A 42,763-nucleotide genomic window follows, 5' to 3' on the forward strand; every position below is an offset into this window, starting at 1 on the left:
AGAAACTGTTGTGGCCGTAGCAGGCATGGGCGATCACCAGTGCTTGCATGCACATGGTGTTCTCTTCCATCAGGTAGGCGATGCACGGGTCGGAGTTGATCACGATTTCGTAGGCCAGGCCCATCTGGCCACGGCTGTAGGATTTTTCCGTGCTGAGGAACTGCTTGCCGTAGGACCAGTGGTGGTAGCCCAGCGGCATGCCGACGGACGCATAGGCATCCATCATCTGCTCGGCGGTGATCACCTCGATCTGGTTGGGATAGGTATCCAGGGCGTAACGCTCGGCCAGGCGGCTGATTTCGCGGTCATAGGCCTGGATAAGCTCGAACGTCCACTCGGACCCGGTGGAAATGGGCTGGCGTCTCTGCTCTCTGGCGGTCATGTGGCTAACCTGCGCTGGAAGAGTTCACGGAAGACCGGATAGATATCACCGGCCGATACCAACTGCTGCTGGGCGAAGGTGTCGGGGAAGGCTTCGCCGATGCGCTCGTATTCGTACCACAGCGCCTGATGCTCACGGGGGGTGATTTCCACGTAAGTGTAGTACTGCACGTGGGGCATGATCTGCTTGGACAGGATCTCACGGCAGATCGGCGAATCGTCGTTCCAGTTGTCGCCGTCGGAGGCCTGGGCGGCGTAGATGTTCCAGTCGCTGGCCGGGTAGCGATCGGCCATGATCTCCTGCATCAACTTGAGCGCGCTGGACACAATGGTGCCGCCCGTCTCGCGGGAATAGAAGAATTCTTCCTCGTCCACTTCGCGGGCGCTGGTGTGGTGGCGGATGAACACCACCTCGATGCGGTCGTAGTTCCGCTTGAGGAACAGGTACAACAGGATGAAGAAGCGTTTGGCGATGTCCTTGGTGGCCTGGGTCATCGAGCCCGAGACGTCCATCAGGCAGAACATCACGGCCTTGGAGCTCGGGTTGGGTTGCTTGACCAGCAGGTTGTACTTCAGGTCGAAGGTATCGAGGAAGGGCAGGCGATTGATGCGCGCTTTCAGGCGTTCGATCTCGGCCTCGGTCGCCTGGATATCGGTGAAGTTGTCCGGCTCCTCGACCTTCAAGCGCGCAAGCTCGGCCTGGGCTTCGCGCAACAGCGCACGGCTGCTGCCGGTCAGGGCGATGCGCCGGGCATGGGCCGAGCGCAGGGTGCGGACAATGTTGATGCGTGACGGGTTGCCTTCGTTGGCGATACCGGCACGCACGGTCTTGAAGGTGTCGGCCCCGGTGAGGTGACGTTTCACCAGGTTGGGCAGCTCCAGGTCCTCGAACATGAACTCCAGGAACTCCTCCTGGGTGATCTGGAACACGAAGTCATCCATGCCTTCGCCGGAATTGCCGGCCTTGCCACGGCCGCCGCCGCCTCCACCGCCTTGGGGCCGGGGAATGTGCTCGCCAGCGGTGAATTCCTTGTTGCCTGGGTGGATGATGGTCTGCTTGCCGCCACGACCATGGTGCAGCACCGGCTCGTCGATGTCCCGCGACGGGATGCTGATCTGCTCGCCGTGCTCCATGTCCATGATGGAACGGCGGCTCACGGCCTCTTCGACGGCTTTCTTGATGTGCTCACGGTACCGCCGCAAGAAGCGCTGGCGGTTGACCGTGCTCTTGTTCTTGCCGTTCAGGCGTCGGTCGATTACGTAGCTCATGGGCCCTCCGGTAGCTGGGTACAGCTGCAAGCTTCAAGCTACGAGCTGCAAGTAAAAGCAGTCGCCGCCGCCGTGAGCCGTGCGATGCGCCACGGCACACCGCGTCCGGCTCAGGGCTTGCGGCTCGCAGCTTGCCGCTTTTACTGCGATTTCCTGACCCGCAGATACCATTCCGACAGCAGGCGAACCTGTTTGTCGGTGTAGCCACGCTCGACCATCCGGGTGACGAAGTCGTTGTGTTTCTGTTGATCCTCCTTGCTGGCCTTGGCGTTGAAGCTGATGACCGGCAGCAGGTCTTCGGTGTTGGAGAACATTTTCTTCTCGATCACCACCCGCAGCTTTTCATAGCTCAGCCAGCTCGGGTTCTTGCCGTTGTTGTTGGCGCGGGCACGCAGCACGAAGTTGACGATCTCGTTGCGGAAGTCTTTCGGGTTGCTGATGCCGGCCGGTTTCTCGATCTTCTCCAGCTCCTCGTTGAGGGCGATGCGGTTGAGGATCTCGCCGGTTTCCGGGTCGCGGTACTCCTGGTCCTGGATCCAGAAGTCGGCGTACAGCACGTAGCGGTCGAAGATGTTCTGGCCGTATTCGCTGTAGGACTCCAGGTAGGCGGTCTGGATTTCCTTGCCGATGAACTCGATATAGCGCGGTGCCAGGTATTCCTTGAGATAGCGCAGGTAACGCTCGCGTACCTCGGCAGGGAACTGCTCCTGTTCGATCTGCTGCTCCAGCACGTACAGCAGGTGCACCGGGTTGGCCGCGATCTCGTGTGGATCGAAGTTGAAGACCTTGGACAGGATCTTGAAGGCGAAGCGGGTCGACAGGCCATTCATGCCCTCGTCGACCCCGGCGGCATCGCGATACTCCTGGATCGACTTGGCCTTCGGATCGGTGTCCTTGAGGTTCTCGCCGTCATACACGCGCATCTTCGAATAGATGTTGGAGTTCTCAGGCTCCTTCAGGCGCGACAGCACGGTGAACTGCGCGAGCATCTTGAGGGTGTCTGGCGCGCAATGGGCCTTGGACAGCGAGCTGTTGACCAGCAGCTTGTCGTAGATCTTCACTTCGTCACTGACGCGCAGGCAGTACGGCACCTTGACGATGTAGATCCGGTCGATGAACGCTTCGTTGTTCTTGTTGTTGCGGAAGGTATGCCATTCCGATTCGTTGGAGTGGGCCAGCAGGATGCCGGAGTAGGGGATCGCCCCCAGGCCTTCGGTGCTGTTGTAGTTGCCTTCCTGGGTGGCGGTGAGCAACGGGTGCAGGACCTTGATCGGTGCCTTGAACATCTCGACGAATTCCATCAGGCCCTGGTTGGCCCGGCACAGCGCGCCCGAATAGCTGTAGGCGTCGGCGTCGTTCTGCGGGAATTCCTCGAGTTTGCGGATATCCACCTTGCCCACAAGCGCCGAGATGTCCTGGTTGTTCTCGTCGCCAGGTTCTGTCTTGGCGATGGCGACCTGGTTGAGGATGGATGGGTAGAGCTTGACCACCCGGAACCTGGAGATGTCGCCGCCGAACTCCTGCAGGCGCTTGGTGGCCCAGGGCGACATGATGGTGTTCAGGTAGCGCCGCGGGATGCCGAACTCTTCTTCCAGGATGGCGCCGTCCTCGGCGGCATTGAACAGCCCCAGGGGCGACTCGAACACCGGTGAACCCTTGATAGCGTAGAAGGGCACCTTCTCCATCAACTGCTTGAGCTTTTCGGCCAGGGACGATTTACCGCCGCCCACCGGGCCCAGCAGGTACAGGATCTGTTTCTTCTCCTCCAGGCCTTGGGCGGCATGGCGGAAGTAGGACACGATCTGGTCGATGCACTCTTCCATGCCATGGAAGTCGGCAAAGGCCGGATAGCGACGGATCACCTTGTTGGAAAAGATCCGCGACAGCCTGGAGTTCGTTGAGGTGTCGACCAGCTCCGGTTCGCCGATGGCCAGCAACAGGCGTTCGGCCGCCGAAGCGTAGGCGCTGCGATCCTCTTTGCACAGCTCGAGGTACTCCTGCAGCGAGAGTTCTTCCTGGCGGGTTGACTCGAAACGTTGTTGGAAGTGGCTAAAAATGCTCATGACGTCACCTCGCTCGATACGTGGAGCCGACGCCGGATCAGTCAGCATGATGCTGGCATGCAACCGGGCTGGCCGATTGCTGTATACCCCCCAGAACACCCGTAGAAACGCTACCGATGACCCGCACGCCGGTGTACCGGCTCTCCCCTTTTTTGGATGGCCTGGGCTTAAGGATAGTTGGTTATACGAGAGGTCAAGGGCGCGGGGTCGAGAAGATACTCACGACCGTTCGTCAGGTAAGGCCCGAGCCCGCTCGTGGCGCGGGCTGCGGGAAAATGAAAATTTTTATTCGGCGCCGCCTTGGGCGGTTTCGGCCGGGTAGGTGCTGCGCCACAGCTCGAAGCCGCCATCGAGGCTGTACACCTCGGAAAAGCCCTGGCCCACCAGATAGGCCGCAGCGCTCTGGCTGGAGTTGCCGTGGTAGCAGACCACCAGGGTCGGTGCGTCGAGGTCGGCATTGCGAATGAACTCGGCCACCGAATGGTTATCAAGATGAGTGGCGCCGCTGATATGGCCTGCGGCAAACGCTTGAGGGTCACGAATGTCGACGACCACCGCACCTTGCTCACGCAGGGCCTGGGCCTGCTCGGGAGGGATGCGCTTGAATTCGCTCATGGGGGTGGTTTCCTTCGGGGCTGATCGTTGAGTCTAGTCGGTTATGCCGGTTGGCGCAGGGTGCCGTCGTCGGCGCAATCGCAGCGGTGGAACTCGCCGCTGTCGACGTTGTACAGGGTCATGGCGCCACCCCAGACACAGCCGGTGTCCAGGCCGATCACATCGGGCACATCGATGCGCCCCTCGAGGGCGGCCCAATGGCCGAAGATGATCTTCACGTGGCGCGAACGGCGGTCCTTGTGGGCGAACCAGGGCTTGTAGCCCTTGGGTGCGCTGTCCAGGCCTTCCTTGCTCTTGAACTCGAGCTTGCCCTCGGCGGTGCAGAAGCGCATGCGGGTGAAGTAGTTGGTGATGACCCGCAGGCGTTCGATACCGGCCAGGTTCTTGCTCCACTTTTTTGGCTCGTTGCCGTACATGCCGTCCAGGTAGAGCTTCAGGCGGGTGTCGTCGCGCAGCACTTCCTCCACTTCGGCGGCCAGCTCCAGCGCCTTGCCCAGCGTCCATTGCGGAGGGATGCCGGCATGCACCAGCGCCACGCCGCGTGCTTCGTCGTAGTGCAGCAGCTTCTGCTGGCGCAGCCAATCGAAGAGCTGGTCGGCATCTGGCGCTTCGATGATCTCGCGCAGGGTGTCGCCCTTCTTCAGGCGCTCGACGTTGTGCCAGGCTGCCAGCAGGTGCAGGTCATGGTTGCCCAGCACGCATACCAGCGAGTTGCGCATGGAATAAAGGAAGCGCAGGGTTTCCAGCGACTCCGGGCCACGATTGACCAGGTCGCCCACCAGCCACAGGCGATCCACTGCCGGGTCGAAGTGCACGCGATCGAGCAGGCACTTGAGCGGCTGCAGGCAGCCCTGCAGATCGCCGACGGCGTACACCGCCATCAGTGCAGCGCCCCGGGCACGGCCAGGCGGAATGGCGCGATGGTGGCGTCGAAATGCTGACCGTCTCCGGCCAACATCTGGTAGCTGCCCTGCATGGTGCCGACGCGAGTGGTGAGCACCGCGCCGCTGCTGTAGGTATGGCTGTCGCCTGGCTCGATGAGCGGCTGCTGGCCGACAACGCCGGCACCGCGCACCTCTTCCACTTCACCGTCACCGTTGGTGATCAGCCAGTGGCGCGAGACCAGCCGGGCTTTCAGCGTGCCATTGTTCTGCACCGTGATGGTGTAGGCGAAGGCGAAGCGGCTGTTGTCGGGGTCGGATTGTTCTTTCAGGTAGCGGGTCACGACGCTGACGTCGATCTGATAGCGGGGGTCGGACATGCAAAGGCCTTGGAGGAGCGGACGCAAATACTGCAATGGTTGCAGTCTAGGCCATAGGTGGGGGGGAGGGCCAGTGTGGGGCGCTATGTAACCCACGCGGGCCCTATCGCCGGCAAGCCGACTCCTACCTGTCCTGCGCTGTTTTCAGAGACACCGCGATACTGTGGGAGCCGGCTTGCCGGCGATGGGGGGTAGCCAATATCAGGCTTGTTGCTCGGCCAACTGGTCGGCCAGGCGCACGAAGGCGGCCAGGTCGAGCTGTTCGGGGCGCAGGCTGCCGTCGACGCCGGCGGCTTCGATGGCCTGGTTGTCGAGCAGGCCCTTGAGGGTGTTGCGCAGGGTCTTGCGGCGCTGGTTGAAGGCTTCCCGAACGATGCGCTCGAGTAGGCGTGGGTCCTTGGCCGGGTGCGGCAGGGTCTCGTGGGGCACCAGGCGTACGATGGCCGAGTCCACCTTGGGCGGTGGGTTGAAGGCGCCTGGGCCTACGTTGAACAGGTGCTCGACCCGGCAGTGGTACTGCACCATGATCGACAGGCGGCCCCAATCGCCACCGCCCGGGCCTGCGGCCAGGCGCTCGACCACTTCCTTCTGCAGCATGAAGTGCATGTCGCGGATCAGGTCGGCGTGGTTCAGCAGGTGGAAGATCAGCGGGGTGGAGATGTTGTAGGGCAGGTTGCCCACCACCTTGAGGCTGCGCGCCGGGACGCCCAGTTGGTTGAAATCGAACTTCAGGGCGTCGCCCTGGTGCAGGCGGAAGTTGTCGCGGCCGGCGAACTTGTGCTGGAGGATCGGCACCAGGTCCTTGTCCAGCTCGACGACGTCCAGCTGTGCGCCGCTGCCCAGCAGACCCTCGGTGAGGGCGCCCTGGCCCGGGCCGATTTCCAGCAGGTGCTCGCCCGGTTTGGCATTGATCGCCCGTAGGATGCGGTCGATGATGCCGGCGTCGTGCAGGAAGTTCTGGCCGAAGCGCTTGCGCGCCCGGTGTTGGTATTGCTCGTTCATGGTCGGTTCTCGGCCATCTGGTAGGCGGTTTGCAGGGCCACGCGCAGGCTGCCGGTGTCGACCTTGCCGGTGCCGGCCAGGTCCAGGGCGGTGCCGTGGTCGACCGACGTGCGGATGATCGGCAGGCCTAGGGTCACGTTGACAGCGGCGCCGAAGCCTTTGTACTTGAGTACGGGCAGGCCCTGGTCGTGGTACATCGCCAGCACTGCGTCGCAGTGCTCCAGATACTTGGGGGTAAACAGGGTATCGGCCGGCAGTGGGCCACGCAGGTCCATGCCTTGGGCACGCAGGCGTTGCAGTGCTGGCTCGATGATGTCGATTTCTTCGCGGCCCAGGTGGCCGCCTTCGCCGGCATGCGGGTTGAGGCCGCAGACCAGGATGCGGGGCTGGGCGATGCCGAACTTGCTCTGCAGGTCGGCGTGCAGGATGCGCGTGACCCGCTCCAGGCGCTCGGCGGTAATGGCGTCGGCGATGTCCCGCAGGGGCAGGTGAGTGGTCACCAAGGCCACGCGCAGGCCATGGGTGGCCAGCATCATCACCACCTGGGTGGTATGGGTCAGGTCGGCCAGGAATTCGGTATGGCCGGAGAAGGCGATGCCGCTTTCGTTGATCACGCCCTTGTGCACCGGGGCGGTGATCATGCCGGCGAAATGCCCGTCCAGGCAGCCTTGGCCGGCGCGGGTCAGGGTTTCCAGAACAAAGGCGGCGTTGGCCTTGTCCAATTGCCCGGGTACCACCGGCGCCGCCAGTGGCGTATCCCACACGTACAAGCTGCCGGCGGGGGCCGGCTGGTCGGGCCAGGCATCGGCGCTGACCGGCAGCAGGCTGACAGCCAGCCCCAGCTGCGTGGCCCGCTCGGCGAGCAGGTCACGGCTGGTGATGGCGATCAGGGGGTAAGGCTGGGCCTCGGCGGCCAGCAGCAGGCACAGGTCAGGGCCTATGCCGGCCGGCTCGCCGGGCGTGACGGCGAAGCGCAGGGGCTTCACTGGGCGGCCTGGTCGGCGCCAGGCAGCTTGATTTCAACGTAGGCTTCGTCGCGGATCTGGCGCAGCCAGGTCTGCAGCTCTTCGTCGTACTTGCGGTTGCGCAGCACGGTCAGCGCTTGCTGTTCGCGCGCCTTCTCGGTGCTGTCGGTGGCGCGGCGGCCCAGCACTTCCAGTACGTGCCAGCCGTATTGGGTCTTGAACGGCTTGGTCACCACGCCCTGCTGGGCATTGGCCATCTGCTCGCGGAACTCCGGCACCAGGCTGTTCGGGTCGACCCAGTTGAGGTCGCCGCCGTTGAGCGCGGAACCTGGGTCTTCCGAGAAGCTCTTGGCCAGCTCGGCGAAGTCTTCGCCATTCTGGATACGGTCGTACAGGCGCTCGGCCAGTTGCTCGGTCGCCGCTTCGCTGCGGATCTCGCTTGGCTTGATCAGGATGTGGCGTACGTGGACTTCGTCACGCAGCACGTTCTCGCCACCACCGCGTTTCTCCTCGAGCTTGAGGATGATGAAACCGTTGGGGATGCGGATCGGCTGGGTGATGTCGCCCACCGACATGCTGCTGAGCATCTTGGCGAAGTCAGGTGGCAGTTGGCCGGCCTTGCGCCACCCCATTTCGCCGCCTTCCAGAGCGTTTTCGCTGCCGGAGCGGGCGATGGCCATCTGGCCGAAGTCGGCGCCCTGGCGAAGCTGCTGGTAGATATCGCCGACCTGGCGTGCGGCGGCCTGGATGGCGTCGGAGCTGGCGCCTTCCGGGGTCGGGATGAGGATGTTGGCCAGGCGGTACTCTTCCGACATCTGCATCTTGCCGAGGTCGGAGTTGAGGAAGTTCTTCACTTCCTGCTCGGACACCTGGATACGCTCGGCCACGCGGCGCTGGCGCACGCGGCTGATGATCATCTCGCGCTTGACCTGCTCGCGGGCATCGTCGAACGACAGGCCGTCATGGGCCAGGGCGGCGCGGAACTGGTCCAGGGACATACCGTTGCGCTGGGCAATGGTGCCGATGGCCTGGTTGAGTTCCTCGTCGGTGATGCGAATGCCGGAGCGTTCGCCGATCTGCAGTTGCAGGTTCTCGACGATCAGGCGTTCCAACACCTGCTGCTCCAGGGCGCCGGCCGGCGGCACGCCGCCGCCGCGCTTGGCGATGGTCTGCTGCACTTCGCGCACGCGCTGGTCCAGCTGGCTCTGCATGACCACGTCGTTGTCGACGATGGCCACGATGTGGTCCAGGGGAACAGCGGCATGCACCGCGCTGCTCAGCAATACGGCGCCCAGCATCAGCGGGCGCAGGCGATCAATAAGCTTGGTCTTCACGTGTACGGTAACCTTGAATGCCTTCGTCGAGGAACGACTCGACCTTGTTGCCCACAACGCCGCCGAGGCCTTTGAGCACGATTTGCAGGAAGACGCCGTGGTCGCCTTTCTCGTTTTGCGGAACGGCTTGGCTGAAGTCGTCGTAATCGAGCCAGTAGCGGTTGATCAGGCGTAGCTTCCAGCAGCAGTTGTCATATTCGAAACCACCCATGGCTTCCAGGGTACGGTTGCGGTTGTAGTCGTGCTGCCAGCGGGCGATAACACTCCACTGAGGGACGATCGGCCAGATGACCGAGAAGTCGTGCTGCTCGATCTTGTAGTAGTCCTTGACGTAGTTCGGGTCGCCAGGTCTGCCGTAATCGCCGCCGCCAACCTGCCAGCGACCGGTCAGCGAGTCGTAGCGAACCAGGTCGTTGCGGTAGCGATAGCCCAGGTTGACGATCTTGTTCGGATTGTCTTCCGGCTGGTAGTGGAACATGGCGCTGCCGGAGCGTGGGCTGCGGCTGTCCGGGTCCCAGTTGTAGTCGGAGTTGAAGCGCCAGTCGCGGTTGAAGGCGTACTGGTACTCGAGCGCGTAAGGTGAAACGTCGGATTGCGCGTCGTCGCGGTCGCGATAATCAATACCAGGCATTTGCACCTTGCGATCCTTGAAGTAGAGCGCTTGGCCAATGCTGAAGCGTTGACGTTCGAATCCATTCTCCTCGATCCAGCGGTTAGTCACACCCAGCGACAGCTTGTTCTCGTCACCGATGCGGTCGGAGCCGCTGAAGCGGTTGTCACGGAACAGCGAGGCGAAGTTGAAGTAGGACTCGCTGGTGTCGAAGACAGGGATGTCTTTCTGATCCTCATACGGAACGTAGAGGTAGAACAAGCGTGGTTCCAGGGTTTGGCGGTAGTTCTTGCCGAACCACTGGGTGTTGCGGTCGAAGTAGAGGCCACTGTCGACGCTGAAGATCGGAACGTTTCGGTTCAGGGAGCTACTGTAACTACCATATCCAGGCTGCGAAGCCTGGCTTGCGGCCTGCGCTTTCCCTTGGCTATCTAGGTCTAGGTCATAGTGCGTGGAGACATACTTCAGCTTCGGCGTCAAGAAACCATAACTGGCCTCCATCGGCAGGCTGATAGCGGGAGCAGCATTCAGACGGGTACCGTTTGCACGGGCAATACCGGAAATATTCTCGTCAAGGCGGCGGCCAGCAGCGCCTGCGGAGAAGTCAGGGTTGCCATCTTCATCTCTGACAAAGTCGTCCTTCAGGTCACGATCAAAGCGAACAGCTTCTGTCTGATAAGTGAAGTCGAACCCGCCTGGATGATACGGCAGCATGCCGTCGAGCGTGATTTGCGGCAGCTTGTCATATGGCGTAACGCGCGAAATGGTCGCCATTTCATACGCATGCGCATTCAACCGTGCCCGATAGCTGTCACCCCGATAGGTAATAGCACCCTGCTGATCCACTACATCGCGGCTCTCGACCCCAATCTGCCCCGTCTCCAGATCCTGGAAATAGAACGGATCACTGATATCGGTGTAGTCCACCTCAGTCATCAAGCGCGAATCCAGCCCGCCCTTGTGCTGCCAGTTGTACATCCAGCGCTTTTCTTTGTAGTCGGTCTGCTCTTTACGATCGTCGTTCTTGTCGTTCAGGTACGCAGCACCGAACTGGCCTTCGCTGGACTTGGTCAGGTAGCGGAACTCGCCTTCCATCAACAAGCCACGCTTGGCCATGTAGCGCGGATACAAGGTGGCGTCGTAGTTCGGCGCCAGGTTGAAGTAGTACGGCGTGACCAGCATGAAGCCGGTGTCGCTGCTGGTGCTGAACGACGGCGGCAGGAAGCCGGACTGGCGACGGTCGTCGATCGGGAAGTAGATGTACGGTGTATAGAACACCGGGAAATCCTTGACCCGCAGGGTGACGTTGGTCGCGGTGCCGAAGCCGGTGGCCGGGTTCAGCGTGATGTTGTTGCCCTTGAGCTGCCACGCATTGCTGCCCGGCTCACAGGTGGTGTAGGTACCGTCCTTGAGGCGGATGATGGCGTTTTCACCACGCTTGGCGTACAGCGCGTTGCCGCGAATGCGCGATTGGTGCATCACGTATTCGGCGTTGTCGACCTTGGCCTCGCCGGTGTCCAGCTGGATCTCGGCCTGGTCGCCGACGACCAGCGAACCCTTGTCGCGCAGCTTGACGTTGCCCTTGAGCTCGCCGCGGTTCTCGGCCTGATACAGGTTGGCCTCGTCGGCCTCGACCTGCATGCTGCCCTGGCGCATGACCACGTCACCGGCGAGGGTGGCGATCTGCTGCTCCTGCTGGTAGCGGGAAACCTTGGCGTTCAGGTAGGTCGGCGACTCATCCTGGGGCGTGGTGTCGTCCATGCCCGGGCGTGTCGGCTCGATATACGCGCCACCGCAGTACGGGCCGGTCTCGGCCAGCTGCGCGGCGGTGAGCTTGTCGCGCGGCACCCAGTCCAGGTGGCTGTAGTCTTCGCTGCGCGACTTCAGGCCACGGCCCTTGCTTTCGGTGACCAGCACCGGCTTGGGTTCGCCGTCGGCATCGGTCTCGGCCACCTGGGCGTCACCGCCGGAGCTCAGCGCAGCACCTTCATGCACCGGGCGCGGTGGCAGGTTGCTGGCAGTGGTTTTGGGCTTGCAGTCCCAGCCACCAGAGGCGGACACTTGGCAGTCGAACTGCTCGGCTGCCACCACGTATGACGTGGCCAGAGGTTGCAGGGCCAGCAGGCCGCCAGTCACCAGCAACGGAAACTTTCTACGAAACGCGGGGGATTTCAATGCCATCTTATTAGTCCGGGCTTCCTGCGTGCCATCTGCCCGCGTGTGGGGCCGCACGCCTCTCGATGGTCTGAAAAAGATGCTGGATAATAAAGCATGACCCGCTTGACGGCTAGGGCCGTCGGAGACCCTTGTAATGCCCGATCACGATGTACGCCTGCAACAACTGACCGCCTGGCTCGATGAACAGCTTGCCCACCTTTTCCATGACAACGCCTGGGGCGAAGTGCCCGCAGGCCGCCTGACCGCGGCCAGCAGCGACGCAAGCTTCCGCCGCTACTTCCGCTGGGAGGCCGCTGGCCACAGCTTCGTGATCATGGATGCGCCGCCGCCCCAGGAGAATTGCCGCCCGTTCGTCGAGATCGATCATCTGCTGGCCAGCGCCGGCGTGCATGTCCCCACTATCCACGCCCAGGACCTGGAACGTGGCTTCCTGCTGCTGGGTGACCTGGGGCACAAGACCTACCTGGAAATCATCGATGCCGACAACGCCGATCCGTTGTTCGCCGATGCCATCGAAGCCTTGCTCGCGTTCCAGCGCTTGCCGATGAGCGCACCGCTGCCCAGCTACGACGACGCCTTGCTGCGCCGCGAAGTGGAGCTGTTCCCGGAGTGGTACGTAGGGCGGGAGCTGGGCTTGGCCTTCACCGAGGCGCAGCAGGCGAGCTGGCAACGAGTCAGCCAGTTGTTGATCGACAGCGCCCTGGCCCAGCCCAAGGTGCTGGTGCACCGCGACTACATGCCGCGCAACCTGATGCAGAGCGAGCCGAACCCTGGCGTGCTGGACTTCCAGGATGCCGTGTACGGCCCGGTGACCTACGACATCACCTGCCTGTTCAAGGACGCCTTCGTCAGTTGGCCCCAGGCGCGTGTCGAAGGCTGGCTGCGCGACTATTGGCAAAAAGCGCGCACGGCCGGTATTCCTGTCCAGTCCGATTTCGAGGACTTCCACCGCGCCAGCGATCTCATGGGCGTGCAGCGCCACCTCAAGGTGATCGGGATCTTCGCCCGCATCTGCCACCGTGACGGCAAGCCCCGCTATCTGTCCGACGTACCACGCTTCTTCGCCTACATCGACGAGGTCATCAGCCGGCGCCCCGAGTTGGCGGAGCTGGGCCAGCTGATCGCCGAACTCCAAGCCGGAGCTCGCCCATGAAGGCGATGATCCTGGCGGCGGGCAAGGGCGAACGCATGCGCCCCCTGACCCTGCACACACCCAAGCCGTTGGTACCGGTGGCTGGTCAGCCGTTGATCGAGTACCACCTGCAGGCCTTGGCCCGAGCAGGCTTCACCGAGGTGGTGATCAACCATGCCTGGCTCGGCCAGCAGATCGAAGACCATCTGGGCGATGGCGCCCGCTTTGGCCTGAGCATCCGCTATTCGCCAGAAGGCGAGCCGCTGGAAACCGGTGGCGGTATCTTCAAGGCCCTGCCGTTGCTGGGGGATACACCGTTCCTGCTGGTCAATGGCGATATTTGGACCGACTACGACTTCGCCCGGTTGCGCGCCCCGTTGGCCGGCCTTGCCCACCTCGTGCTGGTGGACAACCCAGGCCATCACGGGCGGGGCGATTTCCGCCTGGCCGGCGAGCAGGTCGTGGACGGCGACGATGCGCCCGGGACCCTGACCTTCAGCGGCATCTCGGTACTCGATCCCGCCCTGTTCGACGGTTGCCAGCCCGGCGCCTTCAAGCTGGCGCCCCTGCTGCGCCAGGCCATGAGCCAGGGGCAGGTCACTGGCGAGCACTATGCGGGCCATTGGGTCGATGTCGGCACCCTCGAGCGCCTGGCCGAGGTCGAGCGCCTGATCGCCGGGCGCGCCTGAGATGTGGTGGCCGAGCACAGTGATCGGGGCCGGCGCCGGTTTCGCCATCGCCAGCATTCCCGGCGCACTGCTTGGCGCCTTGCTTGGCCAGGCCATGGACCGGCGTCTGCGCCTGCAGAGCTGGGACGATGTGCGCGAACGCCTGGGCGGGCGCCCGGCGTTGCGGGACGAGGAGCTGTTGTTCGTGTTGCTCGGGCGCCTGGCGAAAAGCGATGGCCGGGTCGTCGAGGGGCATATCCAGCAGGCCCGCCAGGAAATGACCCGGTTGGCCATGACCGAACCCGCGAGGCTGCGAGCGATCGCCGCGTTCAACCGCGGCAAGTCGGGCAAGGATCGGTTGGGACGTTACCTGCAACGGATCAGGCTGCAACCCCATGCGGCAGAAGGCACCTTGCGCGCCTGCTGCCGCATGGCCTGGGCGGACGGCAAGGCCGGTACCCGTGAGCGCGAGCTGCTGTTGGAATGGGGCCGCGAGCTGGGGCTGACCCGGACCCAGGTCCTTGGCCTGGCGCTGGAATACGAGCCGCGAAAAACGCTTCCGGAACGCGGGGTGATGACGTATTCGGCGGCCTTGCGCCTGCTTGGCATCGAGGCGGACACCGACATCGACCAGGTGAAGCAGGCGTATCGGCGTTTGGTCAGCAAGCACCACCCGGACAAGCTGGCCGGCAGCGGTGCCAGCGAGGCGCGGGTGCGTGAAGCGACCGAGCGCACGCGCGAGCTGCACCAGGCGTACGCCATGGTTCGCAAACGGCGGGGGCTCTAGGCGTACTTTATTCCTGCGGCATCAACCACCCGCGTACCCGTCGGAACAGCTGTTCCTGTGTGGCCGCTGCATTGCCCGGCGTGGCGATCAGCGACAACTGCCGGTAGGGGGCGTCCTTCTGCCGCTTGCTCGCCTGCAGACGCAGCTCGGCGGCGCGTCGGTCGCGCGGCAGGGTGCTGTAGTAGATATCGGCAGTGGGCACCTTGAGCGTCGGCGTCAGGCTTTCGAGGTCGTGCTCGACCCTTGCCGGCGTTTGCGCCGCGACCATCACCAGTTTCTGCACTTGCGGCGGTTGCCGCTCGCTCAGGTAGCGTGCCGCCCAATAGGCGCCGCTGCCATGGCCGATCAGCACGATGCTGCGCGCCTCGTGCTGCTGGGCATAGGCCACGGCGGCATCGAGGCGGGCGAAGATGCGTTCGGCATCGGCCTGGTCGTTCTGTTCGCTGGCGTCCTTGGCGTCGGTACTTTCGGCCGTGTCGGCATCGGGCGCGGTGGCCTGGGCGACGTTGGCGTTGGCATCATCCGGGGTGTCCTTTGCCGGAGCCGCCTCGCCCTTGCCTTTGTCAGGCTGGGCCTGTGGCGTATTGTCGAGCCGTGGCTGCGGGCTGTCGGAGACCAGGTCCGGAAGACTCACGCTCAGGCTGTGCCAGCCGACATCGGGAAACTTGCGGCGCAGCGGGCCGACCGCATTGGGCCAGTCGGCATTCTCGCCGGCCCCCGGAACGATGATCACGGCCCCCTTGGGGTCGCTGTCGTTGGCCGGTTTCCACAGGGCCAGGAAGTTGTCGGCGCCGGCCTGCAAGTTTTGCTGTTCAGCCTTGGGCACCGTGCGTTCGAGCGCCTGGGCGTCTTCCTGGCTGCGTTCTGCCAGGGGCGGGCGGGGTGCAGGGGTGGTGGCCGATGCCTCGGCAGGTTGGGTTGCTGGCGCATCGGCGGCCTGTGTGCCGAGCGGCAAGAGCGAAGCCAGGCAGAACACTGCCAGCGTCGTGCGATAAAGTGTGAACATGGATCTACCCAAGGCCAGAGTGATACCGGCAGCCTAATAGTATTTGTCCGTGACGGCCATGCATGATGGCCGCCCTTGCCAAGACGAGCGTATAGATGAAGCGAGTGCGTCGCCTGTTGGTTATCGGCTGGATGTTGCTGCCCTTGATCGCTTTGGCCCGGCCCGAGCCTGCGCCTTCGGTGGTGCTCGACCCGGCCCAGCAGCAATGGCTGGACAGCCATCGCAGCCTGCGGGTCGGCCTGGTGCTGCAAGCGCCCTACGCCCAGTTCGATCGGCGCCTGCAGCAGCTCTATGGCGCCAACGTGGAACTGGTGACCCAGCTTGCGCGTGCCCTGGAGCTGGACCTTACCTGGCGCAACTTCCCCGACCAGGCCGCTCTGGAGCAGGCCCTGCGCGCCGGCGAAGTCGATTTCGCCCCGGGCCTTACGCAAACCCCGGGCAGCCTGCGTCTGTGGTCGTTCAGCGACCCCTATATGCGCGTGCCCCAGTTGGTGGTCGGGCTGCGCACCGGGGCGCTGGCGGTCGAGCTGGAAAAGCTCGGCGTCAACGACCGGGTCGCGGTGCGCATGCCCAGTGCCTTGGCCGACTACCTGCGAGCCAACTACAGCAACCTGAATCTGCAGGGTGTGCCCAGCGAGCGTCAGGCCCTGCAACTGGTGCTGGGCGGCCAGGCCAGCTATGCGGTGCTGGACGAGGCAAGGCTCAGTGGCTTGTCCCGGGAGAGCGAGTTCGGCGACCTGGCCGTGGTTGGCGATATCGGCTTGCCGCAATTGCTGCGCATCGGCTCGCGGCGCGACTGGCCGATGCTGGCCGACATCCTGGAGCAAGGCCTGCAGGCCATTCCCGCCAAGGCGCTGGAGCAACTGCACCAGCGCTGGTTGCAGCCGAAGTACCCACGCCTGGACGATACCGTGGGCTTCTGGCGCAACCTTGCGCTGCTGTTCGGCCTGTTGCTGATCTGCGCCCTGGCCACGCTGCTGTGGCAGCGCCGGCAGCAGCACCAGCTGGAGCGTCACCTGCTGACCGCACGGGAGAATCTGGTCGAACGCCAGGCCCGGGAGGAAGCGCTGCGCCTTAGCCAGTTCTCGATCGACCAGAGCACCGTCGGCATCCTCTGGGTCAACTGGGACAGCCATGTGCGCTACGCCAACCATGCGGCCGAACGCATGCTCGGCCGTGGCGAGGGTGAATTGCTCGACCGCCCGCTGATCGATTTCGAACCGAACCTGCACATGGACCGCTGGCTGGAGCTGTGGAAGCGGGTCCGCAGCGGTGATGGCAGTGCCGAGCAGTTCGAGACCCAGTGCCTGCACAGCGACGGCAGCCTGCTGCCGGTGGAGCTGTCGTTGAGCTTCCTGCGCTTTCGCGACGCCGAATACCTGGTGGTGTTCCTCACCGATGTCACCGAGCGCCGCCGTGCCCTGGCGGCCTTGCGCGAGAGCGACGCGCGGCTCAAGGGGATTGCTGGCAACGTGCCGGGGCTGGTATTTCGCCTGGAGCGTGACCCGGCCGAGGGTGACCTGGAGTTCCCGTACATCAGTGAGGGCAGCGAGGCATTGGTGGGTTACACGCCTGCGCAGATCCAGCAGCCCGACATGGGCTTGCGCAACCTGGTGCATCCGCAGGATCGCGCCGACTATCACCGGGTCCAGGACCTGGCCCTGGCCACTGACCAGGATTGGTCCTGGCAGGGCCGGATCCTCACGCGCCAGGGCGAGCAGCGCTGGGCCGACATCAAGGCCAGTACGCGGCGGCTGGCCGACGGCCGCGTGGTCTGGGACGGCATTGTCTGGGACATCACCCAGAGCAAGCGGGTCGAGCTCGAACTGGCGCGTTCCCAGGAGCAGTTGCGCGAACTCTCGGCGCACCTTGAGAGCGTGCGCGAGGAGGAAAAGGCCCGCATTGCTCGGGAGGTGCACGATGAGTTGGGGCAGATGCTCACCGTGCTCAAGCTCGAAGTCTCGATGTGCGAACTGGCCTATGCCGAGCTGGACCCGGGCCTGAACGAGCGCCTGGCCAGCATGAAGCGCCTGATCGCCCAGCTGTTCCAGTTGGTGCGTGATGTCGCCACCGCCTTGCGCCCACCGATCCTTGACGCGGGCATCGCTTCGGCCATCGAATGGCAAGCGCGACGCTTCGAGGCGCGTACCCAGATTCCTTGCCTGGTGCAGGTGCCGGATCACCTGCCGGCGTTGAGCGACGCCAAGGCCACCGGGTTGTTCCGCATTCTTCAGGAGGCGTTGACCAACGTGATGCGCCACGCCCAGGCGCATACCGTGCAGATCGAGCTGGCCTGCGAGGCGGACCACCTGCGCATGACCGTCATCGACGATGGTGTGGGATTTGCGCGCAACCAGGCTAGGCCGACCTCGTTCGGTCTGGTGGGGGTGCGTGAGCGTGTGCTGATGCTCGGTGGCAGCATGGAGCTGGACAGCGAGCCGGGTGAAGGTTGTAGCCTGAGTGTGACCATTGCGTTGGGGTAGGGGAGAGCGATCGTGATACGTGTGTTAGTGGCCGAAGACCACACCATTGTCCGCGAGGGCATCAAGCAGTTGATCGGCCTGGCCAAGGACATGCAGGTAGTGGGTGAGGCCGGCAACGGCGAACAGCTGCTCGAGGCCTTGCGCCAGGCGCCGTGTGAGGTGGTGTTGCTGGACATCTCCATGCCAGGGGTGAACGGCCTGGAGGCGATCCCGCGGATCCGCGCCCTGCACAACCCGCCGGCAATCCTGATGCTGTCGATGCACGATGAGGCGCAGATGGCCGCCCGGGCCCTCAAGGCCGGTGCCGCGGGCTACGCCACCAAGGACAGCGACCCGGCCCTGTTGCTGACCGCCATCCGCCGGGTGGCCAGCGGTGGGCGCTATATCGACCCGGCCCTGGCCGATCGCATGGTCTTCGAGGTCGGCCTGACCGAGACCCGGCCGCTGCACACCTTGTTGTCGGAGCGCGAGTTCTCGGTGTTCGAGCGCTTGGCCCAGGGCGCCAACGTCAATGACATCGCCCAGCAGTTGGCGCTGTCGAGCAAGACCATCAGTACCCACAAGGCGCGGCTGATGCAGAAGCTCAAGGTCAATTCGCTGGCGGAGTTGGTGAAGTACGCGATGGAGCATAAGTTGGTGTGATTACGACATCCGTGCCCAGACGCGCGGTTTCCTGTGGGAGATCACCCTGCCCTGCGCAGAGACCAGCCCCATGTGGGAGCGGGCTTGTCCCGCGATTGGGCCTGGCCCGATATCACCATCGCCTGGCAAGGGCTTCGCCCTTGATCGCGGGGCAAGCCCGCTCCTACAAAGAGTCCGCAAAATCCAACAGTTATGAGTTGTTCTATGAGCGCGGGCCGTTCGGGGCCTACGTGTCTTTATCCGAATGCGTCACGCGTGTAGGGCGTTCCCTACAGCAAATCTTCCATCCGGATGATGGCATTCTCTCAGTACCCCCGATTTCCGGGGGCCTTGTAGCTGCTCTACGCTTTGCCTACGCAGTCATTCCAACAAGAAGGTGCAGGCATGAGCGAGGCGAATTCGAACGCTGGCGAGACACTGGTCAGCTTCCGCGGTGTACAGAAGAGCTACGATGGCGAATCGCTGATCGTCAAGGACCTCAACCTGGACATCCGCAAGGGCGAGTTCCTCACCTTGCTCGGCCCGTCCGGCTCGGGCAAGACCACCAGCCTGATGATGCTCGCCGGTTTCGAGACCCCCACCGCCGGTGAGATCCAGCTGGCCGGGCGTTCGATCAACAACGTGCCGCCGCACAAGCGCGACATCGGCATGGTGTTCCAGAACTACGCGCTATTCCCACACATGACCGTGGCGGAGAACCTGGCTTTCCCCCTGAGCGTGCGCAACCTCAGCAAGACCGACATCAGCGAGCGGGTCAAGCGGGTGTTGGCCATGGTCCAGCTCGATGCCTTCGCCAAGCGCTACCCAGGCCAGCTTTCCGGTGGCCAGCAGCAGCGTGTGGCCCTGGCCCGCGCCCTGGTGTTCGAACCCCAGCTGGTGTTGATGGACGAGCCGCTCGGCGCCCTCGACAAGCAACTGCGCGAACACATGCAGATGGAGATCAAGCACATCCACCAGCGCCTGGGCGTGACCGTGGTGTACGTGACCCACGACCAGGGCGAGGCGCTGACCATGTCCGACCGGGTGGCGGTGTTCCATCAGGGCGAGATCCAGCAGATCGCCGACCCGCGCACCCTCTACGAAGAACCACGCAACACCTTCGTCGCCAACTTCATCGGCGAGAACAACCGTTTGAACGGCACCTTGCTGATGCGCGACGGTGATCGCTGCCAGGTCCAGCTGCCCCGTGGGGAGCGGGTCGAGGCCCTGGCAGTGAATGTCGGCCAGGCCGGTGAGCCGGTGACCTTGTCGATCCGCCCCGAGCGTGTACGCCTCAATGGCCACAGCGAACGCTGCGTCAATCGCTTCTCCGGGCGGGTCGCCGAGTTCATCTACCTGGGCGACCACGTGCGGGTACGCCTGGAGGTGTGCGGCAAGGGCGACTTCTTCGTGAAGCAGCCGATCGCCGAACTCGACCCGGCCCTGGCCGTGGGCGACGTGGTACCGCTTGGCTGGGAGGTGGAGCACGCCCGCGCGCTCGATCCGATTGCCGAAGCCCATTGAAGGTTTGCTTCACCAACCCTGAACTGTGGAGAGAACAATAATGCACAAGCAGTTGAAACTGACCGCCCTGGCCCTCGGCCTGTTCGTCGCCGGCCAAGCCCTGGCCGCGGACCTGACCGTGGTGTCCTTCGGCGGTGCCAACAAGGCCGCCCAGGTCAAGGCGTTCTACGAGCCATGGGAGAAGGCGGGCAAGGGCAAGATCGTCGCCGGCGAGTACAACGGAGAAATGGCCAAGGTCAAGGCCATGGTCGACACCAACAGCGTGTCCTGGAACCTGGTGGAAGTGGAGTCGCCGGAACTGGCCCGCGGTTGCGACGAGGGCATGTTCGAAGAACTCGACCCGGCGCTGTTCGGCAACGAGGCCGACTATGTGCCGGGCGCCATCCAGCCCTGCGGTGTAGGCTTCTTCGTCTGGTCCACTGTGCTGGCCTACAACGCCGACAAGCTCAAGACCGCCCCGACCAGCTGGGCCGATTTCTGGGACACCAAGCAGTTCCCGGGCAAGCGCGGCCTGCGCAAGGGCGCCAAGTACACCCTCGAATTCGCCCTGATGGCCGACGGTGTGGCACCGAAGGACGTGTACAAGGTACTAGCCACCAAAGAGGGCCAGGACCGCGCCTTCAAGAAACTCGACCAGATCAAACCGAGCATCCAGTGGTGGGAAGCCGGTGCCCAGCCGCCCCAATACCTGGCCTCGGGTGACGTGGTCATGAGTTCGGCCTACAACGGCCGGATCGCGGCGGTGCAGAAGGAAAGCAACCTCAAGGTGGTGTGGAACGGCGGTATCTACGACTTCGACGCCTGGGCCATCCCGAAAGGCGCGAAGGATGTCGAAGAGGCGAAGAAATTCATCGCCTTCAGCGTGCAGCCCGAACAGCAGAAGACCTACTCCGAGAACATTGCCTACGGCCCGGCCAACGCCAAGGCGGTCAGCCTGCTGTCGGACGCGGTGAAGAAGGATATGCCGACCACGCCTGAGAACATCGCCAACCAGGTGCAGATCGACGTGGCCTTCTGGGCCGACAACAGCGAGCAGTTGGAACAACGCTTCAACGCCTGGGCGGCGAAGAAGTAAGCCGCGCTGACGGAGCGCCGGCCATCGCGCCGGCGCTCATCGTTCCCCAGATTTTCGGAGTTCGCCATGGCCATTGCAGTGCCCCTGAACGAAGGCGCAGGTAAAAGCCTCAAGCAGCGCCTCAAGCACGCCGAGCGGGTCAACCGTTGGAAGGCGCAGGCGTTGATCGCGCCGCTGGCGCTGTTCCTGCTGCTGGTGTTCCTGGTGCCGATCGCGGCACTGTTGTACAAGAGCGTCGGCAACCCTGAGGTGGTGACCGGCCTGCCGCGCACCGTCCAGGCCATCACCCAGTGGGATGGCAAGGGCCTGCCGGGCGAGGACGTGTACAAGGTGCTCAGCGAGGACCTGGCCGAATCACGCAAGAAACAGACCCTGGGCGATCTCTCCAAGCGCCTGAACATGGAACTGGCCGGCTACCGCAGCCTGTTGGCCAAGACTGCCCGGGCGTTGCCGTTCAAGGCCGAGCCCGCTTCCTACAAGGACGCCTTGCAGGCGCTCGACGAGCGCTGGGGCGACCCGGCCTACTGGCAGGCGATCCGCCGCAACACCAGCACGGTCACGCCCTTCTACCTGCTGGCGGCCCTGGATCACCGCATCGATGACCTGGGCGAGGTGGCCAAGGCGACCCCTGACCAGTCCATCTACCTGGACATCTTCACCCGTACCCTGTGGATGGGCGTGGTGATCACAGCGATCTGCCTGGTGCTGGCCTACCCGTTGGCCTACCTGCTGGCCAACCTGCCGACCCGGCAGAGCAACCTGTTGATGATCCTGGTGCTGTTGCCGTTCTGGACATCGATCCTGGTGCGCGTGGCGGCGTGGATCGTGCTGTTGCAGTCGGGGGGGCTGATCAACAGCGCACTGATGGCCATGGGCATCATCGACGAGCCACTGGAGCTGGTGTTCAACCGGACCGGCGTATACATCTCGATGGTCCATATCCTGCTGCCATTCATGATCCTGCCGCTGTACAGCGTGATGAAGGGGATTTCGCCCAGCTACATGCGTGCAGCGATTTCCCTGGGTTGCCACCCGTTCGCCAGCTTCTGGCGGGTGTACTTCCCGCAGACCTACGCCGGTGTCGGTGCCGGCTGCCTGCTGGTGTTCATCCTGGCCATCGGCTACTACATCACCCCGGCATTGCTGGGCAGCCCGAACGACCAGATGGTCAGCTACTTCGTCGCCTTCTATACCAACACCAGCATCAACTGGGGCATGGCCACCGCGCTGGGTGGGCTGTTGCTGCTGGCGACCGTGCTGCTGTACCTGATCTATAGCTGGCTGGTCGGTGCCAGCCGCCTGCGCCTGAGCTGAGGAGCCCTTGTCATGCTGAGCCCTTACATGTCGCCCGTGGAGCGGGTCTGGTTCTACAGCCTGCGCATCCTCTGTGGCCTGATCCTGTTGTTCCTGGTACTCCCGGTGCTGGTGATCGTGCCGCTGTCCTTCAACAGCGGCAGCTTCCTGGTGTACCCGCTGCAGGGCTTTTCGCTGCAGTGGTACCAGGACTTCTTCGCCTCGGCCGAATGGATGCGGGCGTTGAAGAACAGCATCATCGTCGCGCCGGCAGCCACCTTGTTGGCCATGGTCTTCGGTACCCTGGCCGCCATCGGCTTGACCCGAGGTGACTTCCCCGGCAAGTCGCTGGTGATGGCCCTGGTGATTTCGCCCATGGTGGTGCCGGTGGTGATCATCGGCGTGGCCAGCTACCTGTTCTTTGCCCCGCTGGGCATGGGCAACAGCTTCATTTCGTTGATCCTGGTGCATGCGGTGCTGGGCGTGCCGTTCGTCATCATCACCGTGTCGGCGACCTTGCAGGGCTTCAATTACAACCTGGTGCGGGCGGCAGCCAGCCTGGGCGCTTCGCCGCTGCTGACCTTCCGTCGGGTGACCTTGCCGCTGATCGCCCCGGGGGTGATCTCGGGGGCGCTGTTCGCCTTCGCCACTTCGTTCGACGAAGTGGTGGTGACGCTGTTCCTCGCCGGCCCCGAGCAGGCGACCCTGCCACGGCAGATGTTCAGCGGCATTCGCGAGAACCTGAGCCCGACCATCGCCGCGGCGGCGACCTTGCTGATCGCGTTTTCGGTGATCCTGCTGCTGACCCTGGAATGGTTGCGCGGGCGTAGCGAGAAGCTGCGGACCCAGCAGCCGGCCTGATCGTGGGTATCGACACCGAACTTGTGGGAGCGGGCTTGCCCCTCGATTGCGGCAGTGAAGCCAACATCGCAATCGCGGGACAAGCCCGCTCCTACAGGTTCGGTGCTGGCGAGCGATCGAATTGATACCAATCAGCCCTCATCCGCCTCCCTGAGTTACAATGCGCGCCACCGTGATTTCTGCCAACAGGTGCGCCATGCAGCCCTACGCTATTGCTCCCTCCATCCTCTCCGCCGATTTCGCCCGCCTGGGCGAGGACGTCGACAAGGTACTGGCCGCCGGGGCCGACATCGTTCACTTCGATGTGATGGACAACCACTACGTACCCAACCTGACCATCGGCCCGATGGTCTGCAGCGCCCTGCGCAAGTACGGCGTGACCGCACCGATCGACGTGCACCTGATGGTCAGCCCGGTCGATCGCATCATCGGTGACTTCATCGAGGCTGGCGCCACCTACATCACCTTCCACCCGGAAGCTTCCCAGCACATCGACCGCTCCTTGCAACTGATCCGCGACGGTGGCTGCAAGGCTGGCCTGGTGTTCAACCCGGCTACCAGCCTGGATGCGCTTAAATACGTGATGGACAAGATCGACATGGTCCTGCTGATGAGCGTCAACCCAGGGTTCGGCGGGCAGAAGTTCATCCCCGGCACCCTCGACAAGTTGCGCGAAGCCCGTGCCTTGATCGACGCCAGCGGCCGCGATATCCGCCTGGAGATCGATGGCGGCGTCAACGTCAACAACATTCGTGAGATCGCTGCCGCCGGTGCCGATACCTTCGTGGCCGGTTCGGCGATCTTCAATGCGCCGGACTACCAGGAAGTCATCGCCAAGATGCGCGCCGAGCTGGCCCAGGCTCGCCCATGAGCGGCTTCGAGCAGCTGTTCCCAGGAGCGCTGCCCAGGCTGGTGATGTTCGATCTGGATGGCACCCTGATCGATTCGGTCCCTGACTTGGCTGCCGCCGTGGATCGTATGCTGCTCCAGTTGGGGCGCCCGCCCGCGGGCCTGGAGGCCGTGCGCCACTGGGTCGGCAACGGCGCCCAGGTCCTGGTCCGGCGTGCCCTGGCCGGTGGTCTGGACCACGATGCAGTCGACGACGAGCTGGCCGAACAGGGCCTGGCGCTGTTCATGGAAGCCTATGGCGAAAGCCACGACCTGACGGTGGTCTACCCTGGCGTGCGCGATACCCTGCGCTGGTTGCGCAAGCAGGGTGTGGAGATGGCGCTGATCACCAACAAGCCCGAGCGCTTCGTCGGTCCGTTGCTGGACCAGATGAAGATCGGCCGCTATTTCCGCTGGATCATCGGCGGCGACACCCTGCCACAGAAAAAGCCCGACCCGGCTGCGCTGCTGTTCGTCATGAAGATGGCCGGCGTGCGCCCCGAGCAGTCGCTGTTCGTGGGGGACTCGCGCAGCGATGTACTGGCGGCCAAGGCGGCCGGGGTCAAGTGCGTGGGGCTGACCTACGGCTACAACCATGGGCGTCCGATCCATGAAGAATCGCCCAGCCTGGTCATCGACGACCTGCGCGCCCTGTTGCCAGGTTGCTTACTCCCGGCCACTGGGATAACGTTGGCGGACCTTCAGGCCTCACAAGACAGAGAGTCCACCGTGGCGGTTACCGGCAAATTCTGGATGAAAGTCATCAAGGCCCTGGCCCGTTGGCGCTGGCGCGCCTGACTCCTGCCCGCCGGCGCCTGCCGGCCCGTCCGCTTGCCCGACCCTATTGCTGCTTGCCACGAGGCTACCCATGACCCGCGAAGAATTCCTGCGCCTGGCCGCTGCCGGCTATAACCGCATTCCCCTGGCCTGTGAAACCCTGGCCGACTTCGATACACCGCTGTCGATCTACCTGAAGCTGGCCGACCAGCCCAACTCCTATCTGCTCGAGTCTGTGCAGGGCGGCGAGAAGTGGGGCCGTTATTCGATGATCGGCCTGCCGTCGCGCACCGTGCTGCGGGTGCATGGCTACCAGGCGAGCATCCTGCAGGATGGCGAGCAGGTGGAAAACCACGAGGTGGAAGACCCCCTGGCCTTCGTCGAAGCCTTCAAGGACCGCTACAAGGTAGCCGACATTCCAGGCCTGCCGCGTTTCAACGGCGGCCTGGTCGGTTACTTCGGCTATGACTGTGTGCGCTATGTGGAAAAGCGCCTGGGGGCGTGCCCGAACCCGGACCCGCTGGGTGTGCCGGATATCCTGCTGATGGTCTCCGACGCCGTGGTGGTGTTCGACAACCTGGCCGGCAAGATGCACGCCATCGTGCTGGTCGACCCGGCCCAGGAGCAGGCCTACGAACAGGGCCAGGCCCGCTTGCAGGGCCTGCTGGCCAAGCTGCGCGAGCCGATCACTCCGCGCCGTGGCCTGGACCTGAGCGGCCCGCTCGCCGCGGAGCCGGCATTTCGCTCCAGCTATACCCGCGAGGACTATGAGAACGCGGTGGGGCGCATCAAGGAATACATCCTGGCCGGCGACTGCATGCAGGTGGTGCCGTCCCAGCGTATGTCCATCGACTTCAAGGCCGCGCCGATCGACCTGTACCGTGCCTTGCGTTGCTTCAACCCGACGCCGTACATGTACTTCTTCAACTTTGGCGATTTCCATGTGGTCGGCAGCTCCCCAGAGGTGCTGGTGCGGGTCGAGGACAACCTGGTCACCGTGCGGCCGATCGCCGGTACCCGCCCGCGTGGTGCGACCGAGGAAGCCGACCGGGCGCTGGAAGACGACCTGCTGTCGGACGACAAGGAAATCGCCGAGCACCTGATGCTCATCGACCTGGGGCGCAACGATGTGGGCCGGGTGTCGTCCACCGGCAGCGTGCGCTTGACCGAGAAGATGGTTATCGAGCGCTACTCCAACGTCATGCACATCGTCTCCAACGTCACCGGCCAACTGCGCGAAGGGCTGACCGCGATGGACGCGCTGCGCGCGATCCTGCCAGCTGGCACCTTGTCGGGAGCGCCGAAGATCCGAGCCATGGAGATCATCGACGAGCTGGAGCCGGTCAAGCGTGGCGTCTACGGAGGAGCGGTGGGCTACTTTGCCTGGAACGGCAACATGGATACCGCCATCGCCATCCGTACTGCGGTGATCAAGGACGGCGAGCTGCATGTGCAGGCCGGTGGCGGTATCGTGGCCGATTCGGTGCCGGCGTTGGAATGGGAAGAAACCATCAACAAGCGTCGGGCAATGTTCCGCGCGGTGGCTCTGGCGGAGCAGACACCGGCCAAATAAGCCTTTGATCCACGGCTGCCGAGCAGCCCATCGCCGGCAAGCCGGCTCCCACAGGTTCGAGAACTGCGAAAACCTGTGTGAGCTGGCTTGCCAGCGATTGGGCCGGCCCGGGTTGGCCTAGAAATCCAGGCTCAACGCCAGGCTCACGCCTTGCTGGGTCACGTCATCACTCTTGCGCCAGTTGTAGTTCCCACGCACATGCACCCCTGCCACCAGCTCATGGGTCAGCCCCAGGCTGGCCCGCGTCAGGTTGCTGTCTGGCGTATAGCCTGTGAGCGTGAAGTCGTGGGCCGGCAGGCTGGTCAAGTGCATGGTCAGGTCCTGGCGATCATCTTCGAACTCGTGCTCGCGAGCGACTTCGGCGAACAGCCGGGTGCCGACCGTGAACTGATACCCGCCTTGCAAGCCAAGCCCCAGGCGCCGCGAAGTCCGTTCCTGGTCATCGAAGGCCAGGGCCGTGGAGCGCCCGCTTTTTTCTTCGTAACCATCGACCTTGACCCGTGCATAATCGGCGCTGACGAAAGGTGACAGCTGCCAGGCGCTGTGCTCGGTCGCCAGGTTGTAGCCCAGCCGGCCGGTGAGCGCCCAGGCTTCGCCATCGGTGTCGCCTTTCTCGCTGCGCTCGCCGGCGCCGAGCGCGAAGGTGCGCTTGAGGTCGTGATAGTCCAGGTGCCCGGCGGTCAAGGCCGCATCTCCCCACCAGCGGCCCTGGCGATACTGGGCGAATACCGTGGCGAGGTAGCTGTCGAGCTTGTAGTCCGAGTCGTGCGCGCCGGCTTCGAGTTTTTGCCGGTTCACGCCTGCGGCCAGGCCGATGCGCCAGGCGTCGTCGAACCGGTAGCTGCCGCCCAGGGTCAGGTTGTAGCCACGGCCATCACCGCTGGCGCCGCTGCGCTGGCCGTCGAAGTCCAAATCCTGGGCTCCCGTGGCGACGAACGGTTGCCATTGGCCAACCGCCTGCCAAGGGGCCTGCCATTGGTTGCGCAGTTCGTCCTGGTGGGCGCGCAGGTTGCCGTGGGCCATTTCCGGCAGCAGCGTCAGTTCCCAGGGTGCGGCCAGGATCGAATAGCCATAGTCGGCGATCAGTTGCTGGCCGGCGATGGTCGGGTGGACCGAGTCGTTGAACAGCAGCTTGGTCGGGTCCGGCGCGGTGCCGTTGGCGCCATACACCGGGTTGCCCACGCAGCCTTCGCCGCTGTAGCAGGTGCCGACCAGGTTCTGGTCGGTCGCCAGGCCGAACTCGGCGGGGCTCGCCAGAGCTTCCTGGAGGAGCATCGGAATGTTCAGCGGGATGATCTGGGCATCGATCTGCCCGAGCTGGTTCAGCAATGACTGGTTGAATACGCCGGACAATTGCGACAGCGGGCCTTCAAGTGGCGTGCCGCTGTAGTTGGGGGTCTGGCCCAGGTCTGGCAACAGCCAGACCATGATGTAGCGTGCTCCACCCTGTTGCAGTGCGTGGGCGCTTGCCGCCAGGCGCCCACCTGCGGCTGCAGCGTCAGCCGGCGTGTTGACCAGGCCCTGGAGGAAATCGTTGCCGCCGCCGGTCAGGTAGTACAAGGCGTTGGGGTCGGCGAACTTGCCATTGGCCAGGTAGCCGTCGCGTTCGCGCAATACCAGGCCCGCCCCCGGGCGGCCTGGTGGGATGACGGTGCGTGAGGTGTCGGTGATCGAGTCGAGTATCTGCTGCGTGGTGTAGCCGCCGACGGCCCAGTTGTTGCCGTCGGGCCGGGTACCGATGGACGTGGAGGGGTTCAGCTCCTCGGGCGCGACTCCCAGGCGGCTGCCGAGGATCATCGGCGTGACCGGCGCATAGCTGCCATCGGCGTTGCGGTTGGTGAAGCGCAGGCCGAACTGCCCGGCATCGCTGAGGCTATCGCCGAACACGATCATCGAGGAGTAGGGCGAAGGTGCCGCCATGGCGTGGCTGCAGGAAAGGGCCAGCAAGCCCAGCAAGGAGCGAAGAAAGGGTGGTTTTTGCATGGAGGAAGATCCTTTTCATTGTTTTTATCAGGACAAGCCGATTGACCTTAGCAAACCTGTGGTCATTCTTCCCGAGTGGATTCGTTTCGCCGTGTTTACGGGCATATTGCACCCGCCGTCCCGGTAGGCTACTGTGCCGTGACGTATGAGCGAGACCTAATCCTGTGTTGATCGTCAGCAAACTCTTGATGCGCGTTATCAAGGCCCACGCCCGTTGGCGTTGGCGCGCCTGACTTTATCTCCTGCCGGCCAGCCCGGCCCGTCCCCGTTTGCCTCCCAGCTGTTTCACCGAGCGCACCCCGCGCGATAGCCCGCCTTTGCGTCCGGCGCTGGAAGGTTCGAATTCAAAGTCAGTAGATTCAAGAGGTTCAACCCGATGTTACTGATGATCGACAATTACGACTCCTTCACCTACAACGTCGTTCAATACCTGGGCGAGCTGGGTGCCGAGGTCAAGGTCATTCGCAACGATGAAATGACCATCGCCCAGATCGAAGCCCTCAACCCCGAGCGCATCGTGGTTTCTCCTGGGCCTTGCACACCGAGCGAGGCGGGCGTCTCCATCGAGGCCATCCTGCATTTTGCCGGCAAGCTGCCGATCCTCGGCGTGTGCCTTGGGCACCAGTCCATCGGCCAGGCTTTTGGCGGTGACGTGGTACGTGCCCGCCAGGTGATGCACGGCAAGACCAGCCCGGTCCACCATCGCGACCTGGGTGTGTTCGCCGGGCTCAACAACCCACTCACCGTGACCCGCTACCATTCCCTGGTGGTCAAGCGCGACACCCTGCCCGACTGCCTGGAAGTCACGGCCTGGACCGCCCATGACGACGGCTCGGTCGACGAGATCATGGGCTTGCGCCACAAGACGCTGAACATCGAGGGGGTGCAGTTCCACCCCGAGTCGATCCTCACCGAGCAGGGGCACGAACTGTTCGCCAACTTCCTCAAGCAGACCGGCGGCCGCCGCTAAGGATCGAACATGGATATCAAGAGCGCGCTGGGCCGTATCGTCGGCCACCTGGACCTCACCACCGAGGAAATGCGCGACGTCATGCGCCAGATCATGACCGGCCAGTGCAGCGAGGCACAGATCGGTGCCTTCCTGATGGGCATGCGCATGAAGAGCGAGAGCATCGACGAGATCGTCGGCGCTGTGTCGGTGATGCGTGAGCTGGCCGACAAGGTCGAGCTCAAGACCCTGGACGGTGTCGTCGACATCGTCGGTACCGGCGGCGACGGTGCCAATATCTTCAACGTTTCCACCGCGTCGTCCTTCGTCCTGGCGGCAGCGGGTTGCACCGTGGCCAAGCACGGCAATCGCGCGGTATCCGGCAAGAGCGGCAGTGCCGATCTGCTGGAGGCTGCCGGTATCTACCTGAACCTGACTCCGGTCCAGGTCGCCCGCTGCATCGACAGCCTGGGGATCGGCTTCATGTTCGCCCAGACCCACCACAGCGCCATGAAGCACGCTGCTGGCCCACGCCGTGACCTGGGGTTGCGCACCCTGTTCAACATGCTTGGCCCGCTTACGAATCCGGCCGGTGTGAAGCACCAGGTGGTCGGGGTGTTCACCCAAGCCTTGTGCCGTCCCTTGGCCGAAGTGTTGCAGCGCCTGGGCAGCAAGCATGTGCTGGTGGTGCATTCCAAGGACGGCCTGGACGAGTTCAGCCTCGCCGCGCCGACCTTCGTGGCCGAACTGAAGAATGACCAGATCACCGAATACTGGGTCGAGCCCGAAGACCTTGGCATGAAGAGCCAGAGCCTGCATGGCCTGGCGGTCGAGGGGCCGCAGGCTTCGCTGGAGTTGATCCGCGATGCGCTTGGCCGGCGCAAGACCGAGAACGGCCAGAAGGCTGCCGAAATGATCGTGCTCAATGCCGGTGCGGCCCTGTATGCCGCCGATCATGCGATGACCCTCAAGGGGGGCGTCGAGCTGGCCCATGACGTGCTGCACACTGGCCTTGCCTGGGAGAAGCTGCAGGAGCTGGGTGCCTTTACCGCCGTATTCAAGCAGGAGAACGAAGCATGAGCGTGCCGACGGTGCTGGAGAAGATCCTTGCCCGCAAGGTCGAGGAAGTGGCCGAGCGCAGTGCCCGGGTCAGCCTGGCCGAGGTCGAGCGCCTGGCCAAGGCAGCCGATGCGCCGCGTGGCTTTGCCCAGGCGTTGATCGAACAGGCCAAGCGCAAGCAGCCGGCGGTGATCGCCGAGATCAAGAAGGCTTCGCCCAGCAAGGGGGTGATCCGCGAGCATTTCGTGCCTGCCGACATCGCGGTCAGCTACGAGAAAGGTGGGGCGACCTGCCTGTCGGTGCTGACCGATGTGGACTACTTCCAGGGTGGCGATGCCTACCTGCAACAGGCCCGCGCCGCCTGCGCGCTACCGGTGATTCGCAAGGATTTCCTGATCGACCCATACCAAGTCGTGGAAGCCCGCGCCCTGGGGGCCGACTGTGTGTTGCTCATCGTCGCCGCGCTGGATGACGTGCGCATGGCTGAGCTTGCGGCCACCGCCAAGGACGTCGGCCTCGACGTGCTGGTGGAAGTGCATGACGGTGACGAGCTGGAGCGCGCCCTGAACACCCTCGATACACCGCTGGTGGGGGTGAACAACCGCAACCTGCATACCTTCGAGGTCAGCCTGGAAACCACCCTCGACCTGTTGCCCCGTATCCCGCGTGACCGGCTGGCCATCACCGAGAGCGGCATCCTCAATCGTGCCGACGTAGAGCTGATGGAGATCAACGAGGTGTACTCGTTCCTGGTGGGTGAGGCGTTCATGCGCGCCGAGCAGCCGGGGCTGGAGTTGCAGCGTTTGTTTTTCCCCGAACGGGCGGTGAAGACCGTAGGTCAGGCATTGGACTGATCGAATCGAAAGCCGGCGTAATGCCGAATGCCTGTCAGTTAAGGCCCCATCGCCGGCAAGCCGGCTCCCACCTGTCCTGCGCTGCTGTTGTAGACACCGCGGAACCTGTGGGAGCCGGCTTGCCGGCGATGGGCTGCGAAGCAGACCCAAATGCAGCCGATAAGGCTTAACTGACTGGCGTTAGGTAATGCCGGCTTTTTTGAAGCGGGTTTACCCGCGAAAGGCTCAGTGACAACAACAGTAGGTGGATCAATGAGCGACCAACCCCTGGCCCTCACCGTTGAACAGGGCCTGCACGCCGAGCAGGACCTGCTGGCCGCCGTCTGCCGCGGCGAACGCGATTCCGGCGTATTGTTCTGGCGCCCCACCGACCGTGCTCTGGTGATGCCACGACGCATGAGCCGCCTGGACAACTTCGAAGCCGCCTGTGCAGAGCTGGCGATTGCAGGGTGGCCGGTGCTGCTGCGTGAAACCGGCGGTGAGCCGGTGCCGCAGTCCCACACCACGGTGAATGTGGCGCTGGTCTATGTGGCGCCGCGCAGCGAGGGCGATCATGGTCGCATCGAAAACGCCTATGAGCGTTTGTGCCTGCCATTGTGCGACGTGCTGCGCGAGTGGGGCGGCGTGGCGTCGGTCGGGGAGATCGATGGTGCGTTCTGTGATGGGCGGTACAACGTCAACCTCAATGGCCGCAAGCTGGTTGGCACTGCCCAGCGCTGGCGCCAGGGCCTGGGCGGCAAGCGGGCAGTGGTGTTGGTGCACGGTGCGCTGTTGCTGGACAACGAACGTGAGTCGATGGTCGCGGCGGTCAATCGCTTCAATGAATGTTGCGGGCTGGAGCAACGCTGCCGCGCCGACAGCCATATCGCCTTGCACGAGGTGGTGCCGCAGGCGCCCTGGTTCGAGCGCCTCAGCCAGGCCTATGCCGAGGTGATCGCGTCGATCCCGCGCGACTAGCGGGTGCCGTGAACCACCATGGTCTTGCCCTTGACCTGTACCAGGCTGCGTTCTTCGAGGTCCTTGAGGACGCGGCCGACCATCTCCCGTGAGCAACCGACGATACGTCCGATCTCCTGACGGGTGATCTTGATCTGCATGCCGTCCGGGTGGGTCATGGCGTCGGGTTGCTTGCACAGGTCCAGCAGGCAACGGGCGACACGCCCGGTGACATCGAAAAAGGCCAGGTCGCCGACCTTGCGTGTGGTGTTGCGCAGGCGCTGGGCCATCTGGCTGCCGAGGGCGTAGAGGATGTCCGGGTCGTGGCGGGCCAGTTCGCGGAACTTATCGTAGCTGATCTCGGCCACTTCACATTCGGTCTTGGCGCGAACCCAGGCGCTGCGTTGTTGCGCCTGGCCTGTAGACTCGAACAGGCCCAGCTCGCCGAAGAAGTCGCCACTGTTGAGGTAGGCGATGATCATTTCATGGCCATCGTCATCTTCGATCAGGATGGTCACCGAGCCCTTGATGATGAATGACAGTGTCTCTGCCCGGTCGCCTGCGCAGATGATGTTGCTCTTGGCGTTGTAGCGGCGTCGCTGGCAGTGAGCCAGCAGTTTGTCGATGTTCTTGATCTTGGCGGGCAGGGCTGGAGCAACCATCACGAAATCCTGTTCGATGCGACGCATGGGCTTTTTATAGGATGCTGGCCTCACGCGCCAGTCATTTGGCGTCAGCTTATCAGACGTTGCCGTTTGTATCGGCATGAAAGCGACGCGTCTTGAGCTTTTCCGACAGCGTCACAAGGACTAAGCTGACGGCCTTTTCTGAAATTTAGGGAGTCCAGATACATGAAGGCACGCATCCAGTGGGCCGGTGAAGCGATGTTCCTCGGCGAGTCGGGGAGCGGCCATGTCGTGGTCATGGACGGGCCTCCCGAGGCGGGCGGGCGCAACCTGGGCGTACGCCCGATGGAAATGCTGCTGCTGGGCCTGGGTGGCTGCAGCAGCTTCGACGTGGTCAGCATCCTGAAGAAGTCCCGCCAGGCCGTTGAAAGCTGTGAAGCCTTCCTGGAAGCCGAGCGCGCAAGCGAAGACCCCAAGGTGTTCACCAAGATCCACCTGAACTTCGTGGTCAAGGGGCGTGGGCTCAAGGAAGCCCAGGTCAAGCGTGCGGTGGAACTGTCGGCGGAGAAGTACTGCTCGGCGTCGATCATGCTCGATCGGGCCGGGGTGGAAATCACCCATGGCTATGAAATCATCGAGCTGGGTTGAGTCGCCCTGCTAGCGCCGCACCTACAGGTGCGGCGCAAACCTTGGCAGGCCAGGGGTTCAGTCACGCAGCGCCGGCAGTGCCTGGCGCAACCACCCGGGCAGCCACGCGCGCAGCGCCTGGCTCAGCTGCTCCCGACGCTTCTGGTAAGCCAGCCCCAGGCCGATCATGGCCAGGCCGATCAGCGTCAGCAGCACCGGGAACAGCAGCGAATCGGCGAAGACCTCATAGGAGAGGTAGCCCAGGTAGGCCGCTACGCCCATGGTACCAAAGACCATGAACACAGCCCGACGCAGCAGCACCGCCAGGCCCATCAGGCCAAGGTTGATCAGGCAGTAGAGCGCCTTGCCCAGCTCGCTGCCGCTGTCCAGCAGTGTCAGCCCGCCCCAGAATGCGGCCAACCCGGCCAGGTAGCCCCAGCCGGCATAGTCTCGCCGCGTACGGCCATCCACCACGATGAAGACCAGCAGCAACACCAGGCCGAACCACAGCGAGACGGTACGCCGCTGCTCCCAACTGAACGGCGAGCCATAGAACCATTCGCTCAGGTCCATCGACATGAACCACAAGGCCACGGCGATGGGCATGACGATGAAGGGGAAGGGCACCAGGCGCAGCATCACCAGGCCGGCGACCACCGTGGCGGCTTCCATCAGCACCCAGCCACCCTGCACATAGGTGTAGTACTGGTGATAGTCCGTCAGGTTGTCGTCAAGCGGCCACCAGCCTGCCAGGCGTTCGATGGCGAACACGGCCAGTGGCACGATGCTCACCGCGACCGCCGCCAACACACCGCCGGCGATGGGCTGCCCACGGCGCTGCAGGGCCAGCGCGAACGCGGTCAGCAGCGCGATATACGAAGTGGCGACGGCCAGCAGGGCCACATCGCCGACGCGCATCCAGGCTTCGGTGAGCAGCCAGCCCATGGCGGCCATGATCAGCAAGGCGCCGAAATAGAATGCCACGTGGGCCAGTTGGAAGGAGCCGCGGCTTTGCGGTTGCTTGCGCAGGAAGCCCAGCAGGGCCTGATCCTGGCCCGGCTGGAGGATGCCCGCTTCCACGGCGCGTGCCAGGTCCCTGGCGTCGAATCGTTCCGTCATCGATGGCGTCCTAGATACGATAGGTGCTCTTGGTCATCACCTTGGCCATCAGGCTCATGCCCAGGCGGATCGGAGCCGGGAAGCGATAACCGCCGGCCTCGAGGGCCGACTCGGCGTGCTGTTCTTCGTCGACACGCATCTGTTCGAGAATGGCACGGGACTTTTCGTCTTCCTGGGGAATCTGCTCCAGGTGCTCATCCAGGTGCTTGCACACCTGGTGTTCGGTGGCAGCCACGAAGCCTAGGCTGACCTTGTCGCTGACCAAGCCGGCGAGGGCGCCGATACCAAACGACATGCCATAGAACAGCGGGTTGAGCACGCTGGGGTGGCTGCCCAGCTGACGGATGCGCTGTTCGCACCAGGCCAGGTGGTCGACTTCTTCCTCGGCAGCATGCTCCATGGCCTTGCGCACTTGTGGCAGCTTGGCGGTCAGGGCCTGGCCCTGATAGAGCGCCTGGGCGCAGACTTCACCGGTATGGTTGATGCGCATCAGGCCGGCGACGTGGCGGGTCTGGCTTTCGTCCAGTTCCGCATCCGGCTGGATGATGGCCGGGGACGGGCGGGCGGGTTGGCCGCTGAAGGGCAGCAAGGTGCGCATGGCGGTATCGGCCTGCAGCAACAAGCGGTCGAGCGGCGAGTAGTGACGTTCGGTAGCCATCGGGCACCTCCGCTAGAGTGTGCCCGACAGTTTACCGCAATCGATGGGCAGGGGGATGCCCTGGATCAGCCCGGCGGCCAGTGCATCTGGCGCTGGCCGAGCACGTGCATGTGGATGTGGTAGACGGTCTGGCCGCCTTGCTCGTTGCAGTTCATGACCACACGGAAGCCTTCCTCGCAGCCGAGCTCCTTGGCCAGGCGCTGCGCGGTGAACAGGATATGGCCGGCCAGGCCTTTGTCTTCTTCGGTCAGGTCGTTGAGGGTGCGGATGGGCTTTTTCGGGATGACCAGAAAATGCACCGGCGCCTGCGGGGCGATATCGTGGAAGGCCAGAACCTGGTCGTCCTCGTAGATGATCTTCGCCGGGATCTCCCGGTTGATGATCTTGGTGAAGATAGTCTCCACAGCACTTGCTCCATGGTGAGGGTCGGGCCGAGTGTACCCAGCGCGACGACGCTCGCCCAGTGGCTATTGGAAGCCGACCGGGCAATAGCGGCGGTTGACCAGGCCGGCCAGCTTGCGCGCAAGCCAGCGTGGCATCACGCGTGGCAGCGCCGCCAGCCAGCGGTTGCGCCGGCCCGGCATGATCACGGCGCGATTCTTGTCCAGCGCGCGCACGGTGTAGAGCGCCACTTCTTCAGGGCTCAGGCAGCGCGTGCTGCCTTCGAGGCGGGGAATGTGGCGGCGCGACGAGCGCACCGGGCCGGGGCACAGCACGGATACCTTGATCCCGGTCCGCTTGAGTTCTTCGCGCAGCGCCTCGGAGAAACTCACCACATATGCCTTGCTGGCTGCATAGGCAGCCATCCAAGGGCCGGGCGCTGCGCTGGCCAGGGAAGCGACGTTGAGGATCTGCCCGCCACCCTGCACCGCCATCAGGTTGCCGATGGCATGACACAGGCGGCTCAGGGCAAGGATATTGACCTCGAGCAGGTCCTGTTCGTCTGCCCACTCATGGGCCAGGAAGGGGCCGTAGGCACGCTGGGCCGCGCAATTGACCAGAAGGTCGATGCGCCGCTCGCCTTCCTCCAGCTCGAGCACGAAGCCCGACAGGCGCAGGGGCTGGCTCAGGTCGCAGGCGCGGAACAGGACTTCGACACCGAAGCGCTGGGTCAACTCGATGGCCACGGGCTCCAGGGTTTCGCGGTGGCGAGCCACCAGGATCAGGTTGCGCCCGCGCCGTGCCAGTGCTTCCGCCAGGGCCAGGCCCAGGCCGCTGGAAGCTCCGGTGATCATGGCGTAACGGGTCATGCAAGGCTCCTGGGGGCTGAAGAGGGCGCCTAGTGTACAGCTTGGCCAGGGAAGGTGGTGCCTTTTGCTGGCACAGCTCGCCAGGCGCCAGGCCTGGTACGGTCGGCTTCAGAAGGGCTTGACCACCACCAGGATCACGATGCCCAGCAGAAACAGTACCGGCACTTCGTTGAACCAGCGGTAGTACACATGGCTGCGCGTATTGCTGCCCGCGGCGAAGCGTTTGCGCTGGGCGCCGCACATGTGGTGGTAGACGGTCAGCAATGCCACCAGGGTGAGCTTGGCGTGCAACCAGCCTTGGCTCAGCCAGCCGGGGTTGAGGTACAGCATCCAGCCACCGAAGACATAGGTCGCGATCATGGCCGGGTTCATGATGCCGCGGTACAGCTTGCGCTCCATGGTGACGAAGCGTTCCTGGCTAATGCTGTCCTGGCTCTGGGCATGGTAGACGAACAGCCGAGGCAGGTAGAACAGCCCGGCGAACCAGCAGACGACACTGATGATGTGCAGGGCCTTGATCCATAGATAGAGCATTGGGAAGTTCCTTCAGGTTTCACGGTCGTCAGATAGTAAAGGCCAAGCGCCCGGCGGGGCATCCGAAGAGTTGTTACAGAGCCCCCGGCCCCCTATTATCGTGCGTTTTCCAGTTGGCTCGTTGATAAGGGGCAAGCGTTATGATCAAGGTCGGTATCGTCGGCGGCACGGGTTACACCGGCGTCGAACTGTTGCGTCTGCTGGCACAGCACCCACAGGCCGAGGTCGCGGTCATCACTTCGCGCTCCGAGGCGGGTGTGGCGGTCGCCGACATGTATCCGAACCTACGCGGCCATTACGACGGGCTGGCTTTCAGTGTCCCGGACAGCAAGACCCTGGGCGCCTGTGACGTGGTGTTCTTCGCCACGCCCCATGGTGTTGCCCATGCCCTGGCGGGCGAGCTGCTGGCTGCTGGCACCAAGGTCATCGACCTGTCCGCTGACTTTCGTCTTCAGGATGCGGTGGAGTGGGGCAAGTGGTACGGCCAGCCCCATGGTGCGCCGGAGCTGCTCAAGGACGCGGTCTATGGCTTGCCCGAGGTCAACCGCGAGAAGATCCGCCAGGCGCGCCTGATCGCTGTGCCGGGTTGCTACCCGACCGCTACCCAGCTGGGCTTCCTGCCGCTGCTGGAAGCCGGTCTGGCCGACCCATCGCGGTTGATCGCCGACTGCAAGTCCGGTGTCAGCGGCGCAGGGCGTGGCGCAGCGGTGGGCTCGTTGTTCTGCGAGGCTGGCGAAAGCATGAAGGCCTATGCGGTCAAGGGGCACCGTCACCTGCCGGAAATCAGCCAGGGCTTGCGCCTGGCTGCAGGCAAGGATGTCGGCCTGACCTTCGTACCGCATCTGACCCCAATGATCCGCGGGATCCATGCCACCCTTTATGCAACCGTCGCCAATACCAGCGTCGACTTGCAGGCGCTGTTCGAGAAACGTTATGCCGATGAGCCGTTCGTCGATGTAATGCCGGCAGGCAGCCATCCGGAGACCCGCAGCGTGAGAGGCGCCAACGTCTGCCGTATTGCGGTGCACCGGCCCCAGGGTGGTGACCTGGTGGTCGTGCTGTCGGTGATCGACAACCTGGTCAAGGGCGCCTCCGGCCAGGCAGTGCAGAACCTGAACATCCTGTTCGGCCTGGACGAGCGCATGGGCCTGTCGCACGCGGGCCTGCTGCCCTGATCGACGGTCCGAGCCACACAGGATAGGGGCATAACGCCCCCATTTTTGCCGGGCACGACCAAAGCCGCACAATTCTTGACCGATTTTCTCGGAGAAGCGGATAATGCGCGTCATCGAGTTTTATGGCGGCATTGCGCCGGGAGAGTCAACATGAGCGTCGAAACCTTCACCCCCACGGCTTTGGAATTCACCCAAGGTGCTGCGCACAAGGTGAAGACCCTGGTCACCGAAGAGGGCAATGATCGCCTGAAGCTGCGTGTGTTCGTGACCGGCGGCGGCTGCTCGGGGTTCCAGTACGGCTTCACCTTCGATGAGGAAGTAGCCGAAGACGACACCGTGGTCGAGCGCGAGGGGGTTTCCCTGGTCGTGGACCCGATGAGCTTCCAGTACCTGGCGGGCGCCGAGGTGGACTATCAGGAAGGCCTGGAAGGGTCGCGCTTCGTGATCAAGAACCCTAACGCCACCACCACCTGCGGCTGTGGCTCGTCGTTCTCGATCTGAGCCTGGCCTGTAATGAAAACGCCGCGCTTATGCGCGGCGTTTTGCTTTCTGCATGGGCATCAAGCCGGGTAGATCGCGCCGAGTACGCGCAGCCCCTTGGCAGCCGTGACGCTCGGACGGTTGGTTGGAATGCCTTCGAGACAGCAATGGGCCAACCAGGCGAAGGCCATGGCCTCGACCCAGTCCGGATCGACACCGTAGGCTGCGGTGCTGGCGACTCGTGCAGACGGCAGCAAGGCCGCCAACCGCCGCATCAGTGCGCCGTTGCGTGCGCCGCCACCGCATACCAGCAAGGTTCCAGTGTGGGGCTGGGCGCTGCGTAGCGAATCGACGATGCTGCAGGCAGTCAGCTCCAGCAAGGTCGCCTGGATGTCTTCGTCCCGGTAGTTCGGCAGCGCCGCCAGATGAGCGTCCAGCCAGGGGAGGTTGAACACCTCGCGGCCGGTGCTCTTGGGGCCGGTTCCGGCGAAGAACGGGTCGGCGAGCAGGCGGGCGAGCAGGTCACTAGATACGCTGCCGCTGGCCGCCCAGTTGCCGTCGGCATCGTAGGCCTGGCCGCGCTTGCGTTCGATCCAGGCATCGAGCAGTACATTGCCCGGGCCACAGTCGAAACCATGCACTGGCTTGCCCTGTTCGATCAGGCTGAGGTTGCTGAACCCGCCGACGTTGAGGACAGCGACCCCTTGGCCCAGGTGGCCGAACAGTGCCTCGTGGAAGGCGGGTACCAGTGGCGCGCCCTGGCCACCTGCTGCGACATCGCGGCGCCGGAAGTCCGCCACTACGCACACGCCGGTGAGCTCTGCCAACAGGGCCGGGTTGCCGATCTGCACGGTGAAGCCGCGCGCGGGCTCGTGGCGGATGGTCTGGCCGTGGCTGCCGATCGCGCGAATGGCACCGGCATCCAGACCCTGGCTTGCCAGGAGTTGGTGGATGCCATCTGCGGCGAGGGTGGCCCAGCGGTTTTCCGCGAGGCAGGCACGGGCGATTTCGTCAGGGCCGCTGGCGCAGAGGGCGAGCAGGTCCCGGCGAAGGTCGGCGGGCATGGGGATGTAGTGGGTGGCGAGCAGACGGGTCTGCTCGCCTTGGTCGATCAGTGCGATGTCCAGGCCGTCGAGGCTGGTTCCGGACATCACACCTAGATAGAGCGCCATGGGTCAGCGCTTGTTGGCTGCGAGCATGGTGGCCTTTTCCTGGTCCATGCGGGCGATCAGGGGCTTGCTCTGTTGCAGGAAGCGTTGGCGCTCGGCGCGGGCGATCGGGTCGGCCATGGGCAGCTTGCGGCTCAAGGGGTCGACGTGCACGCCGTTGACCTGGAACTCATAGTGCAGGTGCGGCCCGGTGGACAGCCCGGTGGTACCGATATAGCCGATGATCTGGCCTTGCTTGACCGAGCTGCCGGTCTTGATGCCCTTGGCGAAGCCCTGCATGTGGCCGTAGAGCGTCTTGTAGGAGTTGCCGTGGGCGATGATCACGGTGTTGCCGTAGCCGCCGCGACGGCCTGCAAGCAAGACCTTGCCGTCGCCGGCGGCCTTGATCGGGGTGCCGCGAGGGGCTGCGTAGTCGACGCCTTTATGGGCCCGGATTTTGTTCAGGATCGGGTGCTTGCGGCCGGCGGAGAAGCGCGAGCTGATGCGGGCGAAGTCCACCGGCGTGCGGATGAACGCCTTGCGCAGGCTGTTGCCGTCGGCGGTGTAGTAGCTGGTGTTGCCCTGCTTGTTGGTGTAGCGCACAGCGGTGTAGGTCTTGCCGCGGTTGGTGAAGCGGGCGGAAAGGATATTGCCGGTGCCGACCACCTTGCCGTCCATGACCTTCTGCTCGTAGACCACGTCGAATTCGTCGCCTGGGCGGATGTCCTGGGCGAAGTCGATGTCGTAGCCCAGCACCCGCGCCATATCCATGGTCAGGCTGTGGGACAGGCCGGCGCGCTTGGCAGAGGCCGACAGCGAGCTCTTGATCACGCCATGGGCATAGGCGGTACGCACCACTGGCTTGCTGACTTCGCGATCGAAGCTGTAGCCCTTGGCGGTCTTGGTCAGGCGAATGGTCTCGAGGTTGCTGACCTTGCTGTGCAGGCTGGTCAGCTGGCCGTCCTTGTCGAGCTCGAACTGCAGCACCTGGCCATGCTTGAGCCGGCTGAACTGCTTGGCTTGCTTGCCGCTGGCCAGGACGTCATGGACCACATTGCTCGGCAACCCGACCTTGGCAAACAGGGTGGACAGCGTATCGCCGCGGGCAACGGTGACTTCGCGATGGCCGGGAAGCTTGGCGTCGGCGCTTTCCTCCGCCTTCTCCTCGGCAGCAGGCGCTTGCTTGGCGGTTTGCGTGGTCGCAGGCTCCGTGCTCTCGATCTGGGCGAAGGGCGAGCCTTTGTCGCCTTCGGTTTGGACCAGGGGGGCGGCCTTGGACTCGTCCTTCAGCTGTTCTGCCGGGGTCTCCAGCTCGAGGCTGAGGGTGGTCTTCTTGGCCTCGACTTCGCTGGAGGGAAATACCAGCAAAGCCAGGCTGAGCAAGGCGGCGATGCCGCTGGCGGCCAACAAATGGCTTTTCGGATAAAGCGGGGGCGCTTTAGGCGTCTCGTTGGTCATAGGTGAGGTGACTTTGAAAAAAGTGAAATGGAAAAGATGAATGACATGATGAAGATGAAATAACTGTATAAAATATAACCAAATCCATTTTCGCGCAAGGGCGCGTAGACGCCGCGATACACCTTTCGGGTCACATTCCTTTGCGAAACTTGTATTTGACGGCCGATCTTGTATGGTTGGCTCCCCTTGAATCTGAGCCTTGCGGGTCTGTCTATGAAGTCGGTTGAAGAGCAGCTGGCGCTTATCAAGCGCGGTGCGGAAGAGGTATTGGTCGAGTCGGAACTGGTGGAGAAGCTCAAGCGCGGCCAGCCCCTGCGTATCAAGGCGGGCTTCGACCCGACCGCGCCGGACCTGCACCTTGGGCACACGGTGCTGATCAACAAGCTGCGCCAGTTCCAGGACCTGGGGCATCAGGTCATCTTCCTGATCGGCGACTTCACCGGCATGATCGGCGACCCGAGCGGCAAGAGCGCCACGCGTCCTCCATTGACTCGCGAGCAGGTCCTGGACAACGCCGAGACCTATAAGCAGCAGGTGTTCAAGATCCTCGACCCAGCCAAGACCGAGGTCGCGTTCAACTCCACCTGGATGGATAAGCTGACCCCGGCTGACTTCATTCGCCTGGCTTCCCAGTACACCGTGGCGCGCATGCTCGAGCGCGATGACTTCGACAAGCGCTACAGCAGCAATCAGCCGATCGCGATCCATGAGTTCCTGTACCCGTTGGTGCAGGGCTACGACTCGGTGGCGCTCAAGGCTGATGTCGAGCTGGGCGGTACCGACCAGAAGTTCAACCTGTTGATGGGGCGCGAGCTGCAGCGCGCTTATGGTCAGGAAGCCCAGAACATCGTGACCATGCCGCTGCTCGAAGGGCTCGATGGTGTGAAGAAAATGTCCAAGTCCCTGGGTAACTACGTGGGTATCCAGGAAGCGCCTGGGGTGATGTACAGCAAGCTGGTGTCCATTCCCGATACGTTGATGTGGCGTTACTTCGAGCTGTTGAGCTTCCGTTCGATGGACGAGATCAACCAGTTCCGTGCTGATGTCGAGGCGGGCGCAAACCCGCGTGATATCAAGATCAAGCTGGCTGAGGAGATCGTGGCGCGCTTCCATGGCGACGAAGCCGCGGCCAATGCCCACCGTGCTGCGGGTAACCGCATGAAGGATGGCGAGCTGCCGGAAGATCTGCCGGAGGTTGAAGTGGTCGCTTCGGATGATATGCCGATTGCTGCCGTGCTGAACAAGGCAGGCCTGGTGAAGAACTCGGCGGCTGCGCGCGATCTGCTCAATGCTGGCGGGGTCAAGGTGGATGGCGCCGTAGTCGATCGTGGCTTTGTCTTTGCGGTCGGCGCTACCCATGTGTGCCAGGCGGGCAAGAAGGCCTTTGCGCGCATTACCTTGAAAGCTGAGTGAAGATGGCTTCTATATAGAGAAGCGATGGAAGCGGGGAGGTCGGTAGGCCTCCCCGTTTTGTTTTTCGGCGATATTAAAGTTTTTTGAAAATAACGGTTGACGTGCCGTTTCAGGGGCCTATAATGCGC

At 63.6% G+C, this 42,763-nt stretch carries 40 protein-coding genes (1 of these 40 cut by a window edge); 20 read left to right on the forward strand and 20 right to left on the reverse strand.

What is annotated here, in order from left to right; translation table 11 throughout:
- The 10 genes from AC1MHZ_RS16345 to AC1MHZ_RS16390 form a co-directional block, all read right to left on the reverse strand.
- A protein-coding gene (locus tag AC1MHZ_RS16345) for a SpoVR family protein (RefSeq protein WP_084856190.1) crosses the window boundary here: on the reverse strand, positions 1-382 show its 5' end (the start). The gene continues 1,187 nt to the left of window position 1, outside the view; only the first 382 of its 1,569 coding nucleotides appear in the window; it begins with the start codon at positions 380-382; the stop codon falls past the left edge of the window.
- Positions 379-1,650 carry a YeaH/YhbH family protein gene (locus tag AC1MHZ_RS16350; RefSeq protein ID WP_084856188.1) on the reverse strand — a complete coding sequence of 424 codons (1,272 nt, stop codon included), beginning with the start codon at positions 1,648-1,650 and terminating at the stop codon, positions 379-381. The genes AC1MHZ_RS16345 and AC1MHZ_RS16350 overlap by 4 nt, the downstream gene beginning before the upstream one ends.
- A 140-nt stretch (positions 1,651-1,790) precedes the next feature.
- Positions 1,791-3,713, reverse strand: a complete 1,923-nt coding sequence (locus AC1MHZ_RS16355; protein ID WP_482966617.1) for a PrkA family serine protein kinase — start codon at positions 3,711-3,713, stop codon at positions 1,791-1,793.
- Between the two features lie 285 nt (positions 3,714-3,998).
- A complete protein-coding gene (gene glpE / locus AC1MHZ_RS16360) occupies positions 3,999-4,328 on the reverse strand; it encodes a thiosulfate sulfurtransferase GlpE (RefSeq protein WP_084856184.1) in 330 nt (109 codons plus the stop codon).
- Between the two features lie 41 nt (positions 4,329-4,369).
- Positions 4,370-5,209, reverse strand: coding sequence for a symmetrical bis(5'-nucleosyl)-tetraphosphatase (locus AC1MHZ_RS16365; protein ID WP_084856182.1), 840 nt, complete (start codon positions 5,207-5,209; stop codon positions 4,370-4,372).
- Positions 5,209-5,589, reverse strand: coding sequence for a Co2+/Mg2+ efflux protein ApaG (apaG, locus tag AC1MHZ_RS16370; RefSeq protein WP_084856180.1), 381 nt, complete (start codon positions 5,587-5,589; stop codon positions 5,209-5,211). Before apaG ends, AC1MHZ_RS16365 begins: the two co-directional genes overlap by 1 nt.
- A 201-nt stretch (positions 5,590-5,790) precedes the next feature.
- Positions 5,791-6,591 carry a 16S rRNA (adenine(1518)-N(6)/adenine(1519)-N(6))-dimethyltransferase RsmA gene (gene rsmA / locus AC1MHZ_RS16375; RefSeq protein WP_084856177.1) on the reverse strand — a complete coding sequence of 267 codons (801 nt, stop codon included), beginning with the start codon at positions 6,589-6,591 and terminating at the stop codon, positions 5,791-5,793.
- The gene (pdxA, locus tag AC1MHZ_RS16380; RefSeq protein WP_482966618.1) at positions 6,588-7,577 is read right to left on the reverse strand and encodes a 4-hydroxythreonine-4-phosphate dehydrogenase PdxA; all 990 of its coding nucleotides are present in this window, start codon (positions 7,575-7,577) and stop codon (positions 6,588-6,590) included. The genes rsmA and pdxA overlap by 4 nt, the downstream gene beginning before the upstream one ends.
- Positions 7,574-8,890 (reverse strand): peptidylprolyl isomerase, encoded by a 1,317-nt coding sequence (locus tag AC1MHZ_RS16385; RefSeq protein ID WP_480461941.1) that lies wholly within the window; start codon positions 8,888-8,890, stop codon positions 7,574-7,576. The genes pdxA and AC1MHZ_RS16385 overlap by 4 nt, the downstream gene beginning before the upstream one ends.
- Positions 8,871-11,681, reverse strand: a complete 2,811-nt coding sequence (locus tag AC1MHZ_RS16390) for an LPS-assembly protein LptD (protein ID WP_482966619.1) — start codon at positions 11,679-11,681, stop codon at positions 8,871-8,873. The genes AC1MHZ_RS16385 and AC1MHZ_RS16390 overlap by 20 nt, the downstream gene beginning before the upstream one ends.
- 130 nt (positions 11,682-11,811) lie before the next feature.
- Between AC1MHZ_RS16390 and AC1MHZ_RS16395 the strand changes: the two genes are divergently transcribed.
- Genes AC1MHZ_RS16395 through AC1MHZ_RS16405 form a run of 3 tightly spaced genes read left to right on the forward strand, consistent with a single transcriptional unit; the run spans position 11,812 to position 14,265 of the window.
- On the forward strand, positions 11,812-12,831 hold the full coding sequence (locus AC1MHZ_RS16395; RefSeq protein WP_482966620.1) for an aminoglycoside phosphotransferase family protein: 1,020 nt from the start codon (positions 11,812-11,814) through the stop codon (positions 12,829-12,831).
- The gene (murU, locus tag AC1MHZ_RS16400; protein WP_324818356.1) at positions 12,828-13,499 is read left to right on the forward strand and encodes an N-acetylmuramate alpha-1-phosphate uridylyltransferase MurU; all 672 of its coding nucleotides are present in this window, start codon (positions 12,828-12,830) and stop codon (positions 13,497-13,499) included. The genes AC1MHZ_RS16395 and murU overlap by 4 nt, the downstream gene beginning before the upstream one ends.
- A gap of 1 nt (position 13,500) precedes the next feature.
- Complete coding sequence (locus AC1MHZ_RS16405; protein WP_084856167.1) at positions 13,501-14,265, forward strand: DnaJ domain-containing protein; 765 nt, start codon at positions 13,501-13,503, stop codon at positions 14,263-14,265.
- Positions 14,266-14,272: 7 nt separating this feature from the next.
- On the opposite strand, the gene AC1MHZ_RS16410 is transcribed toward AC1MHZ_RS16405, so the two are convergent.
- Entirely contained in the window at positions 14,273-15,271 is a 999-nt protein-coding gene (locus AC1MHZ_RS16410) for an alpha/beta hydrolase family protein (protein WP_084856165.1), read from the reverse strand.
- A 95-nt stretch (positions 15,272-15,366) separates the two neighbouring features.
- Between AC1MHZ_RS16410 and AC1MHZ_RS16415 the strand changes: the two genes are divergently transcribed.
- From AC1MHZ_RS16415 to trpE, 9 genes are all read left to right on the forward strand, one after another.
- Positions 15,367-17,754: a PAS domain-containing sensor histidine kinase gene (locus AC1MHZ_RS16415; RefSeq protein ID WP_482966621.1), complete on the forward strand. Its 2,388-nt coding sequence runs from the start codon at positions 15,367-15,369 to the stop codon at positions 17,752-17,754.
- A gap of 9 nt (positions 17,755-17,763) precedes the next feature.
- On the forward strand, positions 17,764-18,396 hold the full coding sequence (locus AC1MHZ_RS16420) for a response regulator (RefSeq protein WP_224459250.1): 633 nt from the start codon (positions 17,764-17,766) through the stop codon (positions 18,394-18,396).
- Positions 18,397-18,780: 384 nt separating this feature from the next.
- Positions 18,781-19,899 (forward strand): ABC transporter ATP-binding protein, encoded by a 1,119-nt coding sequence (locus tag AC1MHZ_RS16425; protein ID WP_084856160.1) that lies wholly within the window; start codon positions 18,781-18,783, stop codon positions 19,897-19,899.
- 40 nt (positions 19,900-19,939) lie between these two features.
- A complete protein-coding gene (locus AC1MHZ_RS16430) occupies positions 19,940-20,974 on the forward strand; it encodes an ABC transporter substrate-binding protein (RefSeq protein ID WP_482966622.1) in 1,035 nt (344 codons plus the stop codon).
- A 66-nt stretch (positions 20,975-21,040) separates the two neighbouring features.
- The gene (locus AC1MHZ_RS16435) at positions 21,041-22,288 is read left to right on the forward strand and encodes an ABC transporter permease (RefSeq protein WP_368830272.1); all 1,248 of its coding nucleotides are present in this window, start codon (positions 21,041-21,043) and stop codon (positions 22,286-22,288) included.
- 12 nt (positions 22,289-22,300) lie between these two features.
- Positions 22,301-23,128 (forward strand): ABC transporter permease, encoded by an 828-nt coding sequence (locus tag AC1MHZ_RS16440; protein WP_324815055.1) that lies wholly within the window; start codon positions 22,301-22,303, stop codon positions 23,126-23,128.
- A 196-nt stretch (positions 23,129-23,324) separates the two neighbouring features.
- Positions 23,325-23,999, forward strand: coding sequence for a ribulose-phosphate 3-epimerase (gene rpe, locus AC1MHZ_RS16445; RefSeq protein ID WP_084856613.1), 675 nt, complete (start codon positions 23,325-23,327; stop codon positions 23,997-23,999).
- Positions 23,996-24,814, forward strand: coding sequence for a phosphoglycolate phosphatase (locus AC1MHZ_RS16450; RefSeq protein WP_084856153.1), 819 nt, complete (start codon positions 23,996-23,998; stop codon positions 24,812-24,814). The genes rpe and AC1MHZ_RS16450 overlap by 4 nt, the downstream gene beginning before the upstream one ends.
- Before the next feature lie 70 nt (positions 24,815-24,884).
- Positions 24,885-26,366: an anthranilate synthase component I gene (gene trpE / locus AC1MHZ_RS16455; protein WP_084856150.1), complete on the forward strand. Its 1,482-nt coding sequence runs from the start codon at positions 24,885-24,887 to the stop codon at positions 26,364-26,366.
- A 117-nt stretch (positions 26,367-26,483) separates the two neighbouring features.
- Here the strand turns inward: trpE and estP are convergent, their stop codons facing one another.
- Positions 26,484-28,349, reverse strand: coding sequence for an esterase EstP (gene estP / locus AC1MHZ_RS16460; RefSeq protein WP_482966623.1), 1,866 nt, complete (start codon positions 28,347-28,349; stop codon positions 26,484-26,486).
- 376 nt (positions 28,350-28,725) lie between these two features.
- Here estP and AC1MHZ_RS16465 point away from each other — a divergent pair, with 376 nt between their 5' ends.
- The 4 genes from AC1MHZ_RS16465 to AC1MHZ_RS16480 all read left to right on the forward strand — a co-directional run bounded on the left by AC1MHZ_RS16465 (position 28,726) and on the right by AC1MHZ_RS16480 (position 32,168).
- Complete coding sequence (locus AC1MHZ_RS16465; protein ID WP_084856147.1) at positions 28,726-29,319, forward strand: aminodeoxychorismate/anthranilate synthase component II; 594 nt, start codon at positions 28,726-28,728, stop codon at positions 29,317-29,319.
- 9 nt (positions 29,320-29,328) lie between these two features.
- The gene (gene trpD / locus AC1MHZ_RS16470; protein WP_084856145.1) at positions 29,329-30,378 is read left to right on the forward strand and encodes an anthranilate phosphoribosyltransferase; all 1,050 of its coding nucleotides are present in this window, start codon (positions 29,329-29,331) and stop codon (positions 30,376-30,378) included.
- Entirely contained in the window at positions 30,375-31,211 is an 837-nt protein-coding gene (gene trpC, locus AC1MHZ_RS16475; RefSeq protein WP_084856144.1) for an indole-3-glycerol phosphate synthase TrpC, read from the forward strand. The genes trpD and trpC overlap by 4 nt, the downstream gene beginning before the upstream one ends.
- 252 nt (positions 31,212-31,463) lie before the next feature.
- The gene (locus AC1MHZ_RS16480) at positions 31,464-32,168 is read left to right on the forward strand and encodes a lipoate--protein ligase family protein (protein ID WP_084856143.1); all 705 of its coding nucleotides are present in this window, start codon (positions 31,464-31,466) and stop codon (positions 32,166-32,168) included.
- On the opposite strand, the gene crp is transcribed toward AC1MHZ_RS16480, so the two are convergent.
- A complete protein-coding gene (crp, locus tag AC1MHZ_RS16485; protein ID WP_084856611.1) occupies positions 32,165-32,809 on the reverse strand; it encodes a cAMP-activated global transcriptional regulator CRP in 645 nt (214 codons plus the stop codon). The genes AC1MHZ_RS16480 and crp overlap by 4 nt on opposite strands.
- Positions 32,810-32,998: 189 nt before the next feature.
- Here crp and AC1MHZ_RS16490 point away from each other — a divergent pair, with 189 nt between their 5' ends.
- On the forward strand, positions 32,999-33,421 hold the full coding sequence (locus AC1MHZ_RS16490; protein WP_368830270.1) for an OsmC family protein: 423 nt from the start codon (positions 32,999-33,001) through the stop codon (positions 33,419-33,421).
- Positions 33,422-33,478: 57 nt separating this feature from the next.
- Here the strand turns inward: AC1MHZ_RS16490 and AC1MHZ_RS16495 are convergent, their stop codons facing one another.
- From AC1MHZ_RS16495 to hemJ, 5 genes are all read right to left on the reverse strand, one after another.
- On the reverse strand, positions 33,479-34,519 hold the full coding sequence (locus AC1MHZ_RS16495) for a DUF2157 domain-containing protein (RefSeq protein WP_368830269.1): 1,041 nt from the start codon (positions 34,517-34,519) through the stop codon (positions 33,479-33,481).
- Between the two features lie 10 nt (positions 34,520-34,529).
- Positions 34,530-35,177 carry a 2-polyprenyl-3-methyl-6-methoxy-1,4-benzoquinone monooxygenase gene (coq7, locus tag AC1MHZ_RS16500; RefSeq protein ID WP_084856139.1) on the reverse strand — a complete coding sequence of 216 codons (648 nt, stop codon included), beginning with the start codon at positions 35,175-35,177 and terminating at the stop codon, positions 34,530-34,532.
- Between the two features lie 65 nt (positions 35,178-35,242).
- Positions 35,243-35,581, reverse strand: a complete 339-nt coding sequence (locus AC1MHZ_RS16505) for a histidine triad nucleotide-binding protein (RefSeq protein WP_084856137.1) — start codon at positions 35,579-35,581, stop codon at positions 35,243-35,245.
- 63 nt (positions 35,582-35,644) lie between these two features.
- Positions 35,645-36,427 (reverse strand): SDR family NAD(P)-dependent oxidoreductase, encoded by a 783-nt coding sequence (locus tag AC1MHZ_RS16510; RefSeq protein ID WP_084856135.1) that lies wholly within the window; start codon positions 36,425-36,427, stop codon positions 35,645-35,647.
- Between the two features lie 108 nt (positions 36,428-36,535).
- Complete coding sequence (gene hemJ / locus AC1MHZ_RS16515; protein WP_084856133.1) at positions 36,536-36,961, reverse strand: protoporphyrinogen oxidase HemJ; 426 nt, start codon at positions 36,959-36,961, stop codon at positions 36,536-36,538.
- 140 nt (positions 36,962-37,101) lie between these two features.
- On the opposite strand from hemJ, the gene argC reads away from it, so the two are divergent.
- Both argC and erpA read left to right on the forward strand, forming a co-directional pair.
- On the forward strand, positions 37,102-38,136 hold the full coding sequence (argC, locus tag AC1MHZ_RS16520) for an N-acetyl-gamma-glutamyl-phosphate reductase (RefSeq protein WP_482966624.1): 1,035 nt from the start codon (positions 37,102-37,104) through the stop codon (positions 38,134-38,136).
- Positions 38,137-38,286: 150 nt separating this feature from the next.
- Positions 38,287-38,637, forward strand: a complete 351-nt coding sequence (gene erpA / locus AC1MHZ_RS16525) for an iron-sulfur cluster insertion protein ErpA (RefSeq protein ID WP_084856129.1) — start codon at positions 38,287-38,289, stop codon at positions 38,635-38,637.
- A 59-nt stretch (positions 38,638-38,696) separates the two neighbouring features.
- Here erpA and AC1MHZ_RS16530 read toward each other — a convergent pair whose 3' ends face one another.
- Together AC1MHZ_RS16530 and AC1MHZ_RS16535 are read right to left on the reverse strand one after the other, a co-directional pair.
- Positions 38,697-39,788 carry an anhydro-N-acetylmuramic acid kinase gene (locus AC1MHZ_RS16530; RefSeq protein ID WP_482966625.1) on the reverse strand — a complete coding sequence of 364 codons (1,092 nt, stop codon included), beginning with the start codon at positions 39,786-39,788 and terminating at the stop codon, positions 38,697-38,699.
- 3 nt (positions 39,789-39,791) lie between these two features.
- Entirely contained in the window at positions 39,792-41,222 is a 1,431-nt protein-coding gene (locus tag AC1MHZ_RS16535; RefSeq protein WP_368830265.1) for a peptidoglycan DD-metalloendopeptidase family protein, read from the reverse strand.
- A 213-nt stretch (positions 41,223-41,435) separates the two neighbouring features.
- On the opposite strand from AC1MHZ_RS16535, the gene tyrS reads away from it, so the two are divergent.
- Entirely contained in the window at positions 41,436-42,635 is a 1,200-nt protein-coding gene (gene tyrS, locus AC1MHZ_RS16540) for a tyrosine--tRNA ligase (RefSeq protein WP_482966626.1), read from the forward strand.
- Positions 42,636-42,763 lie beyond the last annotated feature (128 nt).

This window comes from Pseudomonas sp. FA-1 (genome assembly GCF_056856075.1).

Coding starts and splice junctions, on each gene's coding strand:
- AC1MHZ_RS16350 (WP_084856188.1), bottom strand. CDS start 1,650: ATGAGCTACGTAATCGACCGACGCCTGAACGGCAAGAACAAGAGCACG.
- AC1MHZ_RS16355 (WP_482966617.1), bottom strand. CDS start 3,713: ATGAGCATTTTTAGCCACTTCCAACAACGTTTCGAGTCAACCCGCCAG.
- glpE (WP_084856184.1), bottom strand. CDS start 4,328: ATGAGCGAATTCAAGCGCATCCCTCCCGAGCAGGCCCAGGCCCTGCGT.
- AC1MHZ_RS16365 (WP_084856182.1), bottom strand. CDS start 5,209: ATGGCGGTGTACGCCGTCGGCGATCTGCAGGGCTGCCTGCAGCCGCTC.
- apaG (WP_084856180.1), bottom strand. CDS start 5,589: ATGTCCGACCCCCGCTATCAGATCGACGTCAGCGTCGTGACCCGCTAC.
- rsmA (WP_084856177.1), bottom strand. CDS start 6,591: ATGAACGAGCAATACCAACACCGGGCGCGCAAGCGCTTCGGCCAGAAC.
- AC1MHZ_RS16390 (WP_482966619.1), bottom strand. CDS start 11,681: ATGGCATTGAAATCCCCCGCGTTTCGTAGAAAGTTTCCGTTGCTGGTG.
- AC1MHZ_RS16395 (WP_482966620.1), top strand. CDS start 11,812: ATGCCCGATCACGATGTACGCCTGCAACAACTGACCGCCTGGCTCGAT.
- murU (WP_324818356.1), top strand. CDS start 12,828: ATGAAGGCGATGATCCTGGCGGCGGGCAAGGGCGAACGCATGCGCCCC.
- AC1MHZ_RS16405 (WP_084856167.1), top strand. CDS start 13,501: ATGTGGTGGCCGAGCACAGTGATCGGGGCCGGCGCCGGTTTCGCCATC.
- AC1MHZ_RS16410 (WP_084856165.1), bottom strand. CDS start 15,271: ATGTTCACACTTTATCGCACGACGCTGGCAGTGTTCTGCCTGGCTTCG.
- AC1MHZ_RS16415 (WP_482966621.1), top strand. CDS start 15,367: ATGAAGCGAGTGCGTCGCCTGTTGGTTATCGGCTGGATGTTGCTGCCC.
- AC1MHZ_RS16425 (WP_084856160.1), top strand. CDS start 18,781: ATGAGCGAGGCGAATTCGAACGCTGGCGAGACACTGGTCAGCTTCCGC.
- AC1MHZ_RS16430 (WP_482966622.1), top strand. CDS start 19,940: ATGCACAAGCAGTTGAAACTGACCGCCCTGGCCCTCGGCCTGTTCGTC.
- AC1MHZ_RS16435 (WP_368830272.1), top strand. CDS start 21,041: ATGGCCATTGCAGTGCCCCTGAACGAAGGCGCAGGTAAAAGCCTCAAG.
- AC1MHZ_RS16440 (WP_324815055.1), top strand. CDS start 22,301: ATGCTGAGCCCTTACATGTCGCCCGTGGAGCGGGTCTGGTTCTACAGC.
- rpe (WP_084856613.1), top strand. CDS start 23,325: ATGCAGCCCTACGCTATTGCTCCCTCCATCCTCTCCGCCGATTTCGCC.
- AC1MHZ_RS16450 (WP_084856153.1), top strand. CDS start 23,996: ATGAGCGGCTTCGAGCAGCTGTTCCCAGGAGCGCTGCCCAGGCTGGTG.
- trpE (WP_084856150.1), top strand. CDS start 24,885: ATGACCCGCGAAGAATTCCTGCGCCTGGCCGCTGCCGGCTATAACCGC.
- estP (WP_482966623.1), bottom strand. CDS start 28,349: ATGCAAAAACCACCCTTTCTTCGCTCCTTGCTGGGCTTGCTGGCCCTT.
- AC1MHZ_RS16465 (WP_084856147.1), top strand. CDS start 28,726: ATGTTACTGATGATCGACAATTACGACTCCTTCACCTACAACGTCGTT.
- trpD (WP_084856145.1), top strand. CDS start 29,329: ATGGATATCAAGAGCGCGCTGGGCCGTATCGTCGGCCACCTGGACCTC.
- trpC (WP_084856144.1), top strand. CDS start 30,375: ATGAGCGTGCCGACGGTGCTGGAGAAGATCCTTGCCCGCAAGGTCGAG.
- AC1MHZ_RS16480 (WP_084856143.1), top strand. CDS start 31,464: ATGAGCGACCAACCCCTGGCCCTCACCGTTGAACAGGGCCTGCACGCC.
- crp (WP_084856611.1), bottom strand. CDS start 32,809: ATGGTTGCTCCAGCCCTGCCCGCCAAGATCAAGAACATCGACAAACTG.
- AC1MHZ_RS16490 (WP_368830270.1), top strand. CDS start 32,999: ATGAAGGCACGCATCCAGTGGGCCGGTGAAGCGATGTTCCTCGGCGAG.
- AC1MHZ_RS16495 (WP_368830269.1), bottom strand. CDS start 34,519: ATGACGGAACGATTCGACGCCAGGGACCTGGCACGCGCCGTGGAAGCG.
- coq7 (WP_084856139.1), bottom strand. CDS start 35,177: ATGGCTACCGAACGTCACTACTCGCCGCTCGACCGCTTGTTGCTGCAG.
- AC1MHZ_RS16510 (WP_084856135.1), bottom strand. CDS start 36,427: ATGACCCGTTACGCCATGATCACCGGAGCTTCCAGCGGCCTGGGCCTG.
- hemJ (WP_084856133.1), bottom strand. CDS start 36,961: ATGCTCTATCTATGGATCAAGGCCCTGCACATCATCAGTGTCGTCTGC.
- argC (WP_482966624.1), top strand. CDS start 37,102: ATGATCAAGGTCGGTATCGTCGGCGGCACGGGTTACACCGGCGTCGAA.
- erpA (WP_084856129.1), top strand. CDS start 38,287: ATGAGCGTCGAAACCTTCACCCCCACGGCTTTGGAATTCACCCAAGGT.
- AC1MHZ_RS16530 (WP_482966625.1), bottom strand. CDS start 39,788: ATGGCGCTCTATCTAGGTGTGATGTCCGGAACCAGCCTCGACGGCCTG.
- AC1MHZ_RS16535 (WP_368830265.1), bottom strand. CDS start 41,222: ATGACCAACGAGACGCCTAAAGCGCCCCCGCTTTATCCGAAAAGCCAT.
- tyrS (WP_482966626.1), top strand. CDS start 41,436: ATGAAGTCGGTTGAAGAGCAGCTGGCGCTTATCAAGCGCGGTGCGGAA.